The sequence below is a fragment of the Streptomyces avidinii genome (assembly GCF_014650695.1).
Taxonomy (GTDB): Bacteria; Actinomycetota; Actinomycetes; order Streptomycetales; family Streptomycetaceae; genus Streptomyces; species Streptomyces avidinii.
The window spans coordinates 782,709-840,379 of the sequence record NZ_BMVL01000001.1; the positions used below are offsets into that span (position 1 = coordinate 782,709).

Annotated in this window: 45 protein-coding genes, 1 tRNA gene and 2 pseudogenes (2 of these 48 cut by a window edge); 23 read left to right on the plus strand and 25 right to left on the minus strand. The window is 73.0% G+C overall.

Annotated features, from left to right (window positions below; all coding sequences use genetic code 11):
• The 8 genes from IE257_RS03615 to IE257_RS03650 all read right to left on the minus strand — a co-directional run.
• Positions 1-690: the 5' portion of a DUF8010 domain-containing protein gene (locus IE257_RS03615; RefSeq protein ID WP_189964475.1), read on the minus strand. Its footprint begins 33 nt before the window's first position; only the first 690 of its 723 coding nucleotides appear in the window; it begins with the start codon at positions 688-690; the stop codon falls past the left edge of the window.
• A complete protein-coding gene (locus IE257_RS03620; protein ID WP_189964477.1) occupies positions 687-1,154 on the minus strand; it encodes an acyl-CoA thioesterase in 468 nt (155 codons plus the stop codon). The genes IE257_RS03615 and IE257_RS03620 overlap by 4 nt, the downstream gene beginning before the upstream one ends.
• A 10-nt stretch (positions 1,155-1,164) precedes the next feature.
• Positions 1,165-2,829, minus strand: a complete 1,665-nt coding sequence (ettA, locus tag IE257_RS03625) for an energy-dependent translational throttle protein EttA (protein ID WP_189964479.1) — start codon at positions 2,827-2,829, stop codon at positions 1,165-1,167.
• Between the two features lie 191 nt (positions 2,830-3,020).
• A complete protein-coding gene (locus IE257_RS03630; RefSeq protein ID WP_189964481.1) occupies positions 3,021-4,496 on the minus strand; it encodes a bifunctional phosphatase PAP2/diacylglycerol kinase family protein in 1,476 nt (491 codons plus the stop codon).
• A 196-nt stretch (positions 4,497-4,692) separates the two neighbouring features.
• Positions 4,693-5,856 (minus strand): thioester domain-containing protein, encoded by a 1,164-nt coding sequence (locus tag IE257_RS03635; protein WP_229920082.1) that lies wholly within the window; start codon positions 5,854-5,856, stop codon positions 4,693-4,695.
• A 251-nt stretch (positions 5,857-6,107) separates the two neighbouring features.
• On the minus strand, positions 6,108-6,515 hold the full coding sequence (locus IE257_RS03640; protein WP_189964485.1) for a single-stranded DNA-binding protein: 408 nt from the start codon (positions 6,513-6,515) through the stop codon (positions 6,108-6,110).
• A gap of 123 nt (positions 6,516-6,638) precedes the next feature.
• The gene (locus IE257_RS03645) at positions 6,639-8,477 is read right to left on the minus strand and encodes a GTPase (RefSeq protein WP_189964488.1); all 1,839 of its coding nucleotides are present in this window, start codon (positions 8,475-8,477) and stop codon (positions 6,639-6,641) included.
• A 4-nt stretch (positions 8,478-8,481) separates the two neighbouring features.
• Complete coding sequence (locus tag IE257_RS03650) at positions 8,482-10,098, minus strand: dynamin family protein (protein WP_189964490.1); 1,617 nt, start codon at positions 10,096-10,098, stop codon at positions 8,482-8,484.
• A gap of 331 nt (positions 10,099-10,429) precedes the next feature.
• Between IE257_RS03650 and IE257_RS03655 the strand changes: the two genes are divergently transcribed.
• From IE257_RS03655 to IE257_RS03665, 3 genes are all read left to right on the plus strand, one after another.
• Positions 10,430-10,502: transfer RNA gene (locus tag IE257_RS03655), tRNA-Arg, on the plus strand.
• A 622-nt stretch (positions 10,503-11,124) separates the two neighbouring features.
• The gene (locus IE257_RS03660) at positions 11,125-12,402 is read left to right on the plus strand and encodes a phosphoribosyltransferase family protein (protein WP_189964492.1); all 1,278 of its coding nucleotides are present in this window, start codon (positions 11,125-11,127) and stop codon (positions 12,400-12,402) included.
• 87 nt (positions 12,403-12,489) lie between these two features.
• Positions 12,490-13,671: a sulfite oxidase gene (locus tag IE257_RS03665; protein ID WP_189964494.1), complete on the plus strand. Its 1,182-nt coding sequence runs from the start codon at positions 12,490-12,492 to the stop codon at positions 13,669-13,671.
• 12 nt (positions 13,672-13,683) lie between these two features.
• Here IE257_RS03665 and IE257_RS03670 read toward each other — a convergent pair whose 3' ends face one another.
• The gene (locus IE257_RS03670; protein ID WP_189964496.1) at positions 13,684-14,148 is read right to left on the minus strand and encodes a phospholipase; all 465 of its coding nucleotides are present in this window, start codon (positions 14,146-14,148) and stop codon (positions 13,684-13,686) included.
• A gap of 217 nt (positions 14,149-14,365) precedes the next feature.
• Here IE257_RS03670 and IE257_RS03675 point away from each other — a divergent pair, with 217 nt between their 5' ends.
• Positions 14,366-14,878, plus strand: a complete 513-nt coding sequence (locus tag IE257_RS03675) for a hypothetical protein (protein ID WP_189964498.1) — start codon at positions 14,366-14,368, stop codon at positions 14,876-14,878.
• A gap of 86 nt (positions 14,879-14,964) precedes the next feature.
• Here IE257_RS03675 and IE257_RS03680 read toward each other — a convergent pair whose 3' ends face one another.
• Complete coding sequence (locus tag IE257_RS03680) at positions 14,965-15,735, minus strand: alpha/beta fold hydrolase (RefSeq protein ID WP_189964500.1); 771 nt, start codon at positions 15,733-15,735, stop codon at positions 14,965-14,967.
• A 99-nt stretch (positions 15,736-15,834) separates the two neighbouring features.
• On the opposite strand from IE257_RS03680, the gene IE257_RS03685 reads away from it, so the two are divergent.
• The 6 genes from IE257_RS03685 (at position 15,835) to IE257_RS03710 (ending at position 23,418) form a co-directional block, all read left to right on the plus strand.
• Positions 15,835-16,284 carry a GNAT family N-acetyltransferase gene (locus IE257_RS03685; RefSeq protein WP_372453175.1) on the plus strand — a complete coding sequence of 150 codons (450 nt, stop codon included), beginning with the start codon at positions 15,835-15,837 and terminating at the stop codon, positions 16,282-16,284.
• A gap of 119 nt (positions 16,285-16,403) precedes the next feature.
• On the plus strand, positions 16,404-18,131 hold the full coding sequence (locus IE257_RS03690; protein ID WP_189964502.1) for a serine/threonine-protein kinase: 1,728 nt from the start codon (positions 16,404-16,406) through the stop codon (positions 18,129-18,131).
• Between the two features lie 130 nt (positions 18,132-18,261).
• Positions 18,262-19,506, plus strand: coding sequence for a S8 family peptidase (locus IE257_RS03695; RefSeq protein ID WP_229920083.1), 1,245 nt, complete (start codon positions 18,262-18,264; stop codon positions 19,504-19,506).
• Between the two features lie 263 nt (positions 19,507-19,769).
• Entirely contained in the window at positions 19,770-21,053 is a 1,284-nt protein-coding gene (locus IE257_RS03700) for a hypothetical protein (protein WP_189964506.1), read from the plus strand.
• Between the two features lie 87 nt (positions 21,054-21,140).
• Positions 21,141-22,190 (plus strand): WxL protein peptidoglycan domain-containing protein, encoded by a 1,050-nt coding sequence (locus IE257_RS03705; protein WP_189964509.1) that lies wholly within the window; start codon positions 21,141-21,143, stop codon positions 22,188-22,190.
• 61 nt (positions 22,191-22,251) lie between these two features.
• Positions 22,252-23,418, plus strand: a complete 1,167-nt coding sequence (locus IE257_RS03710; RefSeq protein WP_189964511.1) for a hypothetical protein — start codon at positions 22,252-22,254, stop codon at positions 23,416-23,418.
• A 71-nt stretch (positions 23,419-23,489) separates the two neighbouring features.
• Here the strand turns inward: IE257_RS03710 and IE257_RS03715 are convergent, their stop codons facing one another.
• The 4 genes from IE257_RS03715 to iolC are packed head-to-tail and all read right to left on the minus strand — an operon-like array spanning position 23,490 to position 28,804.
• The gene (locus IE257_RS03715; protein WP_189964512.1) at positions 23,490-24,989 is read right to left on the minus strand and encodes a CoA-acylating methylmalonate-semialdehyde dehydrogenase; all 1,500 of its coding nucleotides are present in this window, start codon (positions 24,987-24,989) and stop codon (positions 23,490-23,492) included.
• 11 nt (positions 24,990-25,000) lie between these two features.
• On the minus strand, positions 25,001-26,875 hold the full coding sequence (gene iolD, locus IE257_RS03720) for a 3D-(3,5/4)-trihydroxycyclohexane-1,2-dione acylhydrolase (decyclizing) (protein WP_189964514.1): 1,875 nt from the start codon (positions 26,873-26,875) through the stop codon (positions 25,001-25,003).
• A complete protein-coding gene (gene iolB / locus IE257_RS03725) occupies positions 26,872-27,831 on the minus strand; it encodes a 5-deoxy-glucuronate isomerase (RefSeq protein ID WP_189964800.1) in 960 nt (319 codons plus the stop codon). The genes iolD and iolB overlap by 4 nt, the downstream gene beginning before the upstream one ends.
• A 7-nt stretch (positions 27,832-27,838) precedes the next feature.
• Positions 27,839-28,804, minus strand: coding sequence for a 5-dehydro-2-deoxygluconokinase (gene iolC / locus IE257_RS03730; protein ID WP_372453113.1), 966 nt, complete (start codon positions 28,802-28,804; stop codon positions 27,839-27,841).
• Between the two features lie 41 nt (positions 28,805-28,845).
• On the opposite strand from iolC, the gene IE257_RS03735 reads away from it, so the two are divergent.
• The 3 genes from IE257_RS03735 (at position 28,846) to IE257_RS03745 (ending at position 31,234) form a co-directional block, all read left to right on the plus strand.
• Positions 28,846-29,760 carry a sugar phosphate isomerase/epimerase family protein gene (locus IE257_RS03735; protein ID WP_189964516.1) on the plus strand — a complete coding sequence of 305 codons (915 nt, stop codon included), beginning with the start codon at positions 28,846-28,848 and terminating at the stop codon, positions 29,758-29,760.
• A gap of 26 nt (positions 29,761-29,786) precedes the next feature.
• Positions 29,787-30,797 (plus strand): Gfo/Idh/MocA family protein, encoded by a 1,011-nt coding sequence (locus tag IE257_RS03740; protein ID WP_189964518.1) that lies wholly within the window; start codon positions 29,787-29,789, stop codon positions 30,795-30,797.
• A 236-nt stretch (positions 30,798-31,033) separates the two neighbouring features.
• Positions 31,034-31,234: a helix-turn-helix transcriptional regulator gene (locus IE257_RS03745; protein WP_030384769.1), complete on the plus strand. Its 201-nt coding sequence runs from the start codon at positions 31,034-31,036 to the stop codon at positions 31,232-31,234.
• Between the two features lie 65 nt (positions 31,235-31,299).
• Here the strand turns inward: IE257_RS03745 and IE257_RS03750 are convergent, their stop codons facing one another.
• Entirely contained in the window at positions 31,300-33,531 is a 2,232-nt protein-coding gene (locus tag IE257_RS03750) for an MMPL family transporter (protein ID WP_189964520.1), read from the minus strand.
• 131 nt (positions 33,532-33,662) lie between these two features.
• Between IE257_RS03750 and IE257_RS03755 the strand changes: the two genes are divergently transcribed.
• Positions 33,663-34,337 (plus strand): TetR/AcrR family transcriptional regulator, encoded by a 675-nt coding sequence (locus IE257_RS03755; protein ID WP_189964522.1) that lies wholly within the window; start codon positions 33,663-33,665, stop codon positions 34,335-34,337.
• On the opposite strand, the pseudogene IE257_RS03760 reads toward IE257_RS03755, so the two are convergent.
• Together IE257_RS03760 and IE257_RS39280 are read right to left on the minus strand one after the other, a co-directional pair.
• Positions 34,315-34,836, minus strand: a pseudogene (locus IE257_RS03760) (cation:proton antiporter domain-containing protein); the annotation flags it as partial. The gene IE257_RS03755 and the pseudogene IE257_RS03760 sit on opposite strands and share 23 nt — an antisense overlap.
• Entirely contained in the window at positions 34,809-35,012 is a 204-nt protein-coding gene (locus IE257_RS39280) for a hypothetical protein (RefSeq protein WP_372453115.1), read from the minus strand. The pseudogene IE257_RS03760 and the gene IE257_RS39280, both read right to left, overlap by 28 nt.
• Before the next feature lie 180 nt (positions 35,013-35,192).
• Here IE257_RS39280 and IE257_RS03765 point away from each other — a divergent pair, with 180 nt between their 5' ends.
• Positions 35,193-35,426, plus strand: a complete 234-nt coding sequence (locus IE257_RS03765; RefSeq protein WP_030384770.1) for a heavy-metal-associated domain-containing protein — start codon at positions 35,193-35,195, stop codon at positions 35,424-35,426.
• Between the two features lie 114 nt (positions 35,427-35,540).
• On the plus strand, positions 35,541-37,817 hold the full coding sequence (locus tag IE257_RS03770; RefSeq protein ID WP_189964524.1) for a heavy metal translocating P-type ATPase: 2,277 nt from the start codon (positions 35,541-35,543) through the stop codon (positions 37,815-37,817).
• A 381-nt stretch (positions 37,818-38,198) separates the two neighbouring features.
• Here IE257_RS03770 and IE257_RS03775 read toward each other — a convergent pair whose 3' ends face one another.
• On the minus strand, positions 38,199-39,488 hold the full coding sequence (locus IE257_RS03775) for a citrate synthase (protein WP_052871576.1): 1,290 nt from the start codon (positions 39,486-39,488) through the stop codon (positions 38,199-38,201).
• Positions 39,489-39,670: 182 nt separating this feature from the next.
• Positions 39,671-41,929 carry an SF1B family DNA helicase RecD2 gene (gene recD2, locus IE257_RS03780; protein WP_189964526.1) on the minus strand — a complete coding sequence of 753 codons (2,259 nt, stop codon included), beginning with the start codon at positions 41,927-41,929 and terminating at the stop codon, positions 39,671-39,673.
• Positions 41,930-42,245: 316 nt separating this feature from the next.
• Between recD2 and IE257_RS03785 the strand changes: the two genes are divergently transcribed.
• Positions 42,246-42,803 carry a DUF937 domain-containing protein gene (locus IE257_RS03785; RefSeq protein WP_189964527.1) on the plus strand — a complete coding sequence of 186 codons (558 nt, stop codon included), beginning with the start codon at positions 42,246-42,248 and terminating at the stop codon, positions 42,801-42,803.
• Between the two features lie 43 nt (positions 42,804-42,846).
• Positions 42,847-43,359 (plus strand): annotated as a pseudogene (locus IE257_RS03790) (GNAT family N-acetyltransferase); the annotation flags it as partial.
• Here IE257_RS03790 and IE257_RS03795 read toward each other — a convergent pair.
• Positions 43,265-44,245, minus strand: a complete 981-nt coding sequence (locus IE257_RS03795; RefSeq protein WP_189964531.1) for an EamA family transporter — start codon at positions 44,243-44,245, stop codon at positions 43,265-43,267. The pseudogene IE257_RS03790 and the gene IE257_RS03795 overlap by 95 nt on opposite strands.
• A 100-nt stretch (positions 44,246-44,345) precedes the next feature.
• Here IE257_RS03795 and IE257_RS03800 point away from each other — a divergent pair, with 100 nt between their 5' ends.
• Positions 44,346-45,248 (plus strand): LysR family transcriptional regulator, encoded by a 903-nt coding sequence (locus tag IE257_RS03800; protein WP_189964533.1) that lies wholly within the window; start codon positions 44,346-44,348, stop codon positions 45,246-45,248.
• A gap of 187 nt (positions 45,249-45,435) precedes the next feature.
• On the plus strand, positions 45,436-47,199 hold the full coding sequence (locus tag IE257_RS03805) for a glycoside hydrolase family 3 protein (protein ID WP_189964804.1): 1,764 nt from the start codon (positions 45,436-45,438) through the stop codon (positions 47,197-47,199).
• A gap of 42 nt (positions 47,200-47,241) precedes the next feature.
• Here IE257_RS03805 and IE257_RS03810 read toward each other — a convergent pair whose 3' ends face one another.
• Positions 47,242-48,675 carry a serine protease gene (locus tag IE257_RS03810; protein ID WP_189964535.1) on the minus strand — a complete coding sequence of 478 codons (1,434 nt, stop codon included), beginning with the start codon at positions 48,673-48,675 and terminating at the stop codon, positions 47,242-47,244.
• 84 nt (positions 48,676-48,759) lie between these two features.
• Positions 48,760-49,116: a hypothetical protein gene (locus tag IE257_RS03815; RefSeq protein WP_229920084.1), complete on the minus strand. Its 357-nt coding sequence runs from the start codon at positions 49,114-49,116 to the stop codon at positions 48,760-48,762.
• 309 nt (positions 49,117-49,425) lie between these two features.
• On the opposite strand from IE257_RS03815, the gene IE257_RS03820 reads away from it, so the two are divergent.
• Positions 49,426-49,980 (plus strand): EF-hand domain-containing protein, encoded by a 555-nt coding sequence (locus tag IE257_RS03820; RefSeq protein ID WP_189964539.1) that lies wholly within the window; start codon positions 49,426-49,428, stop codon positions 49,978-49,980.
• 51 nt (positions 49,981-50,031) lie between these two features.
• Here the strand turns inward: IE257_RS03820 and IE257_RS03825 are convergent, their stop codons facing one another.
• Entirely contained in the window at positions 50,032-53,892 is a 3,861-nt protein-coding gene (locus IE257_RS03825; protein ID WP_189964541.1) for an ABC transporter ATP-binding protein, read from the minus strand.
• A 340-nt stretch (positions 53,893-54,232) separates the two neighbouring features.
• Here IE257_RS03825 and IE257_RS03830 point away from each other — a divergent pair, with 340 nt between their 5' ends.
• A complete protein-coding gene (locus IE257_RS03830) occupies positions 54,233-54,460 on the plus strand; it encodes a hypothetical protein (RefSeq protein ID WP_189964543.1) in 228 nt (75 codons plus the stop codon).
• A 10-nt stretch (positions 54,461-54,470) separates the two neighbouring features.
• Here the strand turns inward: IE257_RS03830 and IE257_RS03835 are convergent, their stop codons facing one another.
• Complete coding sequence (locus tag IE257_RS03835; protein WP_189964545.1) at positions 54,471-56,138, minus strand: thiamine pyrophosphate-binding protein; 1,668 nt, start codon at positions 56,136-56,138, stop codon at positions 54,471-54,473.
• A gap of 5 nt (positions 56,139-56,143) precedes the next feature.
• Entirely contained in the window at positions 56,144-57,106 is a 963-nt protein-coding gene (speB, locus tag IE257_RS03840; RefSeq protein WP_030013156.1) for an agmatinase, read from the minus strand.
• Between the two features lie 245 nt (positions 57,107-57,351).
• On the opposite strand from speB, the gene IE257_RS03845 reads away from it, so the two are divergent.
• Positions 57,352-57,671, plus strand: the start of a protein-coding gene (locus IE257_RS03845; RefSeq protein WP_229920085.1) for a helix-turn-helix domain-containing protein. Its footprint extends 1,192 nt past the window's final position; 320 of the gene's 1,512 nt are visible here — the first part of the coding sequence; its start codon is at positions 57,352-57,354; its stop codon lies off the right edge, out of view.

Here is a 57,671-nt window from a genome sequence, read left to right on the forward strand (position 1 = left end):
GCCGGTGACGCCGGGGCGTCGCATGGCGACGGAGCCGTACGGGGTGCGCAGCCGGAGCCAGGTCCCGACGGCGAGCAGCGCCACGGGGGCGGGGGCGCCGGGTGCACCGGGTGCGGGGGCAGGTGCGGACACGGACGCCCGTACCGGCCGCAGGAAGCCCAGGGACTGCGCGGCGTGCACGGCCCGCAGCGGGAGCTCGGTGTCGCCGAGCGTGCGGGACCAGATCTCGCGGCCGATGCGGTCGCGCTCGGAGCGGGTCCGGTGCTGCACGGGCAGGGCCTCGTCACGGGCCCGGAACTCGGCGACGGCGGCGGCCACGGCCGCTCCCATCGCCTCGGGTCCGGGCAGCCCCGGAATCTGCCGCCAGCCGCCGCGGGGCGGGAGAACCCCGGCCCAGGGCGGTCCGGTGACCGGCCCGGGCACGGCGGCCTCGGCCGAGGACTCGTCCACGGACTCCAGCAGCTCCCCGGCGGACACCGTCAGGTCCAGCGGCGTCGCGACGGGCGCGGCGAGCCGCACCGTACGGACGGCGAGGATGTCGAAGGACGGCGGCCGCCCGAAGACGGCGAGCGCGCCGCCACCCGCCTGGAGGCGGACGGCGGCGGCGCGGTCGTAGTGCACCAGCCGGCCCAGGAAGGCGGCGAGGTCCGCCGCCTCCCCGGAATCGGCGAAGCGCAACCGGTCGTTCATGCCGCGAGGGACCCGGTCGCGGACGAGGACACGGGCTCGGGCTCGTCGAGGTACTCCTGGAGGAAGCGCCTCTCCTCGGCCGTGATGCGGCGGGGCCGCCCGGCGGCGAGGTTGTAGGGCACGACCACGGTCTCGGCGCGCACGTAGACCGTCTCGGGCGCGTCCTCGGTCGCCTCGTCCTTGACCTCGTAGCGGATGGTCAGGGACGCGGCGCCTATCCGGGTCACCCAGGACTCGATGAGGACCGGCTCGTGGCGGTGCACGAGGGGCAGCTTGTAGTCGATCTCGTGACGGGCCACGACGGACCCGCCCGTGAAGGACTCACTGCCCTCCCCCGGCGCGAGGCGGAACATGAAGTCGATCCGCGCCTCCTCCAGGTAGCGGAGGAAGACGACGTTGTTGACGTGCCCGAAGGCATCCATGTCCGCCCAGCGCAAGGGGCACCGGTAGTGGTGTCTGGCCATGACGGCGACCTCAGCCTCGGGTGAGCTTCTTGTAGGTGGCACGGTGCGGACGGGCCGCGTCCGGGCCCAGCCGCTCGATCTTGTTCTTCTCGTACGACTCGAAGTTGCCCTCGAACCAGTACCACTTGGACTCGCCCTCGTACGCCAGGATGTGCGTGGCGACTCGGTCGAGGAACCAGCGGTCGTGGGAGATGACCACGGCCGCACCGGGGAACTCCAGCAGCGCGTTCTCGAGCGAGGACAGGGTCTCGACGTCGAGGTCGTTGGTGGGCTCGTCGAGGAGCAGCAGGTTGCCGCCCTCCTTGAGGGTCAGCGCCAGGTTGAGGCGGTTGCGCTCACCACCGGACAGCACGCCGGCCGGCTTCTGCTGGTCCGGACCCTTGAAGCCGAAGGCGCTGACGTACGCGCGGGACGGCATCTCGACCTGGCCCACGTTGATGTAGTCCAGCTCGTCCGACACGACCGCCCAGAGGGTCTTCTTGGGGTCGATGTTGGCGCGGGACTGGTCGACGTAGCTGATCTTGACGGTCTCGCCGACCTTGACGGAGCCGGAGTCCGGCGCCTCCAGGCCCTGGATCATCTTGAAGAGCGTGGTCTTGCCGGCGCCGTTCGGGCCGATGATGCCGACGATGCCGTTGCGCGGCAGCGTGAAGGACAGGTCGTCGATGAGGACCTTGTCGCCGAACGCCTTCGAGAGGTTGTTGACCTCGACCACGATCGAGCCCAGACGCGGGCCCGGCGGGATCTGGATCTCCTCGAAGTCAAGCTTCCGCATCTTGTCCGCCTCGGCGGCCATCTCCTCGTAGCGGGCGAGGCGGGCCTTGGACTTGGTCTGGCGGCCCTTGGCGTTGGAGCGGACCCACTCCAGCTCTTCCTTGAGGCGCTTCTGGCGCTTCTCGTCCTTGCGGCCCTCGACCTTGAGGCGGGTGGCCTTCTTCTCCAGGTAGGTGGAGTAGTTGCCCTCGTAGGGGTGCGCGCGGCCGCGGTCGAGCTCGAGGATCCACTCGGCGACGTTGTTCAGGAAGTAGCGGTCGTGGGTGACCGCCACGACGGCGCCCTTGTACTGGGAGAGGTGCTGCTCCAGCCAGTTCACCGACTCGGCGTCGAGGTGGTTGGTGGGCTCGTCGAGGAGGAGCAGGTCCGGGGCCTCGATGAGCAGCTTGCAGAGCGCCACGCGGCGCTTCTCGCCACCGGAGAGGGTGGTGACCGGCCAGTCGCCGGGCGGGCAGCCCAGGGCGTCCATGGCCTGCTCCAGCTGGGCGTCCAGGTCCCACGCGTTGGCGTGGTCCAGGTCCTCCTGGAGCTTGCCCATCTCGTCCATGAGGGCGTCGGTGTACTCGACGCCCATCAGCTCGGCGACCTCGTTGAAGCGCTTGAGCTTCTTCATGACGTCGGCGGCGCCGTCCTGGACGTTCTCCAGGACCGACTTGGACTCGTCGAGCTTGGGCTCCTGCATGAGGATGCCGACGGTGTAGCCGGGCGACAGGAAGGCGTCACCGTTGGACGGCTGCTCCAGACCCGCCATGATCTTCAGAACGGTGGACTTACCGGCGCCGTTGGGGCCGACCACACCGATCTTCGCGCCGGGCAGGAAGTTCAAGGAGACGTCATCAAGAATCACCTTGTCGCCGTGCGCCTTGCGCGTCTTGCGCATGGTGTAGATGAACTCAGCCAAGAGAAACCGTCCGGCAGATCGATGGTGGGCAGATACACCCCATCTTGCCGTACGTCCATACCCTCGGGCGAATGGGTAGGTCAGGACCCCGTGCCCCGGGAGCCGCCGGTCGGCAAGGGGAGGCGGCCGCCGGTCGGCGCGGGCGGCCGCCGGTCAGCGGGGCGGGAGACGGTCAACGGGGCGGGAGACGGTCAGCGCGGGCGGTAGACGGTCAGGGCGTCGGGGAGCTCGTCGAGGACGAGGGCGGGCGGGGCCTCGGCGTACTCGCCGTCGTAGGCGAGCGGGGTGCCCGCGGGGATGTCCCCGATGCGCAGGCTGCGCAGGCGGGTGGCCACGTGGACCGGGGAGCGGCTCAGCGGCCCGGTGAAGGCGGCGGCCAGGAGCCGCGGACCGGGACGGCCGCCGCCGTGGACGAGCCGGAGGTCCAGCAGGCCCTCGCCGAGGTTGTCGCGGCGTCGGGGGGTGGGGCCGGTCCCGTGGTAGGTGCCGTTGCCCGCGAAGAGCAGCCATACGCTCCGGGGCCGCCCCGCCAGCCGCAGCCGCACGGGCCGCTGGGCGCGCAACACCCGCCAGGCCGCCAGCAGTGCGGCCGGGCCGCCGCCGATGCGCGGGGCCCAGCGCAGCCGGTGGCCGAGCAGTTCCGGATACGCGCCGATGCTGAAGTTGTTCAGGAAGTAGCCGGGCTCTCCGCCGGGCCCCGGGGAGAAACGGCCCACGCCGACGCGGACGGCCTGCCCCTGCGCCACGGCCTCGCAGGTCGCCGCGGCTCCGGCGAGGCCGAGGTCGATCGCGAAGTGGTTGAGGGTGCCCCCGGGGAACACGGCCAGCGGCACCCCGGCGCGCAGGGCGGCGCCGGCGGCGGCGTTGACCGTGCCGTCGCCGCCGCAGATCCCGAGCACGGCGGCCCGCGAGGCCGCCTTCGCGAGGGTGGCGGTCAGCTCCGAGGCCTCGCACTCGATCACCTCGGCCTCGGGCAGGCGGGAGCGCACCGCGTCGAGACCGGCTGCCGAGGACGTCCCGGAGGCGGTGTTGACCACCACGGTGAGCCCGGCTCCGTCGGGCAGGGCCGGGGCCCCGGCGGCCGGCCGCTCGTCGCCCGGCACGACCCGGGCCTCCTGCGCGTCCCGCGCGAGGCGGCGTACGACGAAGCCCGCGAGCACCCCCAGGGACGCGCCCGCGAGCACGTCGGAGGGGTAGTGGACCCCGGTGTAGACGCGGGAGAACGCCACGGACGCGGCGACCGGGGCCAGCGCGGCCCCCCAGCCGGGGGACGCCAGCGCCACGCCGGTGGCGAAGGCGAAGGCCGATGCCGAGTGCCCGGACGGGAAGGAGGTGGTCTGCGGCTGCGTGGCCAGCTGCCGGCTCAGGGGCACGCCCTCCAGCAGCGGCCGCGGCCTGCGTACGGACCACTTGCCGACGGTGTTGATGGTCGCGGAGGCCAGCGCCAGCGAGGCGACCCCGCGCACGGCGGCCCTACGGGCACCGTTCGATCCGAGGACGGCGATCGCGGCGGCGGCCCCGCCCCACAGCACCCCGTGGTTCGCGGCCCGCCCGAGCCGCGGCAGCACCCGGTCGGCCCCGGGCCAGTGCCGCTGGGCCACCGCGTCGAACAGTCGGCGGTCCCATCGCGCGAGGGTGCCGGACCAGGTGAGTTCTTGATCAGCCATCCTGTGCCCCTACCCCCGGCGGCGGATCCGAATCGGGGCCGACGGCCACTCGGCCCAGCCGGAGCAGGCCACCGGGCCACCGGGCCACCGGGCCGTGCGGTCCGGCCCACCGGCCACCACCGGTCACCAGTCCACCGGTCACCGGTCCCCGGTCCCCGGTCCACCGGGTCCACCGGCCCGAACCACAGGGCGCCCCTTACGCCTCGTCCTCCTCGTCCTGCGGGCGCTTGCGGAGCAGCAGCACCACGAGCCCTCCCAGGACCACCAGGCCCACCGCCAGGGAGGCGATGACCGGCGTGGCCGCCGAGCTGCCGCTGGTCGCCAGCCGCTCCTCGTCCGGGGAGGGCGTCGGGACAGCCGCGGACTGCGTGCCCATCGCCTCGACCGTCGAGCCGGCGCCCGCGTCCTCGGTGGTGCCCGAGGCCGCGCCCTCGGTCGTGCCGACCCCCGTCGCCGGGGGCTGGGGCCAGACGGCCATGGCCGTGGCGGCGGCCGCGGACTCGCTGGAGCCGGCCACGATCTGCGCCTGCATCGGCAGCTCACCGGTGAAGACCCGGCCGACCGGCACCTTGGTCGCGCCCTGGACGGTGACCGAGGCCGTCCCGTCGGGGGTGCCCGCGGGCACCTCGAAGTACAGCCGGCTCCCATTCACCGCGGTGGTCAGGGGCTGCCCCTCGGCGTCCACCACCCGCACCCCCATGGCGACGGCCGCCGCGTCCGGGATCACCGACACGCTCCGCGCCCCGGTGCGCACGGTCACCGGGCCGAGCCGGGTGCCCACCGCCCCGGACACGTCCCCCGGGTCCAGCCCGAGCGAGGCCGAGGGCTCGGGGAGCTGCCCCGCCGCGCGCTGCAGATAGTCGGCCAGCTTCTCGGCCGCCGGGTCCGTGGCCTCCACGTTCACCCCGTCCGCCAGCCGCCAGATCGCCACCTGGGTGCCGGCCGCCGCGCTCTCCGCCGTGAGGGCCCCGGCCCCGGCTGCCTTGGCGAGGTCGGCCAGATCGTTCAGCTGCGGGTAGGAGTGCTCCAGGACCCAGCGGATCCGGCCCGCCTCCCGGTTCCCGGCGAGCGGGCTGCGGCTCCAGCCGCTCTCGGTGTACCGGGCCTGCGGCTGGGCGTTGCCCGTGACGCCCACCCCGTACGTCTGGAGCATTCCGCCGCCGTCGACCCGCATCTCGTAGAGCCCGGCCGGGATCTGCCGGACCGACCCGTCCCCGGAGCGCAGGACCGCCTGCCCGTACGTCTTCAGTCCGTCCAGCACGGCGCTCGCACCCTCGGGCGACCTGGGGGCGGCCGGGCCGGAGTCGGCGGCCGCCCGCGCTCCGGGCGCGGCGGCGAGGGCCGCGGCCAGCAGGGCCACCGCCAGCGGCCGGCGCGCGGAGCCCCGTCCCGCCGCAGCGGGTTCGGGACAAGGAGGCGCGAGGACAGGAGCGAAGGCAGGAGCAGCGGCAGCGACAGGAGCAGTGGCGGGAGCGGCCGGAGGAGTCGGCGCAGCCGCAGGAGCGGAACGAGGAGCGGAGGATGCGGGAACGGCAATCGACACAGTCTTCCCCTTCGGGCCAAAGACCCTGGTGCCCGTGAGTACCGGGGAATCCTATCGGGCTCGAACACTCAGACCACCGCCGCCTTCTGAGTGTCCATCAGTGGCGTGTCCGTCCGGACCACTCGCCGGAAGGCGGCCGTACCGCGGTTCAGGTCGTGTCCGATGGCCGTGGCGTCGATGTCCGCCGAGAACCAGCGGTTGCCCTCCCCGTCGGGCGGGTCCTCCCGCACGCGCAAGCGCCCGTGCACCACCAGCGGCTCGCCGACCGATACGGATCCGGCGAGGTTCACCGCGAGTGTCCGGCGCGCCCAGACCGTGTAGAAGCTGGTGCTCCCATCGATCCAGGTGTCCTTGCGGCGGTCGAAGTACCTCGGCGTGACCGCGAAGCGGAACCGCGCCGCCGGGCCGTTCACCGTCTCCTTGTAGTCGATCTGCGTCGCCACACAGCCCACCAGCGTCACCTGGGTGTCGTACATCCCGGCCGCCCTCCCCCGTGGTTCCCACCCGTACGGTCATCCGTACGGGCCTTCGTACGGACCGTCCGCACGAGGTACGAACCATGCTGGGGCAGGCCGCGGTCTCCCGCTCCGGCCTGTGGATTACTGACGGGTTGTGGACAACTTGCTCCCCCCTGCGGCCACCGTGGCGTACTGCTCCCGCACCTCCCGGTAACGCAGCAGCTCCGCCGCCACCGGTTCCAGCACCCGGGCCCGCCCGCATCCGGCCGCGGCCTGCCGCAGTTTGCGCTCCGCGTCCTGCCCGTAGCGCCGGGCCGGGCCCCGGGCGGCGATCGAGCAGGACCACTCCACGAGCGGCCCGCCGATGATGCCCGCCACCATCAGCAGCACGGGCGGCAGCAACCTCGGTTCGAGGACCCCGACGATCTGCCCGACCAGCCACAGTCCGCCGAAGATCTGCAGCAGGGTCATGGCCGCCTGCGTCAGCACCGCCGCCGGCCACCACTTGGGGCGCGGCGGTCTGGCACTCGGCACCGCGAACGCCGCGCCGAGGGTCACCGCGATCTCGTCCAGCGCCTCCGGAAGCCGGTCGGCGCCACGCACCGCGGTCTCCCGGACCGCCTGCGCCCACGGCTCGGGCAGCCCGGAGACCGCCTCGTCGGCGACCGCCCGTACGGCCTGCTCCACCCGCTGGCGCGCGGTCACCTCCTCCTCGACGGGGGCCTGCGCGACCGCCGGGCCGCGACCGCCGATCGCCGCCAGGGCGGCCAGACCCGCCAGGGTGCGCGGCGCGCGCCGGCCCTCGTACCAGCGCCACAGCCGCAGCCACGGCGTCCCGCACGCCTTCCCCGCATTGCGCCGCCACGCGCGCTCGGCGGCGAGTCCGGCCGCGTACGCCCCGACCGCCTCGGCGAGCCGGTCCTCGAACTCGGCGCGCGCCGCCTCCCCGATCTCCGGCCCGGCGTGCCCGTCGGCCACGTACAGCGGGCGCAGGCGTGCGGCCGCACGGTCGACGTCGGCGGAGATCCGGCGGGTGGCCGCGCCCTTCTCCTGGGTGAACTGTCCGAGGAGCTCGCGCAGTTCCCCGACGCCCTCCCCGGTGAGTGCGGACAGCCCGAGGACGGTGGCGCCGGGCTCGCCGTGCTCGCCGAGGGCGATCCCGTCGTCGTCGAGGAGCCGGCGGAGGTCGTCCAGTACGAGATCGGCGGCCTCTCCGGGCAGCCGGTCCACCTGGTTCAGGACGACGAAGGTGACCTCCGCGTGCCCGGCGAGCGGTCGCAGGTACCGCTCGTGCAGGACGGCGTCCGCGTACTTCTCCGGGTCCACCACCCACACCACGGCGTCGACCAGCGCCAGTACGCGGTCCACGTGGTCCCGGTGTGCGCCGACCGCCGAGTCCAGGTCGGGCAGGTCGACGAGGACCATGCCGCGCAGCGCCTCCGCCTCCGAGGTCTCGCGGGGGCGGCGGCGCAGCCGGCCCGGGATCTCCAGCCGGTCCAGCAGTCCGGCGGCCCCGTCCGACCAGCTGCACGCGATGGGGGCGGCGGTGGTCGGGCGGCGCAGGCCCATTTCGGAGATCTGCACACCGGCGAGTGAATTGAACAGAGTGGACTTGCCACTTCCGGTGGCTCCGGCGATGGCGACGACGGTGTGCTGGGGCGACAGCCCGCGACGCGACGCCGCCTCGTCCAGGACCCGCCCCGCCTCGGCGAGGGTCTTGCCGTCGAGCCTGGTCCGGGAGAGGCCGACCAGTTGGCGCAGCGCGTCGAGGCGCAGTCGCAGGGCCTGCCCCTCGGGGCTGAGCGGGGGCGCGGTCGACTTGCCGCCGTCGCTGCCGGCGCCCGAGACGGCCCGGACGAGCGCGTCGTCGTTCTCGTCGCCCCCGTCGTCCTCCTCGCTCCCGTCGACGGCCCGGGGGCGCGAGCGCGCGATGAGTCCGTCGTCCCAGCGGTCGTCGGTGCGGTCGGTCAGGGCGGTCACCGCGTCACCTCTCCTTCTGCAGTACGGACAGCGCGGCAATCAGCTCGGCCTGTGGTTCCGGGGTCACCTCGAGCGCCTCCAGCGGGGCGAGCCGGCGGTTGCGTTCGGCGCGCAGCACCTGGTCGAGGTGGTCGCCGACCAGTTCCCCGCCCCGGTCGCGCAACCTCAGGGCGGCCTGCGCGCCGATCCGTTCGGCGAGCTTCTCCCCGGCGGGCCGGGCCCGTTTGCCGCCGAGGAGGGCGGCGACGAGGAGGGCGGCGACGCCGTCGGGGTCGGGTGCGGGCTGCTTGTCGAGCTTGCCCACCTCCTCCTCGGCGAGCTCCTCCAGGACCCGCCGCCACCGGCGTACGGCCATGCCGATGCGTTCGCCCGCCTCCCGGTCGGGCGCGGGCAGTGCGACCGCACCGGCGGCCGGTTCGCGCCGCCAGGCCTCGGCGATCCGCTCGTCGGCGGCGGCGACGGCGCACTGGAGGAGCGCGGCGAGGGATTCGGCGAGCGAGTCCAGCAGTTCGTCGGCGCTGGTGTCGAGCGGGTAGCCGCGCCACCGGGTCAGGGCGTCCCCGGCCAGTACGGCGCCGTGGTCGAGCCGGTTCCGGACCCGTTTGCCCTCCCGTTTGTACGCGTCCTCGACGGCCGAGGTCAGCCGTACGGCGGCGGCGTGCTGGGCGGCTACGGCGGAGGCGAGCTCCGGCATCCGGCGCCCGAGGGAGTCCAGCGCGCCGAGCGCGGTGCGCCCGACGGCGTACTGCCGAGCGGCCGGATCCTGCGCGTGGTGGGCGAGCCAGGCGAACAGCGGGGCGACGGCACTGGCCGGCAGCAGCCCGCCCCCGCCCGCGGACTCGGGCAGTTCCGGAACGGTGAACCGCGGTACGTCGCCCAGCCCGGCCTTGGTGAGCAGCGCCCCGTACTGCCGCGAGACCTCGGTGAGCACCTGGTGCGGGACCCGGTCGAGGACGGTGACGAGGGTGGCCTTGTACTGCTTCGCGGTGCGCAGCAGGTGCCAGGGGACGGCGTCGGCGTACCGCGAGGCGGTGGTGACCATCACCCAGACGTCGGCGGCGCAGATGAGTTCGGCGGCGAGGGTCCGGTTCTCGACCACCAGGGAGTCGATGTCGGGCGCGTCGAGGATGGCCAGGCCGCGCGGCAGGCTGGAAACGGTCTCGATCCGCATCTCGCGGGTCGCATGGGTGTTGGCCGGTCCGCGATCGCGGAGCCGGGACCTGGCGGCGGGGGGCACCTCTTCTTCCTCGTGCGGCACCCAGACCCGCATCAGGTCGGGCAGTACACGCATTCCGGCGAACCAGTGGTGGTCATCCGGATGGCAGACGAGCACCGGGGTGCGGGTGGTCGGGCGCAGCACCCCGGCTTCGCTGACCTGCCGGCCGACGAGGGAGTTGACGAGGGTGGACTTACCGGCCCCGGTGGACCCGCCGACGACGGCGAGCATCGGCGCCTCGGGCGCCTTCAGCCGGGGTACGAGGTAGTCGTCGAGCTGCGCGAGCAGCTCGGCTCTGGTCTGACGGGCGCGCGGAGCGCCGGGCAAGGGCAGCGGCAGACGCACGGACGCGACCCGGTCGCGCAGGGCGGACAGGGCATCGAGCAGCTGAGGCCGAACATCCAAGGTCACCACATGCGAAGAATGCCCAATTTAGGACCATTTTTGAAGCTTATACGTCCTCTGCGCGCCGACGGCGACTCCAGTGGGACATTCTGGGCACGACGGACGAGTGGGGCGCAGGCATAACGAGTGCACAACACCAAGGGCGACGCGGCGCAAAAGCGATGCGAGAATCGCACCTGCCTGCGATTATCGGGACCGCTTCACCGAACCTCCACATCGTGGCCCGCGAGTGAAGCAACCGGGACAAGGCAACCGGAGCCCTATCCTTGACCCGGCACGGACCTCAGCCCCACCCCCACCAGGGGCTCCAGGCCCACCAGGCCACCTTCCGGCCCCCGTAGCTCAGTGGATAGAGCAGGTGCCTTCTAAGCACTTGGCCGCAGGTTCGAGTCCTGCCGGGGGCACTCTTTCCGCACCACCCGAAGCCCTCCCCCGCGGAGGGCTTTCGTGCAGGTCGGAGCAGCCCAGGGAGCGCCTCGTAGCGGCACGGTAAGAGCCGATCCGCTCTCGGACGACGGCCGGCGACATCCGACGACGGCCGACGACGGGCCGTCCCCGCGCGGCCGGTTCCGGGCCCTTGCGTCAGCGGCCGCCCGCAACGCCGCGCTGTTCGGAACCACTTGGGGTGCGGGTCGGCGTGCGGGCAGGGATGAACCACGGATCACCGTGCGCGGCTCGGCCGGTGGGGCCACGATCACGGCCGACAGCGGGGGCCACGGATGCTCGCGGGGCACCCATCTCGCGCTGCCCCGAGGGGATTTCGGCAACCTTCCGGGCCGCATCGTCGTCGTGTCCGCCAGGACCGGACCGGCGACGGTACATCGTCACGGAGGCGGGCCGGAGGGGCGGCGGGGCCTGTTCGACCGCGACGCGGAGGGCACGGTCGTGGGCGTTGGCCTCGCTTGCCGGCTCTTCGGGCGGGGCCCCCGTCCCGTCCTGACCGACTTGCGGGAAGGCCGGGGATGCGGTTGCGTCGAAGGAGGTGGTACGTGGTTTCCGTCTCCCCTGGTTTGGGGGTGAGCCATCGTGCTGTTCACCCATCGCGCGGACGCCGGCGAGCAGCTCGCACAGGCGCTCCGGCACCTGAAGGAGGAGGATCCCGTCGTACTGGGCCTGCCCCGCGGCGGAGTCCCGGTCGCCTACCGGGTGGCCCGCGCGCTCGGCGCCCCGCTCGATGTGATCGTCGTCCGCAAGCTCGGTGTCCCCCACCACCGCGAGCTGGGCTTCGGCGCGATCGGCGAGGGCGGCGTACGCGTCATCAGCGAGGACATCGTCCGCGGCAGCCGGCTCCGCCCGCAGGACGTCGCGGAGGTCGAGCACGCCGAGGAGGCGGAGCTCGCCCGGCAGGCCCGCCGGTTCCGCGGGGACCGTCCGCGGGTGCCCCTCGACGGCCGGACCGTGATCGTCGTGGACGACGGGATCGCGACCGGTGCCACGGCGGCGGCCGCGTGCGAGGTCGTCCGGGCGCAGGGTGCGGCGCGCGTGGTGCTGGCCGTTCCGGTGGCCCCGCCGGACGCGGTCGCGCGGCTGGGATCGGCCGCCGACGAGGTGGTGTGCCTCTCCACACCGCACGCCTTCCGCGCCGTCGGCGAGTGGTACCAGGACTTCTCCCAGACCCCCGACGAGGAGGTCGTCTTCCTGCTGGCGCGGGCCGCGGCCGATCCCCTCTCCCGCCCGCCGGTCCGGCCCACCGCGGTCGAGGTGGACGCCGGAGGCCTCACCCTGCCCGGGGACCTCGCCCTTCCGGAGGGCGCCGGGGCGGTCGTGGTGTTCGCCCACGGCTCCGGCAGCAGCCGCCACAGCCCCCGCAACCGGGCGGTGGCGGCGGAGCTCAACCGGGCGGGCCTCGGCACCCTGCTCCTCGACCTGCTCACGCCCGCCGAGGAGACCGATCGGGCCCATGTCTTCGACGTCGAGACGCTGGCCGGGCGGCTCGCCGACGCCACCGCGTGGCTGCGCGGGCGGGCGTCCCTGCCGATCGGCTGGTTCGGGGCGAGCACCGGAGCCGCGGCGGCGCTGTGGGCGGCGGCCGCGGACCCGGACATCGGCGCCGTGGTGTCCCGCGGCGGCCGACCCGACCTGGCCGGCCCGCGGCTGGCGGCCGTACGGGCCCCCACGCTGCTGATCGTGGGCGGCCGGGACACTACGGTCCTCGACCTCAACCGCCGGGCCCGGGGCGAGCTGCGCTGCGAGAACCGGTTGGAGGTCGTTCCGGGGGCCACCCACCTCTTCGATGAGCCGGGCGCCCTGGAGGAGGTGGCCGGCCTGGCCCGCGACTGGTTCACCCGCCACCTGACCCCGTGACCGCGAAAGGTGACCCGTGACCGGTGACCCGTGACCCGTGGAAGGCAGCAGTGGCGCGGCAGCACCCGGACGCGCGACCATGAGGAGATGGAACGGGCGAGGGATCAGGCGTCTGTGCAGGTCCCGGCCGGGGAACAGGTAGGGGAGCCGGTACCGGAGCAGGTGCGGGAGGTCAGCGCCCCGGGCCGGATCGCGGCGCCGGGCGAGGACATCGGCCCCGAGGAGCTGGCGCTCGCGGCCCGCAACCACGGCCTCCCGCTGGAAGCCCTGCGCTACGACGTCACGCCGCCCGGACTGCACTACGTCCTGGTCCACTACGACATACCCGCGGCCGACGCCGCCCGGTGGTCCCTCTCCGTCGGCGGCCTGGTCCGTACCCCGCTGTCGCTGGACCTCGCCGCCCTGCGCGCGTTCCCCGCGGTCACCCACCGCGTCACCATGGAGTGCGCGGGCAACGGCCGGGCCCGCCTCACCCCCCGGCCGGTCAGCCAGCCGTGGCTGGTCGAGGCGGTGGGCACCGCCGACTGGACGGGTGTTCCGCTGCGGCTCGTCCTCGCCGCGGCCGGGGTGCAGCGAGACGCCGTCGAGGCCGTGTTCACCGGCGCCGACCACGGGATCGAGCGGGGTGTCGAGCAGGACTACCGGCGCAGCCTGCCGGTGGCGGCCGCCACCGGGGACGATCCGGAGGTGCTGATCGCCTACGCGATGAACGGCCTGCCCCTGCCCCCGCAGCACGGTTTCCCGCTGCGGCTGGTCGTCCCCGGCTGGTACGGCATGGCGCACGTCAAGTGGCTGCGCGAGATCACCCTCGTCGACACCCCGTTCACCGGTTTCCAGCAGGCCGTGGCCTACCGGTACCGGCGGTCCGCCGACGATCCGGACGACCCCGGCGAGCCGGTCACCCTGATCGCGCCGCGCGCCCTGATGGTCCCGCCGGGCTTCCCCGACTTCATGACCCGCACCCGTGTCGTGCGCCCGGGCCCCGTACCGCTGGAGGGGCGGGCCTGGTCCGGCCACGGGGCCGTGGCCCGGGTGGAGGTGAGCGCCGACGGGGGCCGCTCCTGGGCCCGGGCCGAGGTCGCGCCGCCGCAGCCGCACCGGTGGGCGTGGCAGGCCTGGTCCTGCGTGTGGCCGGCCGCACCGGGCCGCCACACACTGACCGTCCGCGCCACCGACACCGAGGGCCGTACGCAGCCGCTCGAACAGCCGTGGAACCGGGGCGGCTTCGGCAACAACATGGTCCAGCAGGTCCCGGTCATGTGCTGCTGAGCGGCAGGAGCTCTAGGAAATTCCGAGGAGCCGCACCGCTTGGTAGTAGGTCCAGGCAGTGCCGTCGCAGGAGTTCCTGCGGCTGCCCGAATAGTGCGCGCAGACCCGCTTCAGGTCCGCGTGGAACGCCAGGTCCAGCCGTTGCTTGGCGGCCGGAAACAGCCCTGCCGCGCGATGGTTCCGGTAGCCGAAGTCATGGCGCGCGCAGGCGTCCGCGAAGGGGAAGCCCAAGGGGTTGTCGGGGGACGAGGTGCACTGGTCCGTCGACCAGTCGAAGGCGTACGCGGCCCAGGCCGCCCGGTGCTCGCGCGCCTCGGCCCACGCCTGGTAACTGGCGGCACCGGTCTGCGTCCAGCGGCTGAGCACCTGCGGCTTGTCGGCCGGGACCTGCGGTGCGGCCCAGGCCGCCGGGGCGAGGGCGAGCACCGCGGTGGCGGCGGCGGTGGCGAGAGCGGGGACGAGGCGGCGACGGCGCATGGGGTTCCTCGGTGCCTGGTCGGAAGGGATCACCTCCGGCCAACTGCCCCGGGCGCCCTGCGGTTACTGCGCGTCGGCCACAGCGCGCGGCCACAGCGCCTCGGCCCGGCCGAAACCGGCACCCTCCCAGGTATGAGTCCGTATGGGACTTGCGGCGCACTCCTGTTTCGTTCTGAGGAGGGACGCGCCGCGGGGCCCTGCCGCCGAGACTGGAAGCATGAACCGCCGCCCGCTCGTCATCGCCGCAGCCACCGTGGGAGTGCTCGCCACGGCCGCCTTCGCGCTGCCCAACCTGCCGCCGAACCCCGTGACCGACACCATCGACAACAAGGTGTACAAGGAGAAGGGCAAGCGCTTCGCGAGCGCCGCCGATGCTCCCAAGCGCGAGAAGGCTCCGTTCGCCCTGCCGTCCTGGATACCCAAGGACGCCACCGATGTCCGCATACGGGTGCGCACGACCGGCGAGGCCCGGCTGATCCGGTTCACCCTCGGCGCGACGCCGCTGGACGGCCCCCAGTGCGGTGCGAGCACTCCGAAGCCCGTGGGCAACCCGGAGCTGCACGCCAAGTGGTGGCCGGGCGGCAGCCTGCGGGACGGGGCGCGCTCCGAGTGCCGGGGCACCCACCAGTACCAGGTCGTGGTGCGCGGCAAGCGGGTCTACGCCTGGACGGACGGCACCCCGGGCACCGGCTCCCGGGACGGCGCCCCCGCGCTGCGCGCCCACGGCTGACCACCCCTCGGCCACAGGGCACCGAGCGGGCAGGCGGGAGTACGGGCGTGCCGTTCCGGCTCCGGTGAACCGGCTCCCGGGAGTGTTCAGTCGCGGGCCAGTGCCGCCGCGGTCGCCCGGGCGAAGCCTTCCGGGTTGTCGAGCATGATGTTGTGCCCGCAGTCGGGGACGGACACCACGGCCACGCCCGAGGCCTCCAGGGCTTCGGCACCCGGGAGCGGACCGTCCGCCTCCGGCAGCAGGTAGGTGCACGGGATCTCCGACTCCAGCAGCAGCTCGCGCATGGTGGGCGTGGTGCCCGCGACCAGGTGGACGGCGGTGCGGTACAGGGCGGTTCGGCCGGCGAGCCGCATCGTCGCCCACCAGTGCGCGCCGACTCGGTCCCGCACCTCGGCCCAGCCCCCGCTCAGGAACTCCTCCTCGGTGTAGGAGGCGATCCCGCTGCTCCCGGGCATGACGGGCACGGGCTGCTGCGGGTCCAGGTTGGCATCGACGAGCACCAGCCGGGACACCAGGTGGGGGTGCCGGTGGGCGAGCACGATGGCGACGGCCCCGCCCATGCTGTGCGCGATCAGCTCGGCGCCCTTCGCACCGGCCGCCGTGAGGGCGGCGGCCAACGCGTCGGCGTGCGCTTCGAGGGTGTAGGAGAACCCCTCGGGCCGGTCGCTGTGCCCGTGGCCCAGCAGATCGACCAGCAGCGAGCGCCGCCCCGCCAGCAGCTGATGCGTGGCGCTCGCCGTGAAGTAGGCGGGCGAGGTGGCCCCCAGCCCGTGCACATAGACCCGGGCCGGCTCCTCCCCCGGCAGCTCGACCCAGCGGATCCGGTCGCCCTCCGGCGTGACCACGGCGTTCTTCACGATGCTCCCCCTCGGCGTCTTCGCCCTTGACGGCCGGAACAGGCTAAGGGGTGCCCCCGCCGGGGCTGTCGCTGCCCGCCACGCCGTGCCGCATATCGGCTGACCATCCGTCATGTGCGCACTATCGTGACCGCCATGGACATCCGCCGGGCCGTCACCCCCGCCGAGCTCTCGGCCGCCGAATCCCTCTTCGACGGGCCCGCCCGCACGGAGTGGTCCGAGCGGTTCCTCGCCGCCCCGGGCCACGTGATGCTCATCGCCTACGTCGACGGCGTGCCCGCCGGGATGGTCTCCGGCATCGAGATGAGCCACCCCGACAAGGGCACCGAGATGTGCCTGTACGAGCTCTCCGTGGACGAGGGGTACCGCCGCCGCGGCATCGGCCGCGACCTGACCCTGGCCCTCGCCGAGGAGGCGAAGGCGCGCGGTTGTTACGGCATGTGGGTGGGGGTCGACACCGACAACGAGGCCGCCCTGGCCACCTACACCTCGGCCGGCGCGCGCGACGAGGGAGTCTTCTCGATGCGCGGCTGGCCCCTCGCTCCGTAGCCCGGACGGTCCCCTCCCCGCACGGCCTCCCCGCCAGCCTCCGCGCCCCGCCCGGAGCTTAGGGTGAGCGCGGATCAACTCGTAGGTTGGTCGGGGGATCGGGGGATCGGGAGAGGGCCATGCACAACACCACCGAGGTGTTCGAGCCACTGCGGGCGGACGATCCGTCTACCGTGGCCGGTTACCGCATCGCGGCCCGGCTCGGCGCGGGTGGCATGGGCCGGGTCTACCTGTCGCACACCCAGGGCGGCCGGCCGGTGGCCATCAAGGTCGTACGGCCGGAACTGGCCGAGGATCCGGCGTTCCGGCGGCGGTTCCGTCGCGAGGTGGAGGCCGCCCGACGGGTCCGGGGCGCGTACACGGCCGAGCTGATCGACGCCGACGCGGACGGGACGCCGCCCTGGCTGGCCACCCTGTACGTGCCCGGGCCCTCGCTGTCGCAGGCCGTGGCCCGGCGCGGACCGCTGCCCGTGCCCGCCGTGCTGTGGCTGATGGCGGGTGTGGCCGAGGCCCTCCAGGCGATCCACGCCGCGGGCATCGTGCACCGGGACATGAAGCCGTCGAACGTGCTCCTGGCCGCCGACGGGCCCCGTGTCATCGACTTCGGCATCTCCCTGGCCTCCGACACCACCGCGCACACCACCACGGGCGCCACCATCGGCACGCCCCAGTACATGGCCCCCGAGCAGGCGTCCGCGGGCGAGGTCACGGCAGCCGCCGACGTCTTCGCGCTGGGACAGACGGCGGCGTACGCCGCACTGGGCGAACCGCTGTACGGCACCGGCCCCTCCGCATTGGTGCTCTACCGGATCGTCCACTCCGAGCCCGACCTGACCCGGCTGCCGCAGGAGCTGCGTCCGCTGATCGCCCGGTGCCTGGCCGCCGACCCGCAGGAGCGGGCCACCCCCGCGGAGATCGTGGCGGCCTGCCGGCAGCTGATGGGCGAGGACCTCGACGCGGACAGCGGACCGGCCCTCTGGCGGGAGGTGACCGGCCCCGAACCGACCGTCCCTGAACCCGAACCTGAACCGGTCCCGGATCCGGAACCGACTCCCGAGCCGATATCGCAGGAGCCGGCCCCGGCGCCCGCTCCCGGCCTCCCCTGGACGCCCGGCCGGGTACCCGCCGCCGCGGCGCCCGCCCGCGCTCCCCTCTCCGCGGACACGATGCGCCAGGTATGGCAGCCCCCGCAGCGGCCGGCGCCGGAAACACCGGAGCAGCGGCGCAAGCGCCGGTGGCGCAACACACTGGTCACGGTCACGTCGCTGCTGACCGTCACCCTGATGCTGGGCTCGGGCTGGCTGGTCTTCGACAGGGCGGCGGACCGGGCGCGCGACGCTGCGCACGCCCCGACGGGCGAGCGAAGCCCGGCCGGGGCGGCCCGCTCGGCGATCGGTACCCCGGCCCCGGGACCCACCCCGTCCGCACAGAGCCCCAGCCCCAGCCCCAGCCCCAGCGGCGGCCCGCCGAAGGCGATTCCCTACCCGATGCTGCGCCTGGAGGATGACAACTCGATCGGCATCCAGGAGCCGGTGCAGCACGCCGACCGCGTGGGGGACATCCGGCTGGAATGCGGAGACTACGAGTGCTCGCTGGTGAGCAGCACCAGTGTGATCACCATGCTGCGGGGCAGGCCGAACGGCTCCCTCGACTCCTGCCGCACCGCCCTCGATGGCGCCACCGCGAAGAGTCAGTCCCTGCACCTGGCGGCGGCCGGCAGCGAGTTCTGCCTCAAGCACCCGTCGGGGGACATCGCGCTCTTCGTGATCACGATCAAGGCGACCTCGGACCTGTCCAACCTGCCGGCCATGGTGTCGGCCGACATGACGGTCTGGCGCGCGGCCTGACGGAGCGATCCGCCGGCGGGGCGTCCGCCGGTCGACATCGGGCGTGGATCCGCCCGGACGGCGGCGTGTCGTGCGCCCACTCGGCGCACCCTCCGCGCGCCCGCAGCGCCGCTCGCAGAGCATCGGCCGCATGACCGCATTCGCCGTGCTCCTGCCCGCCGCCGCCCTGCTCGCAGCCACCGTCACCGGCTCCCCCTCGGCTCCCGGCCCCGACGCCACAGCCCCTTACGTCGTCGTCCTCAAGGACACCACCTCGCGCGCCCCGACCCGCGCGCTGGCCGCCGAGGCCGTCGCCGCCGGGGACGAGGTCGGGCCCGTCTACGAAGCCGCCCTGAACGGCTTCGCCGTCCGCACCACGGCCGCCCGGGCCGCCGCCCTGGCCGCCGACCCACGGGTGGCCTCCGTGGAGCCGGACGCGGAGTTCCACACCATGGACACCACCGACCCCCTAGGCACCGCGGACACCACCAGCACCACCGACACCACTGGCACCACCGGCACCTCCGACACGCCGCCTCGGACCCAGCCGCAGGCACCCGCGCCCTGGTCCCTGGACCGCATCGACCAGCGCGAACTCCCGCTCGACGGCTCGTACACGTACCCCACCCGGGCCGAGGGCGTCACCGTCTACGTCATCGACACCGGCATCAACACCGGGCACGTGGAATTCGACGGCCGCGCCCGCAACGGCTACAACGCGGTGTTCCTCGGCAGCTCCCGCGACTGCAACGGCCACGGCACGCACGTCGCGGCGACCGTGGGCGGGCAGACGTACGGGGTCGCCAAGGGGGTCTCGCTCGTCGGCGTGAAGGTGGCCGACTGCCGTGGCGATGCTGCCCTGTCGGCCATGCTCAAGGGTCTCGACTGGGTGGTGAAGGACGCCGCCAGGGCTCCTGCCACCCCGGCCGTGGCCAACATGAGCATCGGTGGCAGTCGCAGCCACGCTCTCGACGCGGCGGTGACCCGGGCCGTCGCCTCCGGGATCACCTTCACCGTGGCCGCCGGGAACGACGGCCGGGACGCCTGTTCCGGATCGCCGGCCGCCGTCCCCCAGGCCATCACGGTCGGCGCGACCGACGCCCGGGACCGGCGGGCGCCGTTCTCCAACCACGGCCGCTGCGTGGACCTGTCGGCGCCCGGCGTGGGCATCACCTCGGCCTGGAAGAACTCCGCCACCGCCACGGCCCGCGCCTCCGGCACCTCGATGGCCTCCCCTCACGTGGCCGGCGTCGCCGCCCTCGTCCTGGCGCGCGGTACGGCGCGCACCCCGGCGCAGGTGTCCCAGGAGCTGCTGCACAGCGCCGTGCCCGACCGGATCACCGGCCTCCCCGCCGGCACCCCCAACCGGCTGCTCCACACCCCCACCGCCCGCTAGGTCGCCCTTCCCGGAACCTGCCGGGCCCGCGACGCCCGGCACCGCCCCTTCCCGCCCACCCCGACCAGTCGGTATCCGATGGGCCATCAGACTCTCCCTGATGGCCCATCAATTTCTGTGTGCTTCGGGCGAAAGCAAGTCATTGACTTCTCATCACGGCGACGCGTCAATATCGGCCACCGCACCGGCTCGGCCTCCCCCACACAGCGGGTGGGGGGAGGGGTTCGTCATGACGAAGGAGTCGCGACCCAGTGAGTACGAGAATGCTCAGACGAAGAGTGCTGGCCGGGGCGGGAGCCCTGTCTCTGGCCCTGACGGGCGGCGTGGTGGCCCTGACGGGATCCGCGCAGGCCGCGACCAAGACCACGGCTGTCTTCGAGAACTGCGACGCCCCGGCGCCGCAGCCGGACGGCTCGGGCAACCAGAACTACACGGTCACGCTGCCCGACGGCGCCAAGGCCGGCGACGTCGTCCCGATCACGATCGACCCGGGTGCGAGCCCCCTGATCCCCTCGTTCTCCGTCACCACGGTGAACACCTCCAAGATCACCCTCAAGGTCGGGACCACCACCCAGGTGGTCACCAGCCCGCCGGAGACCGTCTCCGTCGTGGCCGGGCAGCCGCTCGACCCCAAGGCGTTCTCCGGAACGATCAGGATCCCGGACGGCACCGAGGGCACCACGGTCCAGGTCGCCCTCGACCTGGCGGTGACCGATGCGGACCTCTCCGGTTCGATCTTCACCACCACCTGCACCCCGGCCCCCCGCCCGAGCGCCTCGCTCGGATCGGTCGCGGTCGAGGCCCTGCCCAAGGACCCGGTCACCACGAAGCTGACGCCCAACAGCGGCCCGGCGGGCACCGCCGTCGCCGTGACCGGCGCAAACTTCCCGGCCGGACCCGTCGCCTGCTCCGCCCTGCTCGCGGGGACGGCGACCGGTGACACCGGTACCGGCACGGCGGACGCGTCGGGCGCCGCCACCTGCAACATCACGGTCACCAAGAAGGCCGACGCGATCCGGATCGACGGTTCGATCACGCCGTACAAGGCCTTCGTCTTCCTGGAGGAGCAGGCCGGTGTGAAGAACCCGGTCGACGTCGAGGTCCTGCCCGGACCGCTGGCCCTCGGCCCCAAGGACGGCCAGCCGGCCGTCAGCTTCGGCGCGGTCACCATCAACGGCAAGGCCCAGTCGGTGGTCGGCGTCTTCAACGCCGCGACCGTCCAGGACTTCCGCGGCGGCTCGCTCGGCTGGGACGTGACGGCGACGCGTACGCCGTTCCTGAACCAGACCACCGGCCACTCGATGGCGAAGGCGCAGATCGGCATCCAGCCGTCCTGCACCGTGACCAACCCGGACAGCCCGTCCACCTGCACCGCGGGCACCCCCGGCGCGATCTCCGACGTCCCGATGAAGGTGGCCTCCCAGGCCGCCGGCGGGGACGAGCTGACCGGTGGTGAGTTCGCCGTCGGCGGCGCCGGAATGATCCAGCTCCCGCCCTTCATGTTCGCCGACACCTACCAGACGGTCGTGACCTTCTCGATCGCCTGACCCGTACGGCCCGCTCGACCCGGGGTGGTGCGGCGCTCCGGCGCCGCACCACCCCTCTCCCCTTTCCGTGCCGACTGGAGACCGCCCATGCACCCCCGTAGCCGCACCCGTAGCCGCACCCGCACCCTCCTGTACGGTCTGCTCCTCGGCCTGCTGCTCGGCGCTGGCCTGCTGCCGGCCACCGTGGCGACGGCCGCGGACAACGGCACGTGGGGGGTGTTCCCGACGCCCGCGGCCGGTGCGGCCATGACCGACCGCGCGTACTTCTTCCACCAGGGCGCGGCCGGGAGCACGCTCGGCGACAGCGTGACGATCCTGAACTCCTCCGACCGGGAACTGACCTTCCAGGTCTTCGCCACCGATGCCGTGAACACCCCGGCGGGCGGCGCCTTCGCGTTGCTGCCGGTGGAGACGAAGCCCAAGGACGTCGGCGCGTGGATCGCCCTGGCGCCGGAGGCCGCGAGCACCGTCACCGTGCCCGCCAAGGGCCGCAAGGACATCCCGTTCACCGTGAGGGTGCCGGCGGACGCGACGCCCGGTGACCACGTCGGCGGGATCGTCGCGCTGGGCACCGCCGTGGAGGGCGTGCAGAAGGAGGGCAAGGTCCAGGTCGGGGTGAAGCGCTCGGTGGGCGCCCGGCTGTACTTCCGGGTTCCGGGACCCGTCACGGCGGGGCTGAGCGTGGAGGACGTACGGGTCACCCGGTCGGCGCCGCTGCTGCCCTGGGTCGAGAACGCCCGCGCCACCGTGTCGTACGCGCTGGTCAACCGGGGCAACGTGGTCGTCGAGCCCACGGTGGCGGTCTCCGCCGAGGGGTTGTTCGGGCGCGAGGTGCTGAACCGGCCCGCCCGCGAGCTGAAGCTGTCCCTGCTGCCGGGCCGGCGGATCGAGCTGACCGAACCGTGGCCGGACGCGCCCCAGTCGGACTGGGTGACCGTCAAGGTCACGGCCGGAGCGGCGGCCCACCCCGATCTGGTCTCGGAGTCCGCGACGGACTTCATCGCCGTGCCCTGGCCGGCCGTCGGCCTGCTCCTGGTGCTGGCGGGCGCGGGCGCCACGGTGTGGGCCCTGCGCCGGCGCCATCACGCGCAGGGCGAACATCAGGAACCCGTCCCGGACTTGGCTGGAACCCGCTGACCGGCGAAGGTGTCCCCGGGTGACGGTATTCGGCCTCACCGTCGCGAGGGGGGCACCTGCAATGGAACAACGGCACGACGACGCGGGGAAGGGCACGGGGCTGCTGACCCGCATCGAGCGCGCCCTGGGCACCGGCACCGCCGCCTACCTGCCCGGCAACGGCTGGATCCGCCTCACCCTCCCGCTCGACGACGGCGGCCCCGCCCCCGTCACGGTGGACGTGATCGCGGACACCGTGCGGGCCCCGCAGGGGATCGTCTACCTGCTGCCCGGCGGCGGGCTGAACTTCGCGGCGGAGTTCTTCACCCCGGGCGGCCCGGGCCGCGGCAACCTCGCCCACGCACTGCGCCGCCGGGGGCTGCTCGTCGTCGGGGTCACCCCGCGCGAGGACGCCGCCACCGCGGCCGACATCACCGCCGAGTGGGGGCTCGCGGCGCACCGCCGGGACCTGGCCTCGGTCGTGGGCGCGCTGGATTCCGTACTGGGGCTGCCCTACACCTACGCGGGGCACTCCGCCGGGGCGGCCCTCGCCCTGGACGCGGCCTCGCACGACACCTCGCCGCGGCTGCGCCGGGTGGTGGCCCTGGACACGACCGGCCCGTACACGGGCGACCTGGCACTGCGGGCCGCCGCGACGCGGGACGGGTACGCCACCCAGCTCGCGCAGGGCGTCACCACTGTCGATCCGGGGCTCGCGGCGGCGGTCGCGAAGGCGGTGGCCGATCCGGACGGCGTTTCGCCGGTGCCCTGGCCGCCGGACCCGTCCCGGCGGTTCACCCACGCGGGACTCGCCCACTACGCGCTGACCCGTACGGCCGCCCTCCCCGGCCCGGCGAACTGGATCTACGTCCAGGGGCACAGTGCCGGGAGCCACGCCTTCGGCCCCACTCCCGCCGAGGACCGGTTCGCGCTGACCCACACCCCGCTGGACGTCTGGCACGCGGCCACCGCCGCCCTCGGCAGCGGCCTCGTCCCGACCGCCCTGATGCGGGACCTCGCCGCGGTCTGGGCGGGCGACGACGAGCTGTACGGGATCGCCTGGGACCGGATCCGCGCCGAGGTGGCCTGGGTCAACGCCGAGCTGGGCCGGGGCGACCGGCCGCGCGGCGCGGAGCTGATCCGTGCGGGCGGCAACGAGCGGGTGTCCTTCACCGTGGTCCCCGGCTACGGCCACGGCGACGTGGTCTGGGGCGCCCACGCCGCGGCCGACGTGTGGTCGAGGTTCTGACGGCGGCCGGGAAACGGAACTCGCCCCCCGCGGTGAGGGTTGCGGGGGGCGAGTCGGACCTACGGGGTCGGTCAGTGGTTGCGGGGGAAGCCCAGGTCCACGCCGACGTGGCCCTCGGCCGGGTCCGGCCAGCGGGTCGTGACGACCTTGCCGCGGGTGTAGAAGTGGATGCCGTCGTTGCCGTAGATGTGGTGGTCGCCGAAGAGCGAGTCCTTCCAGCCACCGAAGGAGTGGTAGCCCACCGGCACCGGGATCGGGACGTTGACGCCGACCATGCCGGCCTCGATCTCCAGCTGGAAGCGGCGCGCGGCGCCGCCGTCGCGGGTGAAGATCGCGGTGCCGTTGCCGAACGGCGAGGCGTTGATGAGGGCCACGCCCTCCTCGTAGGTCTCGGCGCGCAGCACGCACAGCACCGGTCCGAAGATCTCGTCGCGGTAGGCGTCGGAGTCGGTCTTCACGCGGTCCAGCAGGGACAGGCCGATCCAGTGGCCCTTCTCGTTGCCCTCGACCGTGAAGCCGGTGCCGTCGAGGACGACCTCCGCGCCCTGGTCGGCCGCGCCCTTCACGTACGAGGCGACCTTGTCGCGGTGGGCGGCCGTGATCAGCGGGCCCATCTCGGAGGTCGGGTCGTTTCCGGGGCCGATCTTGATCTTCTCGGCGCGCTCGCGGATCTTCTCGACGAGCTCGTCGCCGATCGCGCCGACGGCCACCACGGCGGAGATCGCCATGCAGCGCTCACCGGCCGAGCCGTAGGCCGCGGAGACGGCCGCGTCGGCGGCGGCGTCCAGGTCGGCGTCCGGCAGCACCAGCATGTGGTTCTTGGCGCCGCCCAGGGCCTGGACGCGCTTGCCGTTGGCCGAGGCGGTGGTGTGGATGTGGCGGGCGATGGGGGTCGAGCCGACGAAGGAGACGGCCGCGATGCCGGGGTGGGCGAGCAGCGCGTCCACGGCCACCTTGTCGCCGTGGACCACGTTCAGCACGCCGGCCGGCAGACCGGCCTCGCTCGCCAGCTCGGCAAGCTTGTTGGCGGCCGACGGGTCCTTCTCGCTCGGCTTGAGAATGAAGGTGTTTCCGCAGGCCACGGCCAGCGGGAACATCCACATCGGGACCATCGCGGGGAAGTTGAAGGGGGTGATGCCCACGACGACGCCCAGCGGCTGGCGGATCGAGGAGACGTCCACCCGGTTGGAGACCGACGTGGACAGCTCGCCCTTGAGCTGCGTGGTGATGCCGCAGGCCAGCTCGACGATCTCCAGGCCGCGGGCGACCTCGCCCAGCGCGTCCGAGTGGACCTTGCCGTGCTCGGCGGTGATCAGGGCGGCGATGGCGTCGCGGTTGGCGTCCAGCAGGGCGCGGTAGGCGAACAGCACCTTGGTGCGGGCGGCCAGCGAGGACTGCCCCCAGCTGAGGTAGGCCTCCTTGGCGACCTGTACGGCCGCGTCGACCTCGTCGGCCGAGGCGAGCGCGACCTGCGTGGTGACCTCGCCGGTGGCCGGGTCGGTGACCGGGCCGTAGTTGCCCGACGCGCCCTCGACGGTCTTGCCACCGATCCAGTGGTTGACGGTCTTCATGCCTTGCTCCTTCACAGATGGCGACGTCGCTGCGCGGCTTGCCGGTCGTACTCTTCACGGGCCGTGGCGGCGGCCTTGCGGGTCGCGGTCTCGGCCACAGGAACATCCCACCACGCCTGTGCCGGGGGTGGGCCCGACACAGTGTCGGGCGTTCGGGTCTGTACGTAGACACATGTGGGGCGCGTCGCCGAACGGGCCTCGGCGAGGGCTTCGCGCAGGTCACGCGTGGTGCGGGCGCGGATCACGGCCATCCCGAGGGAGGCCGCGTTGGCCGCGAGGTCCACCGGAAGGGGGTCCCCCGTATATCCGGAGTCGGGCGCCCGGAAGCGGTAGGCGGTACCGAAGCCCTCGCCGCCCACCGCCCCCGACAGGCCGCCGATGGAGGCGTAGCCGTGGTTGTCGAGGATGACCACCCGGATCGGGAGCCCTTCCTGGACGGCCGTGACGATCTCGGTCGGATTCATCAGGTACGTCCCGTCGCCGACCAGCGCCCACACCGGCTGGCCGGGGGCGGCCAGCGCCACCCCGATGGCCGCGGGGATCTCGTAGCCCATGCAGGAGTACCCGTACTCCACGTGGTACTGGTCCTGCGACCGGGCCCGCCACATCTTGTGCAGGTCGCCGGGGAGGGATCCGGCCGCGTTGATCAGGATGTCGGTGTCGTCGACGAGGGCGTCGAGCAGCCCGAGCACCTGGGCCTGGGTCGGCGGGGCGTCCTCGTCCGCCTCGCCGACGGCGTACGCCCGCTCGACGCGGCTCTCCCAGCGGGCCCGCTCCGCCGCGTACCGCGCCCCGTACGACGGGTCCGTGCGGTGGCCGGCGAGGGCGCCCCGCAGTTCTTCGAGCCCCTCGCGGGCGTCGGCGACCAGGGGCAGGGCGGCGAGTTTGTGGGCGTCGTACGGGTCGAGGTTGAGGCCGACGAACCGGACGGCCGGGTGCTGGAAGAGGGTCGCGGAGGCGGTGGTGAAGTCGGTCAGCCGGGTCCCGGCGGCGATGACGAGGTCGGCCTCCCGGGCGAGCCGGGCGGCGGTGGAGGTACCGGTGTGGCCGACCCCGCCCACGTCGGCGGGGTGCCCGTACGGCAGGACGCCCTTGCCCGCCTGGGTGACGGCCACCGGGATCCCCGTGGCCTCCGCGAAGGCGGCCAGGGCCGCGCGGGCCTCGCTGTGCCGGATCCCGCCGCCGGCGACGATCAGCGGGCGCGCGGAGCCCCGTACGGCCTCGGCGGCCCGGGCCAGCTCGTGCCGGTCGGGCCGCGGCCGGCGCACCCCCCACACCCGCTCGGCGAAGAACTCCTCGGGCCAGTCGTACGCCTGCGCCTGCACGTCCTGCGGCAGCGCGAGGGTGACGGCGCCGGTCTGCACGGGGTCGGTGAGCACCCGTACGGCCTGGAGCGCGGCCGGGATCAGGGCCTCGGGCCTGGCGATCCGGTCGAAGAAGCGGGAGACGGGCCGCAGGGCGTCGTTGACGGAGATGTCCCCGGCGTACGGAACCTCCAGCTGCTGGAGCACGGGGTCGGCGGGCCGGGTGGCGAAGGTGTCCCCCGGGAGCAGGAGCACCGGGATCCGGTTGATGGTGGCGAGGGCGGCGCCGGTGACGAGGTTGGTGGCGCCGGGCCCGATGGAGGTGGTGACGGCGTGCGCGGAGAGCCGGCCGCACTGGCGGGCGTACCCGACGGCGGCGTGCACCATGGCCTGCTCGTTGCGGCCCTGGAGGAAGGGCATGGCCTGCGGCCCGCTCTCCAGCAGGGCCTGGCCGATCCCCGCCACGTTCCCGTGCCCGAAGATCCCCCAGGTGGCGGCGATCAGCCGGTGCCGGTGCCCGTCGCGCTCGGTGTACTGGCGGGACAGGAAGCGGACGAGCGCCTGCGCGACGGTGAGCCTCACCGGGGGTCCTCCGCTCGGTGGTGGGACGGGAAGGGGAGCCGGGGGTCGATGTCCTGGTCGTCCCAGCTGCCGCGGATCCAGCCGTGGTCGGGGTGGTCCCGGATCAGCCACTCCCGGGTCGCGCCCGGGCCGGCCATCACGTTCAGGTAGTACATGTCGTGTCCGGGGGCGGCGATGGACGGACCGTGCCAGCCGTCGGGGATCAGGACCGCGTCCCCGGTGCGCACCTCGGTGAGGATGTCGGTCTTCCCGGCCGGGGAGGGGGTGACGCGCTGGTAGCCGAGCCCGGGGGTGTCCCCGTGCGGGGCGATCTCGAAGTAGTAGATCTCCTCCAGGCGGGACTCCTCGCCGGGGTGGTGCTCGTCGTGCTTGTGGGGCGGGTACGAGGACCAGTTCCCGCCGGGGGTGAGCACCTCGACGGCGATCAGGCGGTCGGCGGGGAAGGTGTCCGCGGCGGCGAAGTTGTTGACCTGGCGGGAGCAGTGGCCGGCGCCGCGGAGCTCAACGGGGACGTCTTCGGCCGGGCCGTACCTGGCGGGGAGCCGCCGCTCGCAGCGGGCCCCGACGAGTGCGAACCGTCCGCCGGCGGCCGAGCGGATCTCCGCGTGCGCGTCCCTCGGGACGTACGCGAAGTCGGTGGGCCCACGAAACACCCCCGTCCGCCCATGAAGTTCGAACACCTGCGGCTCCGCTGCGGGGGCGCTGCCCCCGAACCCCCGCGCCTCGAACGCCGGCGGGGATGTTTCTGGCTGACGCCCCGTTCGAGCCGCAGAATTCGGGGCCGAGCCCGGCCCATTCAGCCCCGCCGGCGTGTGAGGCGCGGGTCCGGGCACCGCCCGGCAGCGGACCTCGCACGCGCCCGACAACGGGAGCACGATCCACTCCGATTCCCCGCACGGGTGCGCGTACACCTCCCCCGGGGCCAGGTCGAGGACCGTCAGCCTCGTCCATTCCATCCGCCACTCAGACACCACCGGCACGCCCCACCAACTCCTCCACCTCGTCCGCGAACGGCATCGCCACCGCACACGCCAGCCGCGAGGCGACGATCGCCCCGGCCGCGTTCGCGTACCGCATCACCGTCTCCAGTTCCCACCCCGCCAGCAGCCCGTGGCACAGCGCCCCGCCGAACGCGTCCCCCGCGCCCAGCCCGTTGACCACCTCCACCGGAACCGGTGCCACCTCCGCTACCGTCCCGTCGCGGTGGACCGCCAGCACGCCCTGCGGTCCGCGCTTGACGACCGCCAGTTCCACGCCCGCCGCGAGCAGCGCCCGCGCGGCCTCGTACGGGTCCGACTCGCCCGTGGCGATCGCGCACTCCTCCACGTTGCCCACGGCCACCGTCGCGGACCGCAGGGCCCGCTCGTAGAACGGCTCGGGCTTCTCCCGCCACAGCATCGGCCGCCAGTCCAGGTCGAAGACCGTCGTCCCGGTCCGCGCGCGGGCCTCCAGCGCCGCCAGTGTCGCCGCCCGCGAGGGCTCCTCGCTCAGGCCCGTGCCCGTCATCCAGAACACGCGGGCGGCCCGTACCGCCGCCAGGTCCACCTCGTCCACCGCGATCTCCAGGTCCGGGGCCTTCGGCAACCGGTAGAAGTACAGCGGGAAATGGTCCGGCGGGAAGATCTCGCAGAAGGTGACGGGAGTCGGCAGCCCGGGGACCTCGGAAACCCACCGTTCGTCCACCCCGAACCGCCGCAGCTCGGCGCGCAGGTACCCGCCGAAGGGGTCCGCGCCGGTGCGGGTGATCACTGCCACCCGCCGGCCCAGCCGGGCGGCCGCGACGGCCACGTTGGTCGGGGAGCCGCCGAGGAACTTGCCGAAGGTCTCCGCCTCGGCCAGTGGAATGCCGGTCGTCAGCGGGTAGAGATCCACCCCGATCCGGCCCATCGTGATCAGGTCGAAGGCGAGCGGATCGCCGATGCCGGTCACAGTCAGTCCTCCCGTTGGTCCTCCACCCTAAGGTGGCCGTTATGACGTCCTCCCCGCCCGCGTTGACCCGTATCCGCATCGGTTCGGCCCCGGACTCCTGGGGTGTCTGGTTTCCCGACGATCCCCGGCAGACCCCCTGGGAACGGTTCCTCGACGAGGTCGCCGACGCCGGGTACGAGTGGATCGAGCTCGGGCCCTACGGCTATCTGCCCACCGATCCCGCCCGCCTCACCGAGGAAACGGCCAAGCGCGGGTTGCGCGTCTCGGCCGGAACCGTCTTCACCGGACTCCATCACGGGCCCGCCGTGTGGGAGGACACCTGGGAGCACGTGTCGCGGATCGCGGCGCTCACCCGGGCCATGGGCGCGGCCCATCTCGTCGTCATCCCCTCCTTCTGGCGGGACGACAAGACCGGCGAGGTGCTGGAGGACCGCACCCTCACGCCCGCCCAATGGCGTGAACTGGCCTCCCAGACCGAGCGCCTCGGCCGGGAGGTCCTGGACCGGTACGGGCTGCGGATCGTCGTCCATCCGCACGCCGACACCCACATCGACACGCCTGAGAACGTGGCCCGCTTCCTGGACGCCACCGACCCCGCCCTCGTCTCCCTGTGCCTGGACACGGGGCACTACGCGTACTGCGGCGGCGACAGCGTCCGGGCGATCGAGGCCTTCGCCGAACGGATCGGCTACCTCCACCTCAAGCAGGTGGATCCGCGGATCCTCGCCGAAGTGGTCGCCGAGGGGCTGCCCTTCGGGCCGGCGGTGGGCCGTGGGGTGATGTGCGAACCGCCCTCGGGGGTGCCCGCGCTGGAGCCGGTGCTCGCGGCCGCCCAGCGTCTGGACGTGGACCTCTTCGCCATCGTGGAGCAGGACATGTACCCCTGTCCGCCCGACCGGCCGCTGCCGATCGCCCGGCGGACCCGCGCCTACCTCCGCTCCTGCGGCGCCCGCTGACCCTTCGGAAGAAAGAGGAGTACGACATGAGCACGCTCGGCATCGCCGTCATCGGCACCGGGAAGATGGGCGCCGACCACGTGCGCCGGATCGGGCGGACGGTCGGCGGGGCCCGCGTGGTGGCCGTGGCCGACCCGGACGGGGACCGGGTCAAGGAGGTCGCGGGCACCCTGGACGGGGCGACGGCGCACACCGACCCGGCGGCCGCGATAGCCGCGCCCGGGGTCGAGGCCGTCCTGATCGCCTCGCCCGGGCCCGCCCACGAGGAGGCGATCCTGCACGCGCTGGAGCGGGAACTGCCGGTGCTGTGCGAGAAGCCGCTGACCCCGGACCCTGCGGGGGCACTGCGCGTCATGGAGGCCGAGCAGCGGCTCGGGCGGCGCCTGGTGCAGGTGGGCTTCATGCGGCGGTACGACCCCGAGTACGAACGGCTGAAGCACCTGCTGGACGCGGACGGGATCGGGCGCCCGCTCTTCCTGCACTGCCGGCACCGCAACGCCTCCTCGCCGTCGTTCTTCACGAGCGACATGCTGATCAGCGACTCGGTGGTGCACGAGGTGGACGCGGCCCGCTGGTTGCTGGGGCAGGAGATCATCGCTGTCACCGTGCTCTCCCCCCGGCCCTCGGCGGCCGCTCCCGAGGGGCTGAGCGATCCCCGGCTGGTGCTGCTGGAGACCTCCGGCGGCGTCGTCGTCGATGTGGAGATCTTCGTCAACTGCGGTTTCGGCTACCAGGTGCAGTGCGAAGCGGTCGGCGAGGCGGGCAGTGCCCGGATCGGCGACGGCCACGCCATGGTGGTGCAGTCGGCGGGCCACTGGGGCGGCGCGATCGACCAGGACTTCACGGTGCGCTTCGCCGACGCCTACGACCGGCAGCTTCGCAGCTGGGTGGCGGCGGCCGGGCGCGGCCGGGTGGCGGGGCCCGACGCCTGGGACGGCTACGCGGCGGCCGCCGTCTCCGAGGCCGGGATCGCAGCTGCGCGCAGCGGCGTACGGACCGCGGTGGAACTGGCGGAACGCCCTCCCCTGTACGGCTGACGCCCGCCCCCCTCCTTCCACACCGGGCCCCTGTGGCTCCCTTGTCACAGGGGTCCCCGTTCTGTCACGCATGTCCGCATTACGCGGGTCTTCCGTCACAGGCGGTCAACAGGCCCTCCCCTGCCCTCACTCCGCGTCGTTCCCCGGGCAGAACCCGAGTGATCGTCAGTGTCCACGCGCCGGCTCCCCGACGGCCTCCCGGCCGGCCCCGCGGCGTGGACAAGGAGGTGTCCAGCATGAGCGACCGACAGCTGTGGTCGTACAAGGAGATCGCTGCCCACATCCGGGTCCAGCCGGACACCGTGCGCTCCTATCGCAAGCACGGGCTGCTCCCCGCCCCCGACCACGTGGAAGGGGGCAAGCCCTACTGGTACGCCGACACCGTGCGTGCCTGGGTGGCCCGCCGGCCCGGGAACCGGGGCCGCCGCGAGGACTGACCTCCGCGGTGCCGGGTGGGGGGACCCGCCCCCCGGGTCCCCCCAACCCGGCACCGCGTCGGCGTCTAGGCCCCGGCCCCGACGGGTATCCGGTCCGCCTCCGGCCTCGGGGTCGCGGGCTCCCCCTCGCTCAGGCCGAACCTCTCGTGCAGCCGGCGCAGCGGGGCGGGCGCCCACCAGGTGGCCCGGCCGGTCAGCTTCATCACCGCCGGGACCAGAAGGCTGCGGACGACCATGGCGTCCATCAGGACCGCCAGCGCGATCCCGAGCCCCAGCATCTTGGTGTTGGTCACCCGGGAGGTACCGATGGCCACCATCACCACTGCCAGGATCACGGCGGCTGCGGTGATCAGCCCGCCGGTGCGGGCCAGCCCCGTCCGGACGGCGCTCTCGTGGTCGCCGGTCCGGTCGTACTCCTCCTTGATACGGGATATGAGGAACACCCCGTAGTCCATGGAGAGCCCGAAGGCGATGCAGAACATCAGCACCGGCAGGGTGGTCTCTATGTCACCGGTGGCGGTGAAGGAGAGGAACCCCGAGAGGTGGCCCTCCTGGAACACCCACACCACCGCCCCGAACATCGCGGTCAGGCTGAGGGCATTGAGCAGGACCGCCTGCAGGGGTATCAGCAGGCTTCCGGTGAGCAGGAACACCAGCAGCAGCGTGGCCAGGACCACCAGGGCCGCCGCCGCGGGCAGGGCGCCCGCGATGGCCTTCTGGGCGTCCACGAGGACGGCCGCCTGCCCGGTCACCGAGGCCTTGAAGCCGGGGTCCACGGCGCGGACCTCGCCGACCAGGTCCTGGGCCCGCTCCCCCACGCTCTCGCCCTCCACGGCGACCGAGAGGGAGGAGTACGCGCCTCCCGTCGTGGAGCCGATCGGCCCGTCGACCCGGATCACTCCGGGCAGGGCGGCCAGCCGGTCGCGGTAGGCCGCGAGGCGGTCGGGTGCGGGCGATCCCTCGACGAGAACGGTGAGACCGCCACCGGGGCTGTTCGGGAAGTGGTGCCGGATCTGCTCCTGCACTACATGGGAGGGAGCGTCCTTCGGGAGCTGCCGGTCGTCGACCGTGCCGAACTTGACGCCGATGAAGGGCAGTCCGAGGAGCAGCAGGCCCACGGTGGTGGCCACGGCGAACACCGGGGCGCGTCGCATCACGAGGGCGGCTGTCCACCCCCAGCCCCTGCCTGTCGGCGCAGCCGCGGCGGCGCCCGGGCGGCCCCGCCGCCACATCCGGCGCAGGTCGAGGGCGTTGACTCGCTCGCCGAGGAGCACCAGTGCGGCCGGCAGCAGGATCAGCGCGGCGGCCGCGGCGAGCAGCACCACCGCGACCCCGGCGTAGGCGAAGGAGCGCAGGAAGTACATCGGGAAGAAGAGCATCGCCGAGAGCGAGACGGCGACGGTGAGCGCCGAGAACAGCACGGTGCGCCCGGCGGTGCGCAGGGTGGCCCCGACGGCGGCCACCGGGTCGCGCCCAGCGGCCAGTTCCTCGCGGAACCTGCGGACGATGAACAGGGCGTAGTCGATGGCGAGTCCGAGGCCGAGTGCGGTGGTGAGGTTCTGGGCGAAGACGGAGACGTCGGTGAGCTCGGTGAGACCGCGCAGGACGGCATTGGTGCCGAGGATGGCCACGATGCCGACGCCCAGCGGGAGCAGGGCCGCGACCGCGCTGCCGAAGACGAGGACGAGCAGCACGAGGGTGACCGGCAGCGCAATCAGCTCGGCGCGCAGCAGGTCCTCCTGGATGGTCTCGGTGACCTCGCGCTGCACCGCGGCGGGGCCGCCGAGCGACACCCGCACCGGGCCGTGCTCGCCCTCGTAGCGCGGGGCCACGCGCTCCAGCGTCGCGGTGGCCGTCTTCTCGTCGCCCTGGACGCGGGCGACGATCAGTGCCTGACGACCGTCCTCGGAACGCAGCATGGGCAGTTGGGTGCGCCAGTACGAGCCGACGCCGACGACCCCCCGTTCGGCGGCGAGGGCGGTGGTGAGCCGCTCGGCCTCGGCGGCGACGGCGGGGTCGTCCACTCCAGCGGTGCCCGCCGTGGCGTCGACGAGCAGGAGCAGGTTGGGCTCGGAGTGCGGGAACTCGCGCTCCAGGGCCCGCGCGGCGTAGGTGGACTGGGCGCCCGGGTCCTCCCAGCCGCCGCTTCCCAGCCGCTCGGCGACGCCGCCGCCCGCGACCACGGCCAGGGCCGTGATCAGCAGGGCGAGCAGCAGCGTGAGCCGCGGCCGGGCCGTGACGAACCGGGCCCACCCCCCGTCCGTCGGCAAGGACGGCGGATTCTTGACTTCGGACATGACTCGGTGTCCCCTTCACCGTGATTGCCAGGCCACTTAGACTGGCAAACACGAGCATTCACTCGCGTTTTCCAAGAATGCGAGCGACCTCTCGCGTTTGTCAATCACCCACGGGAAGCAGGGGATTGGACATGCCGGGGACACCCACGGGCAAAAACATCGAAAAGGGGACCAAGAGCTCCACCGCCACGCCCACCGCCCCGCGCCGCCGCCAGGCCCGCGGCGAACGCCGGATCTCCCAACTGCTGGCCGCCGCCGCCGGCGTGTTCTGCCGTACCGGCTACGCCGCCGCCAGCACCAACGCCATCGCGCGCGAGGCAGGCGTGTCCCCTGGCACCCTCTACCAGTACTTCCCGAACAAGGAGGCCATCGCGATCGAGCTCGGCGGCCAGCTGCTCCAGCGCGCGCACGAGGCGCACGGCCAGGCCTTCCGCCCCGAGAACCTCCGGCGCCCCCTGCCCGAGCTGCTCGACGCCGTCCTCGACCCGGTCATCGCCTTCAACTGCGAGAATCCGGCCTTCTGGGCCCTCATGCACGGCACCGGCGTCCCCGGCATCGCCCAGGAGCACGAGGAACTGCACGAAGGACTGCTCACCCGGATCGACGCCGTGCTGCGCGACTTCTGCCCCGGGGCCACGGCCCACGAGCGCACCCACACCTCGAACATGATCCTGGGCATCTTCAAGTCGTCCCTCGACCTGATCCTGGCCCACGAGGGCGACGAGCGCGCCGCCTACACCGCCGAGCTCAAGACCGTCCTGCTGCGCTACCTGGAGCCGATGATCACCACGACTCCCCCTCACTGACCCGCCCGGCGCGGCCGGCCCGCACCGCCTCGGCGCCCTCCGGGCCCCGCCCGCGGGCCAGCAGCCGCAGCCCCACCAGCGGGAACACCAGGACGGACACCATCCCGGCCCCCACCAGCGCCGCCGCCTCCCCCGGGGCCATCATCCCGTCGTCCACACCCAGCGTCGTGATGGCCACCACCAGCGGCAGCGCGGTGGACCCGAACAGCACCAGGGCCGACCGCTCATGCCGCCCCAGGTCGCGCGGCGCCAGCAGCCGGATCGGCAGCCCGCGCACCACCAGGAACAGCAGCAGGAAGACCGGCAGCAGCAGGAGCGGGCGCCCGCCCGACAGCAGCGCCCGCAGATCGAACTCGATCCCCGTGACCACGAAGAACAGCGGTACGAGGAAACCGAAGCCCATGGCCTCCACCTTCGACAGCACGGTCCCGCTGCTCTCCGGCGCCGCCCCCTCCAGGACCAGCCGCGTGATCAGTCCGGCCGCGAAGGCACCGAGCAGACGTCGATCACCTCGCCCGTCCCGGCCCAGCCGAGCGCGTCCGGGCCGATCAGGATGCCGAGCAGGATCTCGAAGATGACCAGGGGAACCGACAGCCAGCGCGACACCCCGTAGGCGAGCAGGGGGGCGAGTACGGCGGCGGCCATGATCAGGACGCGGCTTCCCGAGTGATCCATATCGGCCATTTACGTACAGTTCACCCATACCGGCCAGTTTCCCCACACGGTTCGAAAGACTGGGAGCGGACGCTCGCATTTATACCCCCCAGGGGTATAGTCTCGAAGAGTCGGGAGGACGGTGGAGCCATCGGCCACCCCTCCCGGTGACCGGCACACGCCCCTGAAGAGGAGAACGACATGACCGCCGAGACGGACACCCAGACCACCACCGTCTACCGGGTGACCGGCATGACCTGCGGGCACTGCGAGGGCGCGGTGACCACCGAGATCTCCGCCCTGCCGGGCGTCAGCACGGTCAAGGCCGTCGCCGCGACCGGTGAGGTCACCGTGGTCTCCGCCGCCCCGCTCGCGGACGAGGACGTCCGCGCCGCCGTGGACGAGGCCGGCTACGAGTTCGCCGGACAGGTCTGAGCGGCCCGACCCTCCCGTACGGCACCCGCGGCAGCACCCGCGGAACCCTGCCGGGCCGTGCCGGCCAGCTCATACTGGTCCCGTACGGCCCGGCCATCCCCCTGGAGCCGGAACATGACCAGCAGCACAGTGCACGACGGACCGATAACGGCGGTCGAACTCTCGATCGGCGGGATGACGTGCGCCTCCTGCGCGGCCCGCATCGAGAAGAAGCTCAACCGGATGGACGGCGTCGAGGCCACGGTGAACTACGCCACCGAGAAGGCCCACGTCTCCTACACCGGTGACGTCCGGGTCGCCGACCTGATCGCGACCGTCGTGAAGACCGGCTACACCGCCGAGGAGCCCCCGCCGCCGCCCGCCCCGGAAGCCGACGCCGCCACCGAAGCGGCAGGGACCGGGGACGGGGCAGCGGCCGCCGACCCGGTGCTCGCCGCACTGCGGCAGCGACTGCTGGTCTCCGTCACGCTCGCCCTGCCCGTCGTCCTGCTGGCGATGGTCCCCGCCCTCCAGTTCGACAACTGGCAGTGGCTCTCCCTCACCCTCGCGGCCCCCGTCGTCGTCTGGGGCGGCCTCCCCTTCCACAAGGCCGCCTGGACCAACGCCCGGCACGGCGCCGCCACCATGGACACCCTGGTCTCGGTCGGCACGCTGGCCGCCTTCGCATGGTCACTGTGGGCCCTGTTCTTCGGCCACGCGGGCATGCCCGGCATGCGGCACGGCTTCGACTTCAGCGTTTCCCGCACCGACGGCTCCTCCGCCATCTACCTGGAGGTGGCGGCCGGCGTCGTCTCCTTCATCCTGCTGGGCCGCTACCTGGAGGCCCGCTCCAAGCGGAAGGCGGGCGCGGCCCTGCGGGCCCTGATGGAACTGGGCGCCAAGGACGTCGTCGTCCTGCGCGCCGGCCAGGAGGTGCGGATCCCGGTGGGCGCGCTCGCGGTCGGCGACCGGTTCGTCGTCCGCCCCGGCGAGAAGATCGCCACCGACGGCACCGTCGTCGAGGGCAGCTCCGCCGTGGACGCCTCCATGCTGACCGGCGAGTCCGTGCCGGTCGACGTCACCGCGGGCGACTCCGTCACCGGAGCCACCGTCAACACCTCCGGACGCCTGGTCGTCGAGGCCACCCGGATCGGCGCCGATACCCAGCTCGCCCGGATGGCGAAGATGGTGGAGGACGCGCAGAACGGCAAGGCCGAGGTGCAGCGCCTCGCCGATCAGATCTCCGGGATCTTCGTGCCCGTCGTCCTGGCGCTCGCGCTCGGCACCTGGATCACCTGGCTGCTCATCACCGACGACCCCACTGCCGCCTTCACCGCCGCCGTGGCCGTCCTGATCATCGCCTGCCCGTGCGCCCTGGGCCTCGCCACCCCGACCGCCCTGATGGTCGGCACCGGGCGCGGCGCCCAGCTCGGCATCCTGATCAAGGGCCCCGAGGTGCTGGAGTCCACCCGCCGCGTGGACACCGTCGTCCTGGACAAGACCGGCACGGTCACCACCGGCCGGATGACCCTCGACGGGGTCTTCACCGCCGCGGGCGTCGACGAGCGCGAACTCCTGCGCCTCGCCGGTTCCCTGGAGCACGCCTCGGAGCACCCGATCGCCCGGGCCGTGGCCACCGGGGCGGCGCAGCGGGCGGGCGCCCTTCCCGTACCGGAGTCCTTCGAGAACGTCGCCGGGCTCGGCGTCCAGGGCGTGGTCGACGGCCACGCCGTCCTGGTGGGCCGCGAGCGGCTGCTGGCCGACTGGTCGATCGAGCTGCCGGCCGGACTCGCCGCGGCCAAGGCGGCCGCCGAGGCCGCGGGCAGCACCGCCGTCCTGGTGGCCTGGGACGGGGCGGCGCGCGGGGTGCTGACCGTGGCCGACGCGGTCAAGGAGACCAGCGCCGAGGCGGTCGCCGGGCTGCGGGCGCTGGGCCTCACCCCGGTCCTGTTGACCGGTGACCACAGGGCCGTCGCCGAGACGGTGGCCCGCGAGGTGGGCATCGACGAGGTGATCGCCGAGGTGCTCCCGCAGGACAAGGTGGACGTCGTACGCCGGCTCCAGGCCGAGGGCCGTACGGTCGCCATGGTCGGCGACGGGGTCAACGACGCGGCCGCCCTCGCCCAGGCCGACCTGGGGCTGGCCATGGGTACCGGTACGGACGCGGCCATCGAGGCGGGCGACCTGACCCTCGTACGGGGCGACCTGCGGGTCGCGGCCGACGCGATCCGGCTCTCCCGCCGGACCCTGGCCACGATCAAGGGCAACCTGTTCTGGGCGTTCGGGTACAACGTGGCGGCTCTGCCGCTGGCGGCCGCCGGTCTGCTCAATCCGATGATCGCGGGGGCCGCGATGGCCTTCTCCTCGGTCTTCGTGGTGACCAACAGCCTCCGGTTGCGGTCCTTCCGCTGATGGATTCCCTCCCCACGGTCCGCACACTTCCTTCACAGGAGACGCAGATCACAGTGACCGCAACGTAACCATCCGGGGTCGCCGCGGGTCTAATGGGGCGATACCAAGAACGTCTTGGGGGACGTTTCATGGAGACCTGGGGGGTTTCCATGGGTATCCGCCGGCCGGGACACGTGCCCGCGGGAGGCTTTGAGCGGCCCTCCCGGACGAACGGGTCCCGGCACACCGACGCCCCGGCTCGGGTCCCGTGGGGGGAATCCGTTTCGGGGAAAAGGGAAGCGCCCCGACCGTCGACCCGTGGGGGGATCGACGGCGGGGCGCTTCTCGCACACCTGGGGTACCGCCGCGCGGCCGCACGCCGCGCGACGGGAAGGCCTCGGGTCAGCGGGCCTCTACGGGAACGAAGTCGCGCAGGACCTCGCCGGTGTAGATCTGGCGCGGGCGACCGATGCGGGAACCCGGCTCCTTGATCATCTCGTGCCACTGGGCGATCCAGCCGGGAAGGCGGCCGAGCGCGAAGAGCACGGTGAACATCTCGGTGGGGAAGCCCATCGCCCGGTAGATGAGACCGGTGTAGAAGTCCACGTTCGGGTAGAGGTTGCGCTCGACGAAGTAGTCGTCGGCCAGCGCGTGCTCCTCCAGCTTGAGCGCGATGTCGAGCAGCTCGTCGCTCTTGCCGAGCGCCGAGAGGACGTCGTGCGCCGCCGCCTTGATGATCTTCGCCCGGGGGTCGAAGCTCTTGTAGACGCGGTGTCCGAAGCCCATGAGCCGGACGCCGTCCTCCTTGTTCTTCACCTTGCGGATGAAGGCGTCGACGTCGCCGCCGTCGTTCTTGATGCCTTCCAGCATCTCGAGGACGGACTGGTTGGCGCCACCGTGCAGCGGACCCCACAGGGCCGAGATGCCGGCGGAGATCGAGGCGAACATGTTCGCCTGCGAGGAACCGACCAGACGCACGGTGGAGGTCGAGCAGTTCTGCTCGTGGTCCGCGTGCAGGATCAGCAGCTTGTCGAGCGCGGAGACCACGACCGGGTCCAGGTCGTACTCCTGGGCCGGCACGGAGAAGGTCATGCGCAGGAAGTTCTCGACGTAGCCGAGGTCGTTGCGCGGGTAGACCACCGGGTGGCCGACCGACTTCTTGTACGCGTAGGCCGCGATCGTCGGGAGCTTGGCCAGCAGCCGGATCGTCGAGAGGTTGCGCTGCGTCTCGTCGAAGGGGTTGTGGCTGTCCTGGTAGAACGTCGACAGCGCGCTGACCACGGAGGACAGCATCGCCATCGGGTGCGCGTCCCGCGGGAAGCCGTCGTAGAAGCGCTTCACGTCCTCGTGCAGCAGCGTGTGCTGGGTGATCTCGTTGCGGAACGACGCGAGCTGGTCGACGGTCGGCAGCTCGCCGTTGATCAGCAGGTACGCGACCTCGATGAAGGTCGAACGCTCGGCCAGCTGCTCGATCGGGTAGCCGCGGTAACGCAGGATGCCCTGCTCACCGTCGAGGTAGGTGATCGCGGACTTGTAGGCCGCGGTGTTGCCGTAACCACTGTCCAAGGTGACGAGCCCGGTCTGGGCCCGCAGCTTCGAGATGTCGAAGCCCTGGTCACCGACGGTGCTCTCGACCACCGGGTAGGTGTATTCACCGTCCGCGTACCGGAGTACTACAGAGTTGTCGCTCACGTCATCCCTCACCGACGTAGTGCCTCTTCTTCGAGGTGCCCTGACTGCCTCTACCTTCCCCCATTTGGCGCAGGAGAGTGCACTCGGGGTCGGCGTTTGGTGCTTTCGACGGCACTGAGTGCCGTCAAGCTGCTCATCCTGCCCCCTCCGCACCGGTGCGGGAACCCCAAATGATCGATCATTTAGGTGATGTTTCCCACCGGTATCCGGCCGGACAGCCTGGCAGCGACCGCCGTGTACCTCCTGCCTGCGGAAACGGTACGCACCGCCTGCCCGAGCGCCTTGCGGGACCCGACGAGGACGACCAGTTTCTTCGCCCTGGTCACCGCCGTGTAGAGCAGGTTGCGCTGGAGCATCATCCAGGCTCCGGTCGTGACAGGGATCACCACCGCCGGATATTCACTCCCCTGTGAACGGTGAATGGTGACGGCGTACGCGTGGGCCAGCTCGTCGAGCTCACCGAACTCGTACACGATCTCCTCGTCCTCCTCCGTCCTCACTGTCAGGCGCTGTTCGTCCACGTCCAGGCCGATGACCACGCCGACCGTGCCGTTGAAGACGCCGTTGGCGCCCTTCTCGTAGTTGTTCCGGATCTGGGTCACCTTGTCTCCCACCCGGAAGACCCGGCCGCCGAACCGCTTCTCCGGCAGGTCCGGCCGGGCCGGCGTCATCGCCTGCTGGAGCAGCCCGTTGAGGTTTCCGGCGCCGGCCGGGCCGCGGTGCATCGGCGCGAGCACCTGGACGTCCCGCCGCGGGTCGAGCCCGAACCTGGCCGGAATCCGTCGGGCCGCCACGTCCACGGCCAGCACTCCGGCCGCCTCGGTGTCCTCCTCCGGGAAGAGGAAGAAGTCCGGCAGGCCGTCCGTGATCGGCGGCAACCCGGTGTTGATCCGGTGGGCGTTGGTGACCACCCCCGACTGCTGGGCCTGCCGGAAGATCCGGGTCAGCCGCACCGCGGGCACCGGGCCGCCCTCGGCCAGCAGGTCCCGCAGCACCTCCCCGGCACCGACCGACGGCAGCTGGTCCACATCGCCGACCAGCAGCAGGTGCGCCCCCGGCGCCACCGCCTTGACCAGCTTGTTGGCCAGCAGGAGGTCGAGCATCGAGGCCTCGTCGACCACGACCAGGTCCGCGTCCAGGGGGCGCTCGCGGTCGTACGCCGCGTCCCCGCCCGGTTTGAGCTCCAGCAGCCGGTGCACCGTGGAGGCCTCGGCCCCGGTGAGCTCGGCCAGCCGCTTCGCCGCCCGGCCGGTGGGCGCGGCCAGCACCACCTTGGCCTTCTTCGCCCGGGCCAGCTCGACGATCGAGCGCACGGTGAAGGACTTCCCGCAGCCCGGCCCGCCCGTGAGAACGGCGACCCGGCGGGTCAGCGCCAGCTTGACCGCGTCGCGCTGCTCGGGCGCGAGCGTGGCCCCCGTCCGCCCGGCGAGCCAGCCCAGGGCCTTCTCCCAGTCCACGTCCCGGAAGCCGGGCATCCGGTCGTCCTCGGCGTGCAGCAGCCGGCGCACCTGCCCCACCAGCGACAGCTCGGCCCGGTGGAAGGGCACCAGGTACACCGCGGTCAGCGGATCCGGCCCGCCCTGCGGATCCGGTACGGGCTCCCGTACGACCCCTTCCGGATCGGCCGCGAGCTCGGCCAGGCAGTCGATCACCAGCCCCGTGTCCACCTGGAGCAGCTTGACCCCGCCGGCGATGAGCCGGTCCTCGGGGAGGAAGCAGTGCCCCTGGTCGGTGGACTGGGACAGGGCGTACTGGAGGCCGGCTTTGACCCGTTCGGGGCTGTCGTGCGGGATGCCGACGGCCTGGGCGATGCGGTCGGCGGTGAGGAAGCCGATGCCCCAGACGTCGGCGGCGAGCCGGTAGGGCTGGTTCTTCACCACGGAGATGGAGGCGTCGGCGTACTTCTTGTAGATGCGCACGGCGATGGAGGTGGAGACGCCGACCCCCTGGAGGAAGACCATGACCTCCTTGATGGCCTTCTGCTCCTCCCAGGCGGCGCCGATCAGCTTCGTCCGCTTGGGGCCCAGCCCGGGCACCTCGATCAGCCGCTTCGGCTCGCCCTCGATGACGTCGAGGGTGTCGGTGCCGAAGTGGTCCACGATCCGCTCGGCGATCTTCGGGCCGATGCCCTTGATCAGGCCGGATCCGAGGTAGCGGCGGATGCCCTGGATCGTCGCCGGAAGGACGGTCCGGTAGTTCTCCACCGTGAACTGCTTGCCGTACTGCGGGTGGGAGCCCCAGCGGCCCTCCATGCGCAGGGACTCGCCGGGCTGTGCGCCCAGCAGCGAGCCGACCACCGTGAGCAGGTCGCCGCTGCCGCGGCCGGTGTCCACGCGGGCGACCGTGTACCCGCTCTCCTCGTTGGCGTAGGTGATGCGTTCGAGGACGCCGTCGACCACCGCCATGTGGACCGCCCGCGGCGCCCCGTCTGCTGCTGCCATGCCCCGAAACTACCGGGCGGCGCCGACAGTGCGTCAGGCCTGTGGACAACGCGACGGGACACCGCGACGGGACAACTCGGCGGGGCAGGACGGGGGGCAGCGCAAAGGGGGTCCCGCCTTTCGGCCGGACCCCCTCACGGTTACCCCTCCCGTGTCGGACTTCCCGATCCCCCCAGATCCCTCCCCGGAAGCACCGACGCAACATACGACCCGCGATGCGCCTGAACGGTTGCATCCGGAATCACAGCTTTACGTTTCCGTTACCCAATGCCTACTCAAGGTGCCGGTGAATCGGCACAGAAGTAGCGTTTCCGGCATGAGTGAATCTTCATTCCAGGACGAGGTGCTGGGCGAACTCGGCGACGACAAGCTGACCGAGATCGCCGGCCTGCTCGGTACGGACACCGCCGGCGCCAAGGAGGCCGTCTCCGAGACCGTCGGCACCATGGCGGGAGACCTCCGGCAGAAGGCCGCCGGCGACGACGCCGACGGCGAGGAGGTGCGCGAGGCCCTCGCCGAGGTGGCCGAACCGCCGCTGCAGGGCGTGGCCACGCTCGGGGGCCTGGGCGGCCTGCTCGGCGGCGGAATGATGGCGGGGGTACTGGCCAAGGTGAGCAAGCCCGTGGCCGGCGCCGTCTCGAAGAAGACCGGCATCCCCGCGGCCACCGTCAGCCGGGTCATCGAGATGCTGATCCCGGTGGTGCTGGCGGTCCTCGCCAAGCGCGCCGCCGGCAAGGCACCGGGCGCCGGAGCGGCGGGCACGACCGCGGGTGCGGCGGGCACGGCCCCCGGCGCGGCTCCCCGCACCTCCCCCGCCCCGGGCGGCGGCCTCGCCGACCTGCTGGGCCAGATCCTCGGCGGCGGCAAGAAGTAACCCCTCCGGGTGCCCCACCCCGAGCCCGCCCCCCTAGAGTTGACCCATGGCTGAGAGCGTGCGGCTCCGCGACCCGGAACCGGGGGACCTGGGGTGGATCGTGCAGCGCCACGGCGCGCTGTACGCCGCCGAGTACGGCTGGAACAGCGACTTCGAGGGCCTGGTGGCCCGGATCGTCGCGGACTTCGCCCAGGACCACGACCCCTACCTCGAACGGGTGTGGATCGCGGAGCTGGACGGCCTGCCCGTCGGCTCGGTGATGTGCGTACGGGAGGAGGGCCCGCCCGGCACCGCCCGGCTGCGACTGCTCCTCGTCGACCCGCAGGGCCGCGGCCGCGGCGTCGGCACCCTGCTGGTCGACACCGTCGTCGCCTTCGCCCGTTCGGTCGGCTACCGCGAGCTGGTGCTGTGGACCAACGACGTGCTGACCGAGGCCCGCGAGCTCTACCTGCGGGCCGGGTTCACCCTGATCGCGGAGCGGCCGCACCGCTCGTACGGAGTGAGCCTGACGGGACAGGACTGGCGGCTGCCGTTGCAGGAGGGCTCCCCGCGCTGACGCCCGAACCGACCCCCGTACGGTTCACGGCGCGCGCGGGGGCCAGCGAGGTCAGTGCCACCCCGCCCACCAGCAGGACAGCCGCCAGCCAGCGCAGCCCGGAGACGGACTCCCCGAGCACCAGCGCCGCGGAGGACATCCCGAACACCGGGACGAGCAGGGAGAACGGGGCCACCGAGGAGGCCGGGTAGCGGCGCAGCAGGTAGCTCCAGGCGGCGAAGCCGAAGACGGTGGACACCCAGGCGACGTAGCCGATGACGGCCACCCCGGACCAGTCGAGGGCGCGCAGCGCGGCCAGGTCCCGCTCCGGCCCCTCCAGCAGCAGCGAGAGCGCGATCAGCGGCAGCACGGGCACCGTGCACACCCACACCATGAAGTTCAGGGCGTCGGGCGGGGCGGCCCTGCGGGTCAGGACGTTGGACACGCCCCAGCAGGCGGCGGCCGCCACGACCAGGGTGAAGCCGAGCACCGGACCGGAGGTGCCCCCGTCCACCGCGGCGACCGCGATCCCGGCCAGCGCCACGGCCATGCCGAGCACCCGTACCCGGCCCGGTCGCTCGCGCAGCACGACGGCGGCGAGGACGGCGGTGAAGACGGCCTGGATCTGCAGGACGAGGGAGGACAGCCCGGCCGGCATCCCCGCGTCCATGCCGGTGAAGAGCAGGCCGAACTTGGCGACGCCGAGGGCGATCCCGACCCCCGCGATCCACTTCCAGGCGACCTTGGGCCGCCCGACGAAGAACACGGCGGGCAGGGCGGCGACGAGGAAGCGCAGGGCGGACAGCAGCAGGGGCGGGAAGTGGTCGAGGCCGATCTCGATGACGACGAAGTTGAAGCCCCACACGGCGGCGACGAGCACGGCGAGTGCGGTGTGTACGGGACGCATGCACCGAGCATCGACCGTCCGACCGTGTAGCACCAGCGCGGATGTCTTCCGGGTCGGATGAAGCGTTGCTTACGGATGTGGGCGGTGCCACGATGGAGACATGCTCGATCTCGCCCGGCTGCGCGCCCTGCACGCCGTCTCCGTCCACGGCTCGGTCGCCGCCGCCGCGGCCGCCCTCGGCTACACCCCCTCGGCCGTCTCGCAGCAGATCTCCAAGTTGGAACGGGAGACCCGCACCACCCTGCTGGAGCGGCGCGGCCGCGGGGTCGCCCTCACCGAGGAGGCCCACCATCTGGCCGACACCGCGCAGGAGTTGCTGGCGATCGTGGAGCGCGCCGAGACCACTTTGGAGGAGCGGCGCGGGCAGCCCGGCGGGCTGCTGACGGTGGCCGCCTTCGCCTCGGCGGCGCGCGGCCTGCTGCCGGAGGTACTCGCCGATCTGGCCCGCCGGTATCCCGCTCTGGACGTCCGTCTCACGGAGGTGGACCCGCACCTGTCCGTGGAACTGGTGGCCCGCGGGGTCACCGATCTGGCGGTGGCGCACGACTGGGACATCGCCCCGCTGCCCGCACCCGAGGGCATCGAACAGGCGGTGATCGGGGACGACCTCTGCGACCTCGTGGTCCCGGCCGGGCATCCGTTCACCACGCGCCGGGTCATCCGGCGCTCGGACCTGGGCGGCGAGCGCTGGGTCTGCCAGCCGCCCGGCCGGGTCTGCCACGACTGGCTGGTGCGCACCCTGCGCACCGCCGGGTTCGAGCCGGACGTCGCGCACGTCGCGGAGGAGAACCACACCATCGTCGCCCTGGTCGCGGCCGGACTCGGGGTGGCCGTCGTACCCCGGCTGGGCACGGGCGCGCTGCCGCCGGGGGCGGTCGCGGTACCGCTGGAGCCGGGGCCCGTACGCCGGTTGTACGCCCTGTGGCGGACCGGGGCGGCCCGGCGGCCCGCGATCACCGAGGCCGTACGGACTCTGCAGGAGCACTGGGCGTCCCACCGGTAGCGGGTGCCGTCCGGAGATGCAGGCCGAGGAGGAGGCCCGGCTGCGGGCCGACCGTCCGAGGATGCAGTCCGTAAGTGTCATACGAGGGACCTACCGAGTGTCCGTCACTCCCCGGGCGTACCCCGGCAGTAGGGTCCGGCGCGTGCCGTACCACGCCTCGCGCCGGAACCTGCTCGCCGCAGCCGCCATGGTCGCCGTCACGGCCGCCGGGGCCGCTTCCGCAGCCGTCGGCCCCCACCCCGCCCCCGACGACTCGCGGCCCCCGGGCAGCGCGCCGGGCCGTCGCCCCGGCCGGGCCCGACTGCGCGCCCTCGTGGACCGGATGAGCCTCGACGAGAAGATCGGGCAGCTCTTCGTCTCCCGGGCGTACGGGCATTCGGCGACCGATCCCGACCCGGCGGACGCCGAGCAGAACCTGGCGGCCTTCGGCGTGCGCACCGCCGCCGAGCTGGTCTCCCGCTACCACCTCGGCGGGATCATCTACTTCGCCTGGGCCCACAACACCCGGGCCCCGCAGCAGATCGCCGCGCTCTCGGTCGGCCTCCAGCAGAGCGCCCTCACCACCGGCGCCCGGATCCCCCTGCTGCTCTCCACCGACCAGGAGCACGGCGCCGTCGCCCGGATCGGCCGGCCCGCGACCCTGCTCCCGGGGGCGATGGCGCTCGGGGCGGCCGGGTCCACCGTGCACGCCCGGCGGGCCGCGCGCATCGCGGGTGCCGAGCTGGCCGCCATGGGCATCCGGCAGGACTACGCGCCGGTGGCCGACGTCAACGTCAACCCGGCCAATCCGGTGATCGGCGTCCGGTCCTTCGGCTCCGACCCGCAGGCCGTGGCGGAGCTGGTCGCGGCCCAGGTCCGCGGCTACCAGGGCGCCGGGGTGGCCGCCACCGCCAAGCACTTCCCGGGCCACGGGGACACCGAGACCGACAGCCATGTCGGCCTGCCGGTGATGCGGCACAGCCGGGCCGTCTGGGAGGAGCTGGACGAGCCGCCCTTCCGGGCCGCGGTGGAGGCGGGCGTGGACGCCATCATGACGGCGCACATCGTCTTCCCCGCGCTCGATCCCTCGGGGGACCCGGCGACCCTCTCCCGGCCGATCGTCACCGGCCTGCTGCGCGAACGCCTCGGATTCCAGGGGGTGGTGATCACCGATGCCCTCGACATGGCCGGGGTCCGCCAGAAGTACGGGGACGACCGCGTGCCCGTACTGGCTCTGCTGGCGGGCTGCGACCAGCTGCTGAACCCGCCGGACCTGGGGCTCGCGCACCGCAGCGTGCGGGCGGCCGTCGAATCGGGCGAGCTGACCCAGGCGCGCGTCGAGGAATCGGTGCTGCGGATCCTGGAACTGAAGTCCCGCCGGGGCCTCTTCGACGAGGCCTACACCACGGGGCGGGAGGTCGAATCCGTCGTGGGCGTCCAGGAGCACCTCGACGCCGCCGACACGATCGCGGCCGCCACGACGACCCTGCTGGCGAATCCGCGCGGGCTGGTGCCCTTCGATGCGACGGCCGGACCACGGCTGCTGGTCACCGGGACGGACCCGGTCTCCCCCACCGGTACCACCGGCCCCCCTACGGTCGTACTGGCCCGGGAGCTGACCGCCCTGGGCTGTCGGGCCACGGCGGTGCCGCCCGCCCGGGCCGCGGCCGCCGCGGCCGGTCACGCGGCGGTGCTCGTGTGCACGTACAACGTCCCGGAGGGCGAGAGTCCGCAGCGCACGCTGGTGGCGGACCTGATCGCGTCCGGGGTTGCGGTCATCACGCTGGCGGTCCGCAACCCCTACGACCCGGCCCGGCTGCCGGCCTGTGCGGCGGAGCTGGCCACGTACTCCTGGACGGATGTGGAGATGCGGGCGGCGGCCCGGGTGCTCACCGGGGCGCTGCGGCCCGCCGGCCGCCTCCCCGTCCCGGTCCCGGGCCGCTACCCGCTGGGCCACGGACTGACGCTCTGAACTCCTCGGCGCCCGTCCGCGGCCGCGCGTCCCGCTTCCCGTTTACGGCCGCAGCTGCGGCTCGCGCTCCGGGTCGACCTGGTCGAGCTGCGCGTCCGGTGCGGCCAGCGGCGCCGCCCGGCCCGCGTCGGCGAGCGCGGCGGCCGGGGCCACCCCGGCCCACTGCAGGATCTTCGCGGTGGCGAGGGCCTTCTCGCCGTCCATCAGCTTGGCCACGTTCGCCCCGTGGTTGGCGCCCGGCGCGATCATGACGTAGCTGTCGCGCACCCCGTAGCCGAGGCGGAACGGCTCCGCGCCCCACGGGTCGTTCTGCCCGTACACGAAGAGCATCTGATGGGCGTTGTTGCGCACCCACTTGTCGACGTCCGCCATCGCCCCCGGCTGGAAGGTCATGGGGATGTCTCGGGGCACGAAGTTGCGCGGCGGCTGGTAGCCGTAGCGGCTCAGGCCCTTGAGGTGCGGCTGCTTGATGTCGGGGGAACCGAGCTGCGTACCCGCCTGGTAGTAGTACGGCGTGTACGTCTCGAGGCCCTGGTCGGAGTAGGCCGAGAAGCCGGAGATCGCGTCGATCGTGTCCCAGATCTGCTGGTCGCTCGCGGTGGCGGCGGCCGGGATCGAGGCGCAGTCGGCGAGCAGGCTGTACTGCCAGAAGGCCCACACGTAGTCGAGCACGACCGCCTCGTAGGCCTTGTCGAGGTTGCCGACGGTGGTGAAGGTCCAGCCGTTCTCGGCGGCGGCGACGGCGTACTTGGCCTCCAGCGGCTCGCGGCGCACGAGCGCCTCGCGCTGCACCGCGTTCAGCCTGTCGCGGCACTCCTTGGTGCCGACCTTGGCGAAGAAGCGGTCGTAGGCCGAGTCCTCGTCGTTGACGACGTCGTTGGGCGCGACGTACGCGACGACACCGTCCATGTCGCGGGGGTAGAAGCGCTCGTAGTACGTCGCCGTCATACCGCCCTTGCTGGCGCCCGTGGACAGCCAGTTCTTCCTGTAGATCTTCTTCAGCGCGGTGAAGAGGCGGTGCTGGTCACTCGCGGCCTGCCAGATGTCCAGGTTCGACCAGTTCGCCGGGTCGGGCCGGGACGGCGTGAAGAATCGATACTCCAGGGACACCTGGTTGCCGTCGACGATGGCCGTCGGCTCACTGCGGCGCGGGCTGGTGTTGACGTTGTAGCCGGAGGTGAAGAACACCGACGGCCGCGAGACGTCCTTGTGCAACAGGGTCAGGCGCTGCTTGAAGGTGCCCTTCCACGGCTGCCGATGGTCCACCGGCTGCTCGTAGTTCAATACGAAGAAGCGGTAGCCGGGGTACGGCTTCTCCTCGATCAGGCTCATCCCGGGAATGCCGAGGATCTGGTCCTTGATGTCCGTGGCGGCCGCGGGCTCCGCGGCTGTGGCCGCTTGCGCCGTGGAGCCGGCCGCGCCCATGGTGCCGATGAGCACCACGAGCGACAGCAGCCATCCGAGCGTCTTGCGCATTCACCCTCCCCTTGAGTTCACTTCGGTCGCCGTGAACCTAGCCGGGTCAACACGCCACTGACCAGACCTAGTTGGGCCTGTCCCTCAGCACAGGATCCAGCCGGAATCAACAGATCCGGACCCCACGCTCCCCTTTACATACACGCAGCGGCTGATCGCGCCGACCGTGACGGGCCCGGCATATCGGGTGAATCCCCCCGCCTCGCGCACCGGGGCGCCACCGCGCGGCTGGATGCTCACCGCCATCCGCCGGCGCTCGCCGAACTCCCTGGCCACGGTCATCGCGCAGGCCTGGTTGCGGCTCTTGTAGACGCGCACCTCGCCCTCCTCGAAGGGCACCGTCCCGGCCAGCCGGCCCGCACAGCCCTCGGTCGCGGCCCGCGCCGCCGGCGGCGCGAGCAGCCCGCCCGCGCAGAGCCACAGCGCCGCCACGAAAACCACCGGGGAAGCGGCCCGACGGCCACGTCTCCTTCGCCCCTGCAGCACCCTGTCCCCCGATCGGTCGTGCGTACGGTGCACGCACGCACGTACGACGCCCGAGCCCGCCGGAAGGTTGCCGCGCGCAAGGACCCGACCGCCGGTACCGGTACCCCTCCCTCGTACGAGTGCATCCGCCACCTCCCGGCGGGACAGCGGGAGTTCACCCCCGGAGCGGCGATTACGCTAGGTGACGGGACCTCCGCTCCTCGTCGCCGTACCGATACCCGTACGCGTACCCGTACCCACGCCTCAGCCGTGAAAGGCCATGAGATGACGAACGACCTGCTCGACCGCAAGCTGGAGCGCGCCTTCACTCACCTGGACGCGGACGGGAGCGGCGTGATCGACGCCGACGACATCATCGCGCTCGGCTCCCGGCTGCTGACGGCCCTCGCGGAGCCGGCCGCCTCGCCCAAGGCGGACCTGGTGATGGGCGGGCTGGCCGACTTCTGGCAGGACCTGTTCACCGAGCTGGACATCGACCGGGACGGCAAGGTCACGCCCGAGGAGTACAAGCTGGGCATGACCCGCCTGTACGGGCAGGGCGGACCCGCCTACGACCGGTCGTTCCGCCCGATGATGCGGGCGATCCTCACGATCGTCGACACGGACGGAGACGGGCGCATCAGCCCGCAGGAGTTCCACCGGGCGCAGGAGGCCTTCGACACGCAGCTGAGCCCGGCCGACACTGAAGCGCTCTTCCGGCGCATCGACGCGGACGGGGACGGCTCGCTGACGGTCGACGAACTCCTCGACGCGGTACGCGAGTACTACACCGGCACCGACGAGGACGCCCCGGGGAACCTGCTCTTCGGCGAGTTCTGATCCCGGGGCGTCCTGCGACGGGCGAGCGTGCGCTCGGGCGGCGCGGGCGGCTCAGGCCGCGGCGCGCTCGTCCTCGCCGATGAAGGTGCGCCACAGCTCTGCGTACCGGCCGCCGCGCGCCAGCAGTTCGGCGTGGGTGCCGTCCTCCACGACCCGGCCGCGGTCCATGACCACGACCCGGTCGGCGCGGGCCGCGGTGGTCAGCCGGTGCGCGACCACCAGGGTGGTGCGCTTGCCCACGAGCCGGTCCGTCGCCTGGTTGACCTGGGCCTCGGTGGCCAGGTCGAGGGCGGCGGTGGCCTCGTCGAGCAGCAGCACGTCCGGGTCGACGAGCTCGGCCCGGGCCAGGGCGATCAACTGGCGCTGGCCCGCGGAGAGGTTGCGGCCGCGCTCGGCGACGGTGTGCAGATAGCCGCCGTCGAGGGTGGCGATCATGTCGTGGGCGCCGACCGCGCGGGCGGCTGCCTCCACCTCGGCGTCGCTCGCGCCCGGGCGCCCGTAGGCGATGGCGTCGCGGACCGTCCCCGGGAAGAGGTAGGCCTCCTGGGGGACGACCCCCAGACGGTGGCGGTACGCCGTGAGCTCCAGCTCCCGCAGGTCGGCGCCGTCGGCGGTGACCCGGCCGGAGGTCGGGTCGTAGAACCGGGCCACCATCTTGACCAGCGTGGACTTGCCTGCTCCGGTCTCGCCGACGAAGGCGACGGTCTGCCCGGCGGGTATCCGCAGGTCGATGCCGGCCAGCGCCTCCCCCTTCTCGCCCCGCTCCTCGGCCGTCCCGTACTGGAAGCGGACGTTCTCGAAGGCGATCTCGCCGACCGGCTGCTGCGGTGCGTGCGGCCGCTCGGGCAGCGGGGTGGTGGTCGGCTCGCGCAGCAGCCCCTGGATGCGGCCGAGGGCCACCGTGGCCTGCTGGTAGCCGTCGAATACCTGGGAGAGCTGCTGGACGGGCGCGAAGAACAGGTCGATGTAGAGCAGGTACGCGACGAGCGCGCCGGTGGTGAGCGTCCCGGCCTCCACCCGGCCCGCGCCGACGATCAGCACGGCGGCCGCGGCGCCCGAGGACAGCAGCTGCACGAAGGGGAAGTAGACGGATATCAGCCACTGGCCGCGGACCCGGGCCTCGCGGTACGAGTGGCTGCGCTCGGCGAACCGCTTGGCGCCGGAGCCCTCGCGGCGGAAGGCCTGGACGATGCGCAGACCCGAGACGGACTCCTGGAGGTCGGCGTTGACCAGGCTGACCCGGTCGCGGGCGAGCTCGTAGGCCGCGACGGACCTGCGGCGGAACACGAAGGTGGCGACGACCAGGACCGGAAGGGTCGCGAAGACGATCAGCGCGAGCTCGACGTCCAGGACGAGCAGGGCGACCAGGATGCCGAAGAAGGTGAACACGGAGACCACGGCGGTGACCAGACCGGTCTGCAGGAACGAGCTCAGCGAGTCCACGTCGGTGGTCATCCGGGTCATGATCTTGCCGGTCAGCTCGCGCTCGTAGTAGTCGAGGCCGAGGCGCTGGAGCTGGGCGAAGATCTTGACGCGGAGGGCGTACAGCACGCGCTCGCCGGTACGGCCCGTCATCCGGGTCTCGGCGAACTGCGCGGCCCACTGCGCGACGACGACCGCGAGGGCGAGCCCGGCGGCCACCCAGACGGCGCCGAGCACGGCCTGTTCCACGCCCTGGTCGATCCCGTGCCGGATCAGGATCGGCAGCAGCAGTCCGGCTCCCGCGTCCGCGGCGACGAGGCCGAGGCTGATGGCGAGCGGCGCCCAGAACCCGCGGAGCAGGCGGCGCAGGCCGTAGCTCTCCTCGGCAGCCGCGGCGCGGGTCTCGTCCACCTCGGGCAGGTCGTCTGCGGGCGGCAGCGCGGCCACCTGTGCGAGCAGTTCGGGGGTGGCGGGCATACCGGCGACGGCCCCGGCCATGGACGGCCCGGGTCCCGGCGCGCCGCTCCCGGCGGCGGGAGCGGCGCCGGGCAGGGCGGCGGCACCCTCGGCGTCGTCCTGGCGGCGCCAGAGCTCGGGGGTGACCCCGCCGGCGACCCTGCGCTTGGCGTTGACGGGCTCGGAGTCGATCTCGGCCTCGAGCTCGATGCCGCGTTCGAGGTCACGGTCGAGCTCGCGCTCGAACTCGGTCATCACGCGGGTGTCCGGGGTGCGCGGGGAGCCGGCGCCGAGCGCCTCGGGGTCGGTGAGCAGCCTGCGGTAGAGCGCCGAGCGGCCCTCCAGCTGCTCGTGCGTCCCGATGTCGGCGAGCCGTCCGCGGTCGAGTACGGCGATCCGGTCGGCCAGCGCGAGCGTGGAGCGGCGGTGTGCGATCAGCAGGGTGGTCCGGCCGGCCATGACGGAGCGCAGGGCCTCGTGGATCTCGTGCTCGACGCGGGCGTCCACGGCGGAGGTGGCATCGTCGAGGAGCAGCAGCCTGGGGTCGGTGAGGATGGCCCGGGCCAGGGCGATGCGCTGGCGCTGGCCGCCGGAGAGGGTGAGCCCCTGCTCGCCGACCTTGGTGTCGTACCCGGCGGGCAGCGCCCGGACGAACCCGTCGGCCTGGGCGGCGCGGGCGGCGGCCTCGATCTGCTCCTCGGTGGCGCCGGGGTGCCCGTAGGCGATGTTCGCGCGGATGGTGTCGGAGAAGAGGAAGGAGTCCTCGGGGACGAGGCCTATCGCGCCGCGCAGGGAGTCGTAGGTCAGCTCGCGGACGTCGTGGCCGCCGACGCGGACCGCGCCGCCGTCGGCGTCGTAGAACCGGGGCAGCAGGAGCGCGACCGTGGACTTGCCGCTGCCGGAGGACCCGACGACGGCGACGGTCTCCCCCTCCGCCACGCTGAGCGAGAACCCGTCGAGGACGGGCCGCTCGGGGTCGTAGCCGAAGCGGACGTCGTCGAACTCGACGGTGGCGGGCGCGTCGGCGGGCAGTTCGTGGGTGCCTTCGCGGATCTCGGGCTCGGTGTCGATGAGCTCGAACACGCGCTCCGCACCGGCCCGGGCCTGCTGGCCGACGGTGAGGACCATGGCGAGCATGCGGACGGGTCCGACGAGCTGGGCGAGGTAGGTGGAGAAGGCGACGAAGGTGCCGAGGGTGACCTGGCCGTTGGTGGCCATCCAGCCGCCGAGGGCCAGCATGGCGACCTGGGCGAGCGCGGGCACGGCCTGGAGGGCGGGCGTGTAGCGCGAGTTGAGCCGGATGGTCCGCATCCGCCCGGCGAACAGCCGGCGGCCCGCCTCGCGGAGCTTGCCGGTCTCCTGCTCCTCCTGGCCGAAGCCCTTGACGACGCGGACGCCGGTGACGGCGCCGTCGACGACGGTCGCGACGGCGGCGGCCTGGCCCTGGGCCCACCAGGTGGCGGGGAAGAGCTTCTTGCGGCTGCGCTTGGCTATGAACCACAGGGCGGGTGCCATGAGCAGGGCGACGAGGGTCAGCAGCGGCGAGAGCCAGAGCATGATCCCGAGGGACATCCCGAAGAGCAGGAAGTTCCCGATCGTCATGGGCAGCATGAAGAGCAGGCCCTGGATCAGCTGGAGGTCACTGGTGGCGCGGCCGATGACCTGACCGGTGTTCAGCTCGTCCTGCCGCCGCCCGTCGAGGCGGGCGATCGTGGTGTACATGTCGGTGCGCAGGTCGTGCTGCACGTCGAGGGCGAGCCGCCCGCCGTAGTACCTGCGTATGTAGGTCAGCACGTACACGAGCAGGGCCGCGGCTATGAGCATGCCGGCCCAGGGCGCCATGGACCTGGTCCCGTCCCCGATCACGTCATCGATGATCACCTTGGTGACCAGCGGGACGACCGACATGACGGCCATGCCGGCCAGGGAGGAGCCGAGCGCGAGCAGCACATTGGTCCTGTACCGCCAGGTGTAGGCCGCCAGCCGCCTGCCCCAGCCCTGTTTTTCCCCCGCCGCTGTCTCTGCCGCCGCCACGTGAGGCCTCCCCGTTCGTCCTGACCTGCCGGAAGCGCCAACGCTCCGACCGGCGGATTTCATCCCGCCGCAACAATCGCACTGCCGTACGGCGGCGGCGCGCGGGCCGCGTCCGACCGGGGCGGGGAGGCGGGGGCAGGCGGGGAGGCGGGGAGGCGGGGAGGGGCGAGCAGGGAAGCGCGGGCGCGGCAGGGAGGCGGCGGGGCGCGAGTGGGCGGTGCCGGCCCCTGTCAAGTCCCGACTTTCCGGATCTGGGCCCGGCGGGCCCCGCTGCCGATGCTGGAAGCACAGCCGATGCCGACCGCCTACCTCGGCGGCGGGACCGAAGGGATCCAGGGCCATGAGCACTCACGAGCAGCAGCCGACCAGCCACAGCTTCGTGCAGCGGACCGCCCGCGCCGTCGTCCCCTTCGTCACCGCCTTCTTCATCGCCCTGCTCGCGGCGAAGGTCGTGGGACTGGTGACCGACAACCCGTGGACCCGGCTGGCGACAGCCGTCGGGGTGGCCGTGATCAGCCTGCTGTTCCACCCCTACGAGGAGGCCGAGGAGCAGGCCGCCGGCTCGTGACGGTCGCCTCTCACAGGTGCGTCGGGGCGAACATCCTCAGGGTGGCCGGCAGGACCAGGACCGAGGGCCCCGGGGTGGCCAGCGCCTTCCTGAGGTCGGCGGTCAGCGACTCCGGTGCGGTGGTGGAGGCCGGGACGCCGAAGGACTCCGCCAGGGCCACGAAGTCCGGGCCGGCCAGCTGCGTACCGGTCGTGCAGCCGTACTCGCGCAGGATGCCGTAGCCGCCGTCGTCCACGATCAGCCAGGTGACGTCGAGGTCGTGCTGCCGGGCCGTGGCCAGCTCCGCGACGGAGTACATCGCGCCGCCGTCGCCGGAGACCGCCAGGACCGGCGTGTCCGGTTCCGCGACGCACGCGCCGAGGGCCGCCGGGAAGGCGTAGCCGAGGCCGCCCGCGCCCTGGGCCGAGTGCATGGTGTTGGGGTGCTTCGGGTCGAAGGCGGACCAGGCCCAGTAGGACAGGACCGTCATGTCCCAGAAGGACGGGGAGCGGGCGGGCAGAGCGGTGCGGATCGAGGTGAGGAGCTGCTGCTCCTGCGCCAGGTCCTGGCCGGCGAGGCGGGCCGCGATGTCCGCGAGGACCAGGCGGACGCGCTCCGGGGCGGTCGGGTCCGCGCGCTCGGACACCGTCTCCAGCAGGGCCTGCAGCGCCAGGCGGGCGTCCGCGTGGATGCCGAGGCCCGCGTGGTTCGACTCCAGCTTGCCGAGGTCCGCCTCGATCTGGACGACCCGGCCCGTCGGGAAGAACGTGTGGTAGTTCGACGAGAGCTCGCCGAGGCCCGAGCCGACGACCAGCAGGACGTCCGCGTCCTCCAGGAAGTCCGTCATGTGGCGGTCCTCCAGCCAGGACTGGAGGGAGAGCGGGTGGGCCCAGGGGAAGGCGCCCTTGCCGCCGAAGGTGGTGACGACGGGCGCGTTCAGCCGCTCGGCCAGCTGCTTCAGCTTGCCCGCCGCGTCCGAGCGGACCACCCCGCCGCCCGCGATGATCACGGGTCGGGTGGCGTTCTCCAGCCAGTGGGCGGCGAGCGCCGTGAGCTCGGGCCGCGGCGCGAGCTCGTGCGGGGTCGCGTCCACACCCGTGACCTGCGGGATGACGGTCTCGGCCTGCAGCACGTCCGCCGGGATCTCGACGAACACCGGGCCGTGCGGGGCGCTCAGTGCCGACTCCCACGCCTCGGCGATCACGGAGGGGATCTGGGAGGGCGTGCGGACCGAGTGGACGGACTTCACCACGTCCCGGAAGGAGGCCGACTGGTCCCGCAGCTCGTGCAGGTGCCCGCGCCGCCCGCCGCCCAGGCCCGCCACCGGGACCTGCGAGGAGATCGCGAGGACCGGCGCAGAGGCGGCCGCCGCCTCCGCCAGGGCCGGCAGCGCCATCAGTGCGCCCGGGCCGGTGGAGAGCAGCAGCGGCACCGCCTCGCCCGTCATCCGGCCGTAGGCGTCGGCCGCGAAGCCCGCGTTGTTCTCCGTACGCAGTCCCACGAGGCGCAGGTCGGAGCGGCCGACCGCGTCGAAGAGGGCGAGCGCGTGCTGCCCCGGCAGACCGAAGACGGTGGTCGCGCCGAGGCCGCGGAGCGTTTCCACGACCAGGTCCCCGCCCGTCCGGCCCGGAGGCGGCGCGAGCGCGGCCGCCTTCTGGGCTTCGGTGGGACGGAGTACCAGGTCGTGGTCGTGCGTCACTTCGCTTACTTGCCCTTCGCCTGCGCGATCTGTCGCGACATGATCGTGGTCAGCTCGTACGCGGTGTGCGAGGCCGCGACCGAGGTGATCTCGGCGTGATCGTACGCCGGGGCGACCTCGACGACATCGGCGGAAACGAGGTTGCAGGAGGACAGGCCGCGGATGATCTCCAGCAGCTCGCGGGAGGTCATGCCGCCCGCCTCCGGGGTGCCGGTGCCGGGCGCGTGCGCCGGGTCGAGCACGTCGATGTCGATGGAGATGTACAGCGGGCGGTCGCCGATGCGCTGGCGCAGCTGGTCGGCGACCTCGTCGGCGCCGCGGCGGTAGACGTCGGCCGAGGTGACGATGCCGAAGCCCATCTTGGCGTCGTCGTCCAGGTCCTGCTTGCCGTACAGCGGGCCGCGGGTACCGACGTGGGAGAGCGCCTCGGTGTCGAGGATGCCTTCCTCCACCGCGCGGCGGAACGGGGTGCCGTGGGTGTACTCGGCGCCGAAGTACGTGTCCCAGGTGTCCAGGTGGGCGTCGAAGTGGAGGAGCGCGACCGGGCCGTGCTTCTTCGCGACCGAGCGGAGCAGCGGGAGGGCGATGGTGTGGTCGCCGCCCAGGGTCATCAGGCGGGAGCCGGCGCCGAGCAGCTCGTCGGCGGCGGCCTCGACCGTCTCGACGGCCTCGTTGATGTTGAAGGGGTTCACGGCGATGTCACCGGCGTCGGCGACCTGCGCGAGCGCGAAGGGGGAGGCGTCCTGGGCCGGGTTGTACGGGCGCAGCAGGCGGGAGGCCTCGCGGATCGCGTTGCCGCCGAAGCGGGCGCCGGGGCGGTAGGACACGCCGGAGTCGAAGGGCACGCCGACGACGGCGACGTCGGCGGAGCCGACCTCGTCGAGGCGGGGCAGGCGGGCGAAGGTCGCCGGGCCCGCGTACCGCGGGATGCGGGAGGAATCGACGGGTCCGCGCGGCTGCGTGCTCATGGCTGTGCCTCTTTCTCTGGCCTGACGTGTGCGGTCCTTCGAGCGTAAGCGCGCCGCCCGGAGGTGGGGAGTGTACGTTTCATCCATCTGGCACAGCTCATATGTACGGAGTATCCATGCCTGCCCTTCCCGGCGACCCGCAACCCGGCATCGGCTCGACGGCGGGCTCAGCCCCCGCGGAAGGGCCTGCGGGGCCTGCGGGGCCCCCGGCGGGAGCCGCGCCCGGAGCTCCCGCCGGGGAACCGATGACGCCGCCCGTGCTGCTCGGTGGGCTGCTCGGTGAGCGGGCGCTCGGGCTGCGGCATCTCGCGGGGCCGCGGGCGGCGGAGGTGCACGGGGTGCACGCCTCCGAGATGGCGGACCCGTCCCCGTACCTGCTGGGCGGCGAGCTGCTGCTGACGGCCGGGGCTGCGCTGACGCAGGCCGGAGCGGCTGCCTACGTCGGCCGGCTCGCCCGCGCCGGGGCCGCCGCGCTCGGCTTCGGCGTGACCCCGGTGCACGAGGTGGTCCCGCCCGGCCTGGCCGAGGCGTGCGAGCAGCACGGCCTACCGCTCGTCGAGGTCCC

Bases quoted from the DNA above. Each gene is read 5' to 3' on its own strand.
- IE257_RS03620 (WP_189964477.1), bottom strand. From the start codon at position 1,154: ATGGCCAGACACCACTACCGGTGCCCCTTGCGCTGGGCGGACATGGAT.
- IE257_RS03630 (WP_189964481.1), bottom strand. From the start codon at position 4,496: ATGGCTGATCAAGAACTCACCTGGTCCGGCACCCTCGCGCGATGGGAC.
- IE257_RS03640 (WP_189964485.1), bottom strand. From the start codon at position 6,515: ATGTACGACACCCAGGTGACGCTGGTGGGCTGTGTGGCGACGCAGATC.
- IE257_RS03665 (WP_189964494.1), top strand. From the start codon at position 12,490: ATGGAACGGGCGAGGGATCAGGCGTCTGTGCAGGTCCCGGCCGGGGAA.
- IE257_RS03670 (WP_189964496.1), bottom strand. From the start codon at position 14,148: ATGCGCCGTCGCCGCCTCGTCCCCGCTCTCGCCACCGCCGCCGCCACC.
- IE257_RS03675 (WP_189964498.1), top strand. From the start codon at position 14,366: ATGAACCGCCGCCCGCTCGTCATCGCCGCAGCCACCGTGGGAGTGCTC.
- IE257_RS03690 (WP_189964502.1), top strand. From the start codon at position 16,404: ATGCACAACACCACCGAGGTGTTCGAGCCACTGCGGGCGGACGATCCG.
- IE257_RS03695 (WP_229920083.1), top strand. From the start codon at position 18,262: ATGACCGCATTCGCCGTGCTCCTGCCCGCCGCCGCCCTGCTCGCAGCC.
- IE257_RS03700 (WP_189964506.1), top strand. From the start codon at position 19,770: ATGCTCAGACGAAGAGTGCTGGCCGGGGCGGGAGCCCTGTCTCTGGCC.
- IE257_RS03705 (WP_189964509.1), top strand. From the start codon at position 21,141: ATGCACCCCCGTAGCCGCACCCGTAGCCGCACCCGCACCCTCCTGTAC.
- IE257_RS03710 (WP_189964511.1), top strand. From the start codon at position 22,252: ATGGAACAACGGCACGACGACGCGGGGAAGGGCACGGGGCTGCTGACC.
- IE257_RS03715 (WP_189964512.1), bottom strand. From the start codon at position 24,989: ATGAAGACCGTCAACCACTGGATCGGTGGCAAGACCGTCGAGGGCGCG.
- iolB (WP_189964800.1), bottom strand. From the start codon at position 27,831: ATGGAATGGACGAGGCTGACGGTCCTCGACCTGGCCCCGGGGGAGGTG.
- IE257_RS03735 (WP_189964516.1), top strand. From the start codon at position 28,846: ATGACGTCCTCCCCGCCCGCGTTGACCCGTATCCGCATCGGTTCGGCC.
- IE257_RS03740 (WP_189964518.1), top strand. From the start codon at position 29,787: ATGAGCACGCTCGGCATCGCCGTCATCGGCACCGGGAAGATGGGCGCC.
- IE257_RS03745 (WP_030384769.1), top strand. From the start codon at position 31,034: ATGAGCGACCGACAGCTGTGGTCGTACAAGGAGATCGCTGCCCACATC.
- IE257_RS03750 (WP_189964520.1), bottom strand. From the start codon at position 33,531: ATGTCCGAAGTCAAGAATCCGCCGTCCTTGCCGACGGACGGGGGGTGG.
- IE257_RS03755 (WP_189964522.1), top strand. From the start codon at position 33,663: ATGCCGGGGACACCCACGGGCAAAAACATCGAAAAGGGGACCAAGAGC.
- IE257_RS39280 (WP_372453115.1), bottom strand. From the start codon at position 35,012: ATGGATCACTCGGGAAGCCGCGTCCTGATCATGGCCGCCGCCGTACTC.
- IE257_RS03765 (WP_030384770.1), top strand. From the start codon at position 35,193: ATGACCGCCGAGACGGACACCCAGACCACCACCGTCTACCGGGTGACC.
- IE257_RS03770 (WP_189964524.1), top strand. From the start codon at position 35,541: ATGACCAGCAGCACAGTGCACGACGGACCGATAACGGCGGTCGAACTC.
- recD2 (WP_189964526.1), bottom strand. From the start codon at position 41,929: ATGGCAGCAGCAGACGGGGCGCCGCGGGCGGTCCACATGGCGGTGGTC.
- IE257_RS03785 (WP_189964527.1), top strand. From the start codon at position 42,246: ATGAGTGAATCTTCATTCCAGGACGAGGTGCTGGGCGAACTCGGCGAC.
- IE257_RS03795 (WP_189964531.1), bottom strand. From the start codon at position 44,245: ATGCGTCCCGTACACACCGCACTCGCCGTGCTCGTCGCCGCCGTGTGG.
- IE257_RS03800 (WP_189964533.1), top strand. From the start codon at position 44,346: ATGCTCGATCTCGCCCGGCTGCGCGCCCTGCACGCCGTCTCCGTCCAC.
- IE257_RS03805 (WP_189964804.1), top strand. From the start codon at position 45,436: ATGGTCGCCGTCACGGCCGCCGGGGCCGCTTCCGCAGCCGTCGGCCCC.
- IE257_RS03810 (WP_189964535.1), bottom strand. From the start codon at position 48,675: ATGCGCAAGACGCTCGGATGGCTGCTGTCGCTCGTGGTGCTCATCGGC.
- IE257_RS03820 (WP_189964539.1), top strand. From the start codon at position 49,426: ATGACGAACGACCTGCTCGACCGCAAGCTGGAGCGCGCCTTCACTCAC.
- IE257_RS03830 (WP_189964543.1), top strand. From the start codon at position 54,233: ATGAGCACTCACGAGCAGCAGCCGACCAGCCACAGCTTCGTGCAGCGG.
- speB (WP_030013156.1), bottom strand. From the start codon at position 57,106: ATGAGCACGCAGCCGCGCGGACCCGTCGATTCCTCCCGCATCCCGCGG.